General features: G+C 66.8%; 57 protein-coding genes, 2 pseudogenes and 1 riboswitch (2 of these 60 running past the window's edge). Of the genes and pseudogenes, 31 read left to right on the plus strand and 28 right to left on the minus strand.

Annotated elements, in window-relative coordinates; genetic code table 11:
* The 4 genes and pseudogenes from RHA1_RS23045 to RHA1_RS23060 form a co-directional block, all read right to left on the minus strand.
* Nucleotides 1–854, minus strand: the 5' portion of a protein-coding gene (locus RHA1_RS23045) for a lipase family protein (RefSeq protein ID WP_011597056.1). The gene continues 559 nt to the left of window position 1, outside the view; only the first 854 of its 1413 coding nucleotides appear in the window; the start codon lies at nt 852–854; its stop codon lies off the left edge, out of view.
* A gap of 100 nt (nt 855–954) precedes the next feature.
* Nucleotides 955–1590 (minus strand): TetR/AcrR family transcriptional regulator, encoded by a 636-nt coding sequence (locus RHA1_RS23050; protein ID WP_011597057.1) that lies wholly within the window; start codon nt 1588–1590, stop codon nt 955–957.
* Nucleotides 1591–1632: 42 nt separating this feature from the next.
* Nucleotides 1633–3416 (minus strand): annotated as a pseudogene (locus RHA1_RS54000) (glycoside hydrolase family 15 protein).
* Nucleotides 3417–3508: 92 nt separating this feature from the next.
* On the minus strand, nt 3509–4396 hold the full coding sequence (locus tag RHA1_RS23060) for a sigma-70 family RNA polymerase sigma factor (protein WP_041811891.1): 888 nt from the start codon (nt 4394–4396) through the stop codon (nt 3509–3511).
* A gap of 105 nt (nt 4397–4501) precedes the next feature.
* Here RHA1_RS23060 and RHA1_RS23065 point away from each other — a divergent pair, with 105 nt between their 5' ends.
* Nucleotides 4502–5266 (plus strand): SDR family oxidoreductase, encoded by a 765-nt coding sequence (locus RHA1_RS23065; protein WP_011597061.1) that lies wholly within the window; start codon nt 4502–4504, stop codon nt 5264–5266.
* Here the strand turns inward: RHA1_RS23065 and RHA1_RS23070 are convergent.
* From RHA1_RS23070 to RHA1_RS50585, 3 genes are read right to left on the minus strand one after another with little or no spacing between them, the layout of a single operon-like run.
* Nucleotides 5251–6156 carry a SigB/SigF/SigG family RNA polymerase sigma factor gene (locus tag RHA1_RS23070; protein WP_016883984.1) on the minus strand — a complete coding sequence of 302 codons (906 nt, stop codon included), beginning with the start codon at nt 6154–6156 and terminating at the stop codon, nt 5251–5253. The genes RHA1_RS23065 and RHA1_RS23070 overlap by 16 nt on opposite strands.
* A 43-nt stretch (nt 6157–6199) precedes the next feature.
* Nucleotides 6200–6346, minus strand: coding sequence for a hypothetical protein (locus RHA1_RS50580; RefSeq protein WP_167540952.1), 147 nt, complete (start codon nt 6344–6346; stop codon nt 6200–6202).
* Between the two features lie 59 nt (nt 6347–6405).
* The gene (locus RHA1_RS50585; RefSeq protein ID WP_016883983.1) at nt 6406–6549 is read right to left on the minus strand and encodes a hypothetical protein; all 144 of its coding nucleotides are present in this window, start codon (nt 6547–6549) and stop codon (nt 6406–6408) included.
* Nucleotides 6550–6835: 286 nt separating this feature from the next.
* Here RHA1_RS50585 and RHA1_RS23080 point away from each other — a divergent pair, with 286 nt between their 5' ends.
* Entirely contained in the window at nt 6836–7189 is a 354-nt protein-coding gene (locus RHA1_RS23080; protein ID WP_016883982.1) for a MerR family transcriptional regulator, read from the plus strand.
* Between the two features lie 15 nt (nt 7190–7204).
* Here RHA1_RS23080 and RHA1_RS23085 read toward each other — a convergent pair whose 3' ends face one another.
* Nucleotides 7205–7588 carry a hypothetical protein gene (locus RHA1_RS23085; RefSeq protein ID WP_011597063.1) on the minus strand — a complete coding sequence of 128 codons (384 nt, stop codon included), beginning with the start codon at nt 7586–7588 and terminating at the stop codon, nt 7205–7207.
* A gap of 240 nt (nt 7589–7828) precedes the next feature.
* Here RHA1_RS23085 and RHA1_RS23090 point away from each other — a divergent pair, with 240 nt between their 5' ends.
* The 3 genes from RHA1_RS23090 (at nt 7829) to RHA1_RS23100 (ending at nt 9819) form a co-directional block, all read left to right on the plus strand.
* A complete protein-coding gene (locus RHA1_RS23090; RefSeq protein ID WP_011597064.1) occupies nt 7829–8137 on the plus strand; it encodes a MerR family transcriptional regulator in 309 nt (102 codons plus the stop codon).
* Between the two features lie 441 nt (nt 8138–8578).
* Entirely contained in the window at nt 8579–8806 is a 228-nt protein-coding gene (locus RHA1_RS23095; RefSeq protein WP_009477803.1) for a hypothetical protein, read from the plus strand.
* A 47-nt stretch (nt 8807–8853) separates the two neighbouring features.
* On the plus strand, nt 8854–9819 hold the full coding sequence (locus RHA1_RS23100) for a DUF8129 domain-containing protein (protein WP_011597065.1): 966 nt from the start codon (nt 8854–8856) through the stop codon (nt 9817–9819).
* 64 nt (nt 9820–9883) lie between these two features.
* Here the strand turns inward: RHA1_RS23100 and RHA1_RS53270 are convergent, their stop codons facing one another.
* The 6 genes and pseudogenes from RHA1_RS53270 to RHA1_RS23125 form a co-directional block, all read right to left on the minus strand.
* Nucleotides 9884–10258, minus strand: coding sequence for an alpha/beta fold hydrolase family protein (locus RHA1_RS53270; protein WP_050787362.1), 375 nt, complete (start codon nt 10256–10258; stop codon nt 9884–9886).
* A 275-nt stretch (nt 10259–10533) separates the two neighbouring features.
* A pseudogene (locus tag RHA1_RS53275) lies at nt 10534–10896 on the minus strand (epoxide hydrolase family protein); the annotation flags it as partial.
* Nucleotides 10897–10995: 99 nt separating this feature from the next.
* On the minus strand, nt 10996–11346 hold the full coding sequence (locus RHA1_RS23110) for a hypothetical protein (RefSeq protein WP_011597068.1): 351 nt from the start codon (nt 11344–11346) through the stop codon (nt 10996–10998).
* A gap of 49 nt (nt 11347–11395) precedes the next feature.
* A complete protein-coding gene (locus tag RHA1_RS23115; RefSeq protein WP_011597069.1) occupies nt 11396–12223 on the minus strand; it encodes an LLM class F420-dependent oxidoreductase in 828 nt (275 codons plus the stop codon).
* Between the two features lie 41 nt (nt 12224–12264).
* Nucleotides 12265–13068: a hypothetical protein gene (locus RHA1_RS23120; RefSeq protein ID WP_009477808.1), complete on the minus strand. Its 804-nt coding sequence runs from the start codon at nt 13066–13068 to the stop codon at nt 12265–12267.
* Between the two features lie 49 nt (nt 13069–13117).
* Nucleotides 13118–13432: a DMT family transporter gene (locus RHA1_RS23125; RefSeq protein WP_011597070.1), complete on the minus strand. Its 315-nt coding sequence runs from the start codon at nt 13430–13432 to the stop codon at nt 13118–13120.
* 10 nt (nt 13433–13442) lie between these two features.
* A riboswitch (guanidine-III (ykkC-III) riboswitch) is annotated at nt 13443–13504 on the minus strand.
* A gap of 506 nt (nt 13505–14010) precedes the next feature.
* Here RHA1_RS23125 and RHA1_RS50590 point away from each other — a divergent pair.
* The 3 genes from RHA1_RS50590 (at nt 14011) to RHA1_RS23145 (ending at nt 16455) form a co-directional block, all read left to right on the plus strand.
* On the plus strand, nt 14011–14184 hold the full coding sequence (locus RHA1_RS50590) for a hypothetical protein (RefSeq protein WP_157180193.1): 174 nt from the start codon (nt 14011–14013) through the stop codon (nt 14182–14184).
* A gap of 91 nt (nt 14185–14275) precedes the next feature.
* Nucleotides 14276–14992 (plus strand): response regulator transcription factor, encoded by a 717-nt coding sequence (locus RHA1_RS23140; protein ID WP_005561510.1) that lies wholly within the window; start codon nt 14276–14278, stop codon nt 14990–14992.
* 80 nt (nt 14993–15072) lie between these two features.
* Complete coding sequence (locus RHA1_RS23145) at nt 15073–16455, plus strand: sensor histidine kinase (protein WP_011597073.1); 1383 nt, start codon at nt 15073–15075, stop codon at nt 16453–16455.
* 3 nt (nt 16456–16458) lie between these two features.
* Here the strand turns inward: RHA1_RS23145 and RHA1_RS23150 are convergent, their stop codons facing one another.
* A complete protein-coding gene (locus RHA1_RS23150; RefSeq protein ID WP_192815092.1) occupies nt 16459–16884 on the minus strand; it encodes an HIT family protein in 426 nt (141 codons plus the stop codon).
* A 140-nt stretch (nt 16885–17024) separates the two neighbouring features.
* Between RHA1_RS23150 and RHA1_RS23155 the strand changes: the two genes are divergently transcribed.
* Nucleotides 17025–18278 (plus strand): bifunctional glycosyltransferase family 2/GtrA family protein, encoded by a 1254-nt coding sequence (locus tag RHA1_RS23155; RefSeq protein WP_011597074.1) that lies wholly within the window; start codon nt 17025–17027, stop codon nt 18276–18278.
* Nucleotides 18275–20368: an ArnT family glycosyltransferase gene (locus tag RHA1_RS23160; RefSeq protein WP_011597075.1), complete on the plus strand. Its 2094-nt coding sequence runs from the start codon at nt 18275–18277 to the stop codon at nt 20366–20368. Before RHA1_RS23155 ends, RHA1_RS23160 begins: the two co-directional genes overlap by 4 nt.
* 59 nt (nt 20369–20427) lie before the next feature.
* On the opposite strand, the gene RHA1_RS23165 is transcribed toward RHA1_RS23160, so the two are convergent.
* On the minus strand, nt 20428–20826 hold the full coding sequence (locus tag RHA1_RS23165) for a hypothetical protein (RefSeq protein WP_011597076.1): 399 nt from the start codon (nt 20824–20826) through the stop codon (nt 20428–20430).
* Entirely contained in the window at nt 20810–21196 is a 387-nt protein-coding gene (locus RHA1_RS23170) for a hypothetical protein (RefSeq protein ID WP_009477818.1), read from the minus strand. The genes RHA1_RS23165 and RHA1_RS23170 overlap by 17 nt, the downstream gene beginning before the upstream one ends.
* A gap of 100 nt (nt 21197–21296) precedes the next feature.
* Here RHA1_RS23170 and RHA1_RS23175 point away from each other — a divergent pair, with 100 nt between their 5' ends.
* The 15 genes from RHA1_RS23175 (at nt 21297) to RHA1_RS23245 (ending at nt 35726) form a co-directional block, all read left to right on the plus strand.
* A complete protein-coding gene (locus tag RHA1_RS23175; protein WP_011597077.1) occupies nt 21297–22436 on the plus strand; it encodes an acyl-CoA dehydrogenase family protein in 1140 nt (379 codons plus the stop codon).
* 122 nt (nt 22437–22558) lie between these two features.
* Nucleotides 22559–23347, plus strand: a complete 789-nt coding sequence (locus tag RHA1_RS23180) for an enoyl-CoA hydratase/isomerase family protein (protein ID WP_011597078.1) — start codon at nt 22559–22561, stop codon at nt 23345–23347.
* Between the two features lie 38 nt (nt 23348–23385).
* Entirely contained in the window at nt 23386–23763 is a 378-nt protein-coding gene (locus tag RHA1_RS23185; protein ID WP_009477821.1) for a Zn-ribbon domain-containing OB-fold protein, read from the plus strand.
* Nucleotides 23763–24911 carry a thiolase family protein gene (locus RHA1_RS23190; protein WP_011597080.1) on the plus strand — a complete coding sequence of 383 codons (1149 nt, stop codon included), beginning with the start codon at nt 23763–23765 and terminating at the stop codon, nt 24909–24911. The genes RHA1_RS23185 and RHA1_RS23190 overlap by 1 nt, the downstream gene beginning before the upstream one ends.
* Before the next feature lie 9 nt (nt 24912–24920).
* A complete protein-coding gene (locus RHA1_RS23195) occupies nt 24921–26126 on the plus strand; it encodes an acyl-CoA dehydrogenase family protein (protein WP_011597081.1) in 1206 nt (401 codons plus the stop codon).
* Nucleotides 26123–27085 (plus strand): phosphotransferase family protein, encoded by a 963-nt coding sequence (locus RHA1_RS23200; RefSeq protein WP_011597082.1) that lies wholly within the window; start codon nt 26123–26125, stop codon nt 27083–27085. The genes RHA1_RS23195 and RHA1_RS23200 overlap by 4 nt, the downstream gene beginning before the upstream one ends.
* A 50-nt stretch (nt 27086–27135) precedes the next feature.
* Complete coding sequence (locus RHA1_RS23205) at nt 27136–28338, plus strand: acyl-CoA dehydrogenase family protein (protein ID WP_016883968.1); 1203 nt, start codon at nt 27136–27138, stop codon at nt 28336–28338.
* Nucleotides 28335–29096, plus strand: coding sequence for an SDR family NAD(P)-dependent oxidoreductase (locus RHA1_RS23210; RefSeq protein WP_009477826.1), 762 nt, complete (start codon nt 28335–28337; stop codon nt 29094–29096). Before RHA1_RS23205 ends, RHA1_RS23210 begins: the two co-directional genes overlap by 4 nt.
* Before the next feature lie 37 nt (nt 29097–29133).
* Complete coding sequence (locus tag RHA1_RS23215) at nt 29134–29895, plus strand: SDR family NAD(P)-dependent oxidoreductase (protein WP_011597084.1); 762 nt, start codon at nt 29134–29136, stop codon at nt 29893–29895.
* Between the two features lie 15 nt (nt 29896–29910).
* Nucleotides 29911–30978, plus strand: a complete 1068-nt coding sequence (locus RHA1_RS23220) for an NAD(P)-dependent alcohol dehydrogenase (protein WP_011597085.1) — start codon at nt 29911–29913, stop codon at nt 30976–30978.
* Nucleotides 30979–31053: 75 nt separating this feature from the next.
* The gene (locus tag RHA1_RS23225; RefSeq protein ID WP_011597086.1) at nt 31054–32562 is read left to right on the plus strand and encodes a class I adenylate-forming enzyme family protein; all 1509 of its coding nucleotides are present in this window, start codon (nt 31054–31056) and stop codon (nt 32560–32562) included.
* Nucleotides 32563–32645: 83 nt separating this feature from the next.
* Nucleotides 32646–33254, plus strand: coding sequence for a TetR/AcrR family transcriptional regulator (locus tag RHA1_RS23230; protein ID WP_081437460.1), 609 nt, complete (start codon nt 32646–32648; stop codon nt 33252–33254).
* A 75-nt stretch (nt 33255–33329) separates the two neighbouring features.
* Nucleotides 33330–33665, plus strand: coding sequence for an EthD family reductase (locus tag RHA1_RS23235; RefSeq protein ID WP_011597087.1), 336 nt, complete (start codon nt 33330–33332; stop codon nt 33663–33665).
* 11 nt (nt 33666–33676) lie between these two features.
* The gene (locus RHA1_RS23240; protein WP_009477832.1) at nt 33677–34678 is read left to right on the plus strand and encodes an MBL fold metallo-hydrolase; all 1002 of its coding nucleotides are present in this window, start codon (nt 33677–33679) and stop codon (nt 34676–34678) included.
* 16 nt (nt 34679–34694) lie between these two features.
* Nucleotides 34695–35726 carry an NADP-dependent oxidoreductase gene (locus RHA1_RS23245; RefSeq protein WP_011597088.1) on the plus strand — a complete coding sequence of 344 codons (1032 nt, stop codon included), beginning with the start codon at nt 34695–34697 and terminating at the stop codon, nt 35724–35726.
* Between the two features lie 67 nt (nt 35727–35793).
* On the opposite strand, the gene RHA1_RS23250 is transcribed toward RHA1_RS23245, so the two are convergent.
* The 6 genes from RHA1_RS23250 to RHA1_RS23275 all read right to left on the minus strand — a co-directional run bounded on the left by RHA1_RS23250 (nt 35794) and on the right by RHA1_RS23275 (nt 42111).
* The gene (locus RHA1_RS23250) at nt 35794–36558 is read right to left on the minus strand and encodes an SDR family NAD(P)-dependent oxidoreductase (protein WP_011597089.1); all 765 of its coding nucleotides are present in this window, start codon (nt 36556–36558) and stop codon (nt 35794–35796) included.
* A 44-nt stretch (nt 36559–36602) separates the two neighbouring features.
* Entirely contained in the window at nt 36603–38303 is a 1701-nt protein-coding gene (locus RHA1_RS23255) for an ABC transporter permease (RefSeq protein ID WP_011597090.1), read from the minus strand.
* Nucleotides 38303–39466: an ABC transporter ATP-binding protein gene (locus RHA1_RS23260; protein ID WP_009477836.1), complete on the minus strand. Its 1164-nt coding sequence runs from the start codon at nt 39464–39466 to the stop codon at nt 38303–38305. Before RHA1_RS23260 ends, RHA1_RS23255 begins: the two co-directional genes overlap by 1 nt.
* A 56-nt stretch (nt 39467–39522) precedes the next feature.
* A complete protein-coding gene (locus tag RHA1_RS23265) occupies nt 39523–40302 on the minus strand; it encodes an SDR family NAD(P)-dependent oxidoreductase (protein ID WP_011597091.1) in 780 nt (259 codons plus the stop codon).
* Nucleotides 40299–41336 (minus strand): ABC transporter substrate-binding protein, encoded by a 1038-nt coding sequence (locus tag RHA1_RS23270; RefSeq protein ID WP_011597092.1) that lies wholly within the window; start codon nt 41334–41336, stop codon nt 40299–40301. The genes RHA1_RS23265 and RHA1_RS23270 overlap by 4 nt, the downstream gene beginning before the upstream one ends.
* Before the next feature lie 79 nt (nt 41337–41415).
* Nucleotides 41416–42111: an alpha/beta fold hydrolase gene (locus tag RHA1_RS23275; protein ID WP_011597093.1), complete on the minus strand. Its 696-nt coding sequence runs from the start codon at nt 42109–42111 to the stop codon at nt 41416–41418.
* A gap of 108 nt (nt 42112–42219) precedes the next feature.
* On the opposite strand from RHA1_RS23275, the gene RHA1_RS23280 reads away from it, so the two are divergent.
* Genes RHA1_RS23280 through RHA1_RS23295 form a run of 4 tightly spaced genes read left to right on the plus strand, consistent with a single transcriptional unit; the run spans nt 42220 to nt 48541 of the window.
* Nucleotides 42220–44154: an oxidoreductase gene (locus RHA1_RS23280; protein WP_011597094.1), complete on the plus strand. Its 1935-nt coding sequence runs from the start codon at nt 42220–42222 to the stop codon at nt 44152–44154.
* A 22-nt stretch (nt 44155–44176) separates the two neighbouring features.
* Nucleotides 44177–45133 carry a branched-chain amino acid ABC transporter permease gene (locus RHA1_RS23285; protein ID WP_011597095.1) on the plus strand — a complete coding sequence of 319 codons (957 nt, stop codon included), beginning with the start codon at nt 44177–44179 and terminating at the stop codon, nt 45131–45133.
* Nucleotides 45134–45137: 4 nt separating this feature from the next.
* Nucleotides 45138–47702 carry an ATP-binding cassette domain-containing protein gene (locus RHA1_RS23290; RefSeq protein WP_011597096.1) on the plus strand — a complete coding sequence of 855 codons (2565 nt, stop codon included), beginning with the start codon at nt 45138–45140 and terminating at the stop codon, nt 47700–47702.
* Between the two features lie 41 nt (nt 47703–47743).
* Entirely contained in the window at nt 47744–48541 is a 798-nt protein-coding gene (locus RHA1_RS23295) for an SDR family NAD(P)-dependent oxidoreductase (protein WP_011597097.1), read from the plus strand.
* 85 nt (nt 48542–48626) lie between these two features.
* On the opposite strand, the gene RHA1_RS23300 is transcribed toward RHA1_RS23295, so the two are convergent.
* Nucleotides 48627–49787, minus strand: a complete 1161-nt coding sequence (locus tag RHA1_RS23300; RefSeq protein ID WP_011597098.1) for an ABC transporter substrate-binding protein — start codon at nt 49785–49787, stop codon at nt 48627–48629.
* Between the two features lie 243 nt (nt 49788–50030).
* On the opposite strand from RHA1_RS23300, the gene RHA1_RS23305 reads away from it, so the two are divergent.
* Nucleotides 50031–51365 carry an FAD-dependent oxidoreductase gene (locus RHA1_RS23305; protein ID WP_011597099.1) on the plus strand — a complete coding sequence of 445 codons (1335 nt, stop codon included), beginning with the start codon at nt 50031–50033 and terminating at the stop codon, nt 51363–51365.
* Nucleotides 51366–51386: 21 nt separating this feature from the next.
* Here RHA1_RS23305 and RHA1_RS23310 read toward each other — a convergent pair whose 3' ends face one another.
* Together RHA1_RS23310 and RHA1_RS23315 are read right to left on the minus strand one after the other, a co-directional pair.
* Entirely contained in the window at nt 51387–51857 is a 471-nt protein-coding gene (locus RHA1_RS23310; protein ID WP_041811901.1) for an ArsR/SmtB family transcription factor, read from the minus strand.
* Nucleotides 51854–52828, minus strand: coding sequence for a serine hydrolase (locus RHA1_RS23315; protein WP_011597101.1), 975 nt, complete (start codon nt 52826–52828; stop codon nt 51854–51856). The genes RHA1_RS23310 and RHA1_RS23315 overlap by 4 nt, the downstream gene beginning before the upstream one ends.
* Nucleotides 52829–53081: 253 nt before the next feature.
* On the opposite strand from RHA1_RS23315, the gene purD reads away from it, so the two are divergent.
* Nucleotides 53082–54335: a phosphoribosylamine--glycine ligase gene (gene purD, locus RHA1_RS23320; RefSeq protein ID WP_011597102.1), complete on the plus strand. Its 1254-nt coding sequence runs from the start codon at nt 53082–53084 to the stop codon at nt 54333–54335.
* A gap of 72 nt (nt 54336–54407) precedes the next feature.
* Here the strand turns inward: purD and RHA1_RS23325 are convergent, their stop codons facing one another.
* Together RHA1_RS23325 and RHA1_RS23330 are read right to left on the minus strand one after the other, a co-directional pair.
* Complete coding sequence (locus tag RHA1_RS23325; protein ID WP_011597103.1) at nt 54408–55160, minus strand: 3-hydroxybutyrate dehydrogenase; 753 nt, start codon at nt 55158–55160, stop codon at nt 54408–54410.
* Nucleotides 55157–56196, minus strand: partial view of an MFS transporter gene (locus RHA1_RS23330; RefSeq protein ID WP_009477845.1) — the 3' portion only. It continues 349 nt past the right edge of the window; only the last 1040 of its 1389 coding nucleotides appear in the window; the start codon falls outside the window, past its right edge; its stop codon occupies nt 55157–55159. The genes RHA1_RS23325 and RHA1_RS23330 overlap by 4 nt, the downstream gene beginning before the upstream one ends.

Below are 56196 nucleotides of genomic sequence, written 5' to 3' on the forward strand. Positions count from 1 at the left end.
AACACGCCGCCCAGCACGATTCCCGCGCCCAGGTTGTTGTCGGCGAGATCGACGAGGGCGCCGAGATCGGCCGGGATGCCGCCTTCGGCCGCACCGACGATGTTCAGGTCCGGTGCGTAGCTCGCGTGGAGTTCGGCGGCGTGACCCGTCGCGATCGCGCCTCCGGAATAGCCCATCAACCCGACCGGAGTCTGCCTGCCTGTCAGGCCCAGTGGGCCGAAGTTCTCCGCCGCCCGGATCCCGTCCAGGGTGATGCGGCCCGCGAGGGGCCCGGCCGCATACGCGGCGTTCGGGCCCTGGTGATCCGGCATCACGACGGCCCATCCCTGGGCGAGGGCGGCCTGCGCCTCGAGGAACTGCAGCGGCGCGACGATCTGACCGGTCAGCGGCGCGGGCACGGACCACTGCTGCAGTGCGTACGAAGCGGCGCAGTACTTGCCGAGGGAGTCTTCCTCCGGCTGGAGCGAGAGCAGATTGCGGACGCCGTCGATCGTGCCCCGCGGCTTGACGACCGTCGCGACCGCCGGGATCGGCTCGTCCCGCGAGTTGGTGGAGCGATACGACAGCTGCCACGCGTCGACGTTCACCGGAAGCACCGACAGGTTCGCCAGGTGCACTTCGCGGGCGGCGATGATTTCGCCCGGCTCGGCCGCCGCGACCACGTCCGCCGGTGGTTCGTAGAACCCCCGGTCGGCCTCGGGCCAGGCGGGGACGGTAGTAGCCGGCTGCACGTCCACCGGCGTTCCGTCGTCGGCGGGAGCCCCGACCGACGGCGCGGCGACGGCGAGCTGTGCGCCCACCACCATCGCTCCCACCAGCAGCATTCGACGTCGTCGTGCTCTCGATCCGATCATGTGGTCCTCCCCGGCCGAAGTGAGACGTCTATGTCTCACTTTGTGAGCAGACCTTAGATGAGGTGTGACGGGTATCGCAATACTCGCGAGTAAGTTCGGTTCAGGTCTGGTCGGTGACCAGCGCGATGAGCATCGTGCTCAGAACGTCCACCAGCACCGACGGGGACGGCCTGGGGGAGGCGGTGCTCCAGTGGTGGGCGAGATCGTTGACCGCCCCGATGAAGGCGATCGACACCATCTCGAACCGCTCGGGCGGGTCGACGATGCCGCCGTCGATCGTGCGGGTGACGGTTTCGAAGAGTTGCGCCCACTGCGTGCGGCGCTCGAGGCGGTACTGCTCGACCCGCGGGCCCGCCCCGACCACCTCCACGAAGATGATCCTGGCCCGCCGCTCGTCCGTGCCGACCGATTCGATGTAGGCCGTCATGACGGTGCCGGCGACGGTCCGGGGATCCCGCGAGGGCGCCCGGTCGTTCGCGGCGAGCACCGCGTCCCGGGCCTCGTCCTGAATCGTGTCGTAGAGCGCGAGGAGGATGTCCTCGCGGCTGCCGAACTCCTCGTAGAACTGGCGACGCGACAGGCCGGCGTGGGCACAGATGTCGCTGATCGAACTGTGGGCGTACGTCTTCTCCGCGAAGACCGACAGGGCGGAGTCGAGGAACCGCGCCCGGCGGGCTACGCGACGTTCCGCAACCGGTTGGCCGCTGTACGTCCGATTCGACTCTGCTCGGGACACGATCTCAGCCTACGGTGACGGGACGTGGGGGCCCGCCTGGGCTCACATCAGTTCCCGCATCCGCTCGTGCAGGATGATGCGCCCCGCGGCCTCGATCAGCGCGAGGTGGGAGAACGCCTGCGGGAAATTGCCGAGATGACGGCCGGCGCTCGTGTCGAACTCTTCGGCGTACAGCCCCAGGGGCGAGGACACGCTGAGCAACCGCTCCATCAAATCGGTTGCCTCCTGTACCTGTTCGACCACGGTCAGTGCCGACACCAGCCAGAACGAGCAGATCAGGAAGCTGCCCTCCTTCCCCGACAGTCCGTCGTCGGTTTCGCCGGTGCGGTAGCGCAGGACGAATCCGTCTTCGGTGAGATCGGTTGCGATGGCGTCGACCGTGGCACGCAGGAGCTGGTCCCCGCGGGGAAGGAATCCGAACACCGCGGCGAGCAGGGTCGACGCGTCCAGCGCCTCGGTGTCGTAGTGCTGGCGCAGCACCCCGTTCCTCACCCCGTGCTCGCGGATGTCGGCACGGATCTCTTCGGCTGTGGCACACCAGGTTTCCTCGGCCGGGCGATCGCCGCGGATGCCCGCGATCTTCGACGCCCGGTCGAGTGCCACCCAGCGCATCAGCTTCGACGACACTAGTGCTGCGGTGCGCCGCGAGCCTCCCAGATCCCCTGATCGGGGTTGCGCCACACCGCCGCCGCGCACGTCGCCTGCTGCTGCACGAGCGGCCACAGCCGGCGGGGGAGGCGCTTGCTACGCACCGTGTGCAACAGGATCGAGTCGAGGACGGCGCCGAACACGTCGTTCTGCCGCTGGTCGAACGCGCCGTTGCCGATGCGCACCGGTCGCGCGCCCGCGTAGCCGGACAGGTCGTCGCGGGTCGACTCCGTCAGGTCGCGGGTGCCGTCGATTCCGTACATGATCTGCAGTGCGCCATCGCCGTTCGACTCGAGATCGGCGATGAACTGCATGAACTTGTCGGCCTCCCAGTCCAGGTTCAGATAGTGCAGGGCCTGCAGAGTGAACGTGGAGTCACGCATCCACGTGTACCGGTAGTCCCAATTGCGCTCGCCGCCGGGAGTTTCCGGCAGGGATGTGGTGAGTGCCGCGACGGTGGCGCCGGTCGGCATGTACGTGAGTCCCTTGATGGTGAGGGCGGATCGCTGGATCGCCTCCCGCCACCGGTGGTCGGGGAACTGCAGTAGAGGGTTTCACCCTTCTCCAGCACGTGGCGGGCGCGGACCCGCCCACCCTCGATGCCGAGCGCCATGTCCGTCCGCAGGCGCAGGGTCCGACCCGCGCCGCTCGCGTCGGCGGTGTGCCGATCGCCGCCCACCAGAACCCACTCCGCCGGTGTGCGCCCGTAGTCGAACACGGGCTCGCACACCAACTCCACCTCCACCCTGCCGTCGAGGCAGGTGACCGTGCGGACCAGCATGTGATCGGCATCTTCGTCTGCGGGTGGCCGTGTGTGGGGAGTGACGGTGTCCTCGCCGCGGCTCGGACCCATCGTCAACACACTGCGCACGGTCACCCAGCCGGTCGGCGTGTTCCACACCGCCGAGATAGTGTTGCTTCCCGGCTCGTACTGCCGGGACGCCGGAACGTTGAGCCCGAACGGGCCGATCCGGAACATCCCCGCCCCGCGGTCGAGGAGGGATCCGAACACGCTGGTGAGTCGAACCGGGGCACGCACAGCCAGTCGACGGAACCGTCCGGCGCGATCAGCGCCCCGGTGTGGCAGTTCGAGAGGAACGCGTATTCGGCGATCGGCGGGAACGGGGACGGCGCGGCCGCGCTCTGGGGTGGGCATCGTCGTCCGAGGCAGTAGCCACGTCCGCGCCCCTCTCCCGGCAGTGTCGACAACCTCCATGCTGCGGGTCGGGGTCCGCAGGGTCATCACCCTGTACGGGTGACCGGCGTCCCGTCAGTCATCGAGCACCGCGAGATCGAGTCGACGGACGCGATCAGGTTCTGCGATGACGTCGATCTCGGTGATCCTGCCGTCCGCGATCGTGAACGCCAGCACCAGGTGCAGCCGACCGTGGAGAGCCATCACGAGCCCGGCCGCCCCGTTCACCAGGGCGACCTGCGTGGACCGGGCCCGTTCCGAGGAGGCGAGCGCGCCCCTGGCCACGACCCGGGCACCCCGGATAAGGAGAGGTGCCGGGGTGGGTCCGACCGCCGGATCCGCCCGGAGCACCACGTCCGGATCGAGCAGGGCGACCAGAGCGTCGAAGTCGCCGCCGCGGGTCGCGGCCAGATAGGCATCGACGACACGGCGCTGGCGGTCCAGATCCGCCGTGTCCGGCGCCGGGGAGGCCCCTTTCACCCGTCGGCGGGCGCGGCTGGCGAGTTGCCGCACCGCCGGGGAGGAGCGGCCCACGACGGGGGCGACGTCGTCGAAGGGCACGTCGAACATGTCGTGCAGAACGAACGCGAGCCGCTCGGTCGGCGTCAGCGTGTCGAGCACCACGAGCAGGGCCAGGCCGACCGAGTCCGCCAGCATCGCTTCGTGTTCGGGGTCGCCACCGTCCCCGTGACCGACGACCGGATCGTGTGCCTGCACGTCGAGAGGTTCCTCGCGCCGCTGCTCGCGTGAGCGGAGCACGTTCAGGCACACCCGCGACACCACCGTGATCAGCCACGCCTCGAGATTGTCCACGTCATCGGTGTCGGCGCGGCTCATGCGCAGCCACGCCTCCTGGACGGCGTCGTCGGCCTCGCTCACCGAGCCGAGCATCCGGTACGCGACGGCCCGCAGCCGGAGCCGGTGTTCCTCGAAACGCTCCGTCAGCCGATCGCGGTCGTCCACCGTGTCACATTCCTTCCTCGCCGCGTGTCTTAGCAGTAGATCCACCGAACACCAGCTGTCGGGACCGGGAAACCGAGTCCCGCACCCAACGAATCTGGAGAGATCATGACATCACCCATTCTGATCACCGGCGGCACGGGCACGCTCGGACGTCAGGTCGTCCCACTGCTGCGGGCGGCGGGACGGGACGTGCGCGTTCTCAGCCGGCACGGCCGCGAGCCGGGCGACGGCGTCGAGTATCTGGCCGGTGACCTGTTCGAGGGCAAGGGAATAGAGGCCGCACTGGAGGGCGTCGAGACCGTTCTGCACCTGGCGGGCGGACCCAAGGGTGACGAGGTGGCGACGCGGAACCTGGCGGAGGCAGCCTCGCGCGCCGGGGTGCAGCACCTGGTGTACATCTCGGTGATCGGCGCCGACGGCGTTCCGCTCGGCTGGTTCGGATCCAAGCTGGCCGCGGAACGAGCGGTGGCCGACTCGGGTGTGCCGTGGACGACGCTGCGCGCGGCCCAGTTCCACGACCTGGTGCTGACCATGCTGCAGAAGATGGTGAAACTGCCGGTGATTCCGGTCCCGGGCGGACTGCGGTTCCAGCCGGTCGACTCGGGGGAGGTCGCGGCGCGTCTGGTGGAACTGACCCTCGGGGCACCGGCGGGCCTGGTTCCCGACCTGCCCGGGCCGGCCGTGTACGGGATGGCCGAGCTGGTGCGCGGATACCTGCAGGCGACCGGACGGCGTCGGCTGATGATGCCGGTGCGGATGCCAGGGAAGGCCGGCCGCGCGTACCGGGAGGGCGCGAACCTGTCACTCGACGTCGCAGCGACGGGCAAGCGGACGTGGGAGGACTTCCTGGCCGCCTACGAGAGCATCTGACCGCCCACCTCGGCGACCTTCCCGCGCAGGTCCGCCAGCGTCTTGGTCAGGAGCCGCGACACCTGCATCTGCGACACACCCACCCGCGCGGCGATCTGCGACTGGGTCATGTTGCCGAAGAAGCGCAGGACCAGCACGGTGCGTTCGAGGTCGGGAAGTGATTCCAGCAGAGGTGCGAGGACCACGTGGTCCTCGACGTGGGCGAGGGCCGGGTCGACGTCGCCGATCGTCTCCGACAGCGGGCGTTCGTTCTCGCCGAGCGGGAAATCGGTGGAGAGGGTGCTATACGCGTCGGCGACCCGGAGCCCCTGCACCACTTCGTCCTTGTCGATCCCGACGGCCTCGGCCAGTTCGCTCGCCGTCGGGGCGCGTCCGAGTGTGGTGGTCAGTTCGGTCGTCGCGTTGGTGAGGGAGAGGTGCAGTTCCTGCATGCTGCGCGGGACGCGCATGGCCCACCCCGTGTCGCGGAAGTGCCTGCGAACTTCGCCGGTGATGGTCGGGACGGCGTAGGACACGAAGTTCGCTCCGCAGCGGGCGTCGAAGCGGTCGACGGCCTTGACGAGACCGAGGCGAGCGACCTGGATCAGGTCGTCGAGCGGTTCTCCGCGACCGTGGAAACGCCGGGCGATGTGTTCGGCGAGCGGCAGGCAACGTTCGATCAGCCGCTGGCGCAACACTTCGCGGCGGGGATCGGAGGCGGCGAGCCGGCCGATGGCCTCGCACTGCGCGGGCACGTCGCGGTATTGGTCGCGCTCGCGGCGCGCGGGCTCGAGCCGTCGGTCGGCTGCTGCGACATCTGCCGCAGGCTTCGAGCGATGCGTCGGCGTCGTCCTCGAGGGGATGCGACGGATTTCGCAGGATGGTGCGATGAGCTGGGTGGACACGTTCATGGCTCTGCCCTTCTCTGACCTGCCGGCATCGGCAATGGCGTCGCTATTCGACGAGTGCGGGGGAGGTGTCGGTGACCTCGTCGGCGAACATCGCCTCGATCCGGGCCTTGATTTCCTCGGTGCTCATCGTTGCTCCGCCTCGCGTGGCAGTAGTGGTGGCGGAAGCGTGGAATGTGGAGCTGGCGGGCATGAGCGCTGTGTCCTGTCGGGTGTGAAGGGTCGGTGTGGAAAAGGTGGCCGGGCAGGCCGTCAGGTCGGCAGCGACGAGAGGAGAGTGAGCGCGCTGAGGGCCAGCGTGGCGATCAGGCCGCCGGCGATCGCTCCGCCGCTGCCTGCGCCGAGAACGAGCACTTCTCCGTCGTGGGGAGCGTTCTGCGGGTTGTGTGTGGTCATCGGTTCTCCTTGGTGCCCATCTCGTGGTGAGAACTTATCTGCGTTCAAGAATATAGATTTGTTCTACAGACATCGCACAGGAAGTTCAAGCGGAATGAGCAAGATTGCTGCTCGAGAGGGCGAGCGCCGGACGGAGAACCGGACGGGTAAGGAATCAGATGAGGCAGGGTGACACTCAGGCCACCCGGGAACTGCGGTGCAGGAGCGCGGAAGCGCGGTCCGCGTAGGGCAGAGCAAACCTGCACCCCCTGCGGCACATTGTGTCTTCCGGACCTTGATAGGATTGATGCGCCCTGAGAAGAAGGGAGATCCGGTGACGTCCTCTCATGTGCCGCTTCGATCGCAGCGGGGTGTGTACGGGATCTCGGTAACGTCGGAGCTGACGGGTATCGGGCCGCAGACGCTGCGCTTGTACGAGCGGCGAGGGTTGATCACACCGACTCGCACGGGCGGTGGAACACGCCGGTACAGCGAGGACGATGTCGCGCGCCTCCAGAAGATCACCGAACTCGTCGCGGCCGGTGTCAATCTGATCGGAATCGGTCAGATTCTTCAGCTCGAAGCCGAGAACGCGATCCTCGCGGCCCGCAACGCCGAGCTGGAGCAGCTCGTGAAGTCCGAGGTCCCTGGTCGGGCCTGAGTCGCGCCTACCGGCTCAGCTGGTGGACTGGTCGTCGGTGGAGTTGAACGCGTCGAACGAGGCGTCGGCCGACTGCCATTTGCCCTCGGCCCGGATATCGGCGAACGCGAGGTCGAACGCGTCGACGAGCCATGCGTGCTCGGCGGCTGCCAGCAGTTCGTCCGAAGCTCCGTCGGTGACTCCCTGGTAGAGGCTCACCCGCCATTCGGATGTGTCGTCGGCGGCGTCGGTCAGTCCGTCGGCAGCGTTGGATGCGAGAAGGTAGCGGTTGTACTCGAAATCGACCCGGATCGCATAGCCCGCACCGGTGTTGACCACATTTGCCGGTCGCTGGGTAGCCGCAGTGAGCGCAGTGAGGGCGTCGCGGTAACGATCTGCGTGTTCCTGAGTGCGGGGCACCGTCTTCTCATCTCTGGCGCAGCGGCCGTGGCACTCGCGGCCACGACACCTCCACGAACCCTGCCCGGGTGGCGTCGGTTCGCGTTCGGTTCGGCTCCGAGATTACGTCACCCTGCCCTGGCCCTCGCCGCAGCCGAGGGTGCATGCTGAGTGGAATATGCAAAATCTATATCCGGTGTTGCAGATTCATTTCGTTCGTTTGTTAACATCGGGTGTTCCTTAAGCAGAAGGGAGCCTGTTGTGACCATCGACGCCTTACCCCGCTCCTGTCGCGGGGTCTACGGAATTGCGGTGACGTCGGAGTTGACGGGCATCGGCCCGCAGACCCTGCGCCTGTACGAGCGTCGCGGATTGCTGACCCCTGCCCGGACCAGCGGCGGCACCCGTAGATACAGCGACGACGATCTGGTCAGGTTGGCGCGCATAGCGCAGCTCATGGAGGACGGAGTGAACGTCCCGGGCATTCAGAGGATCCTCGCGCTCGAATCCGAGAACGCAGATCTGGCGTCCCGGTTGGAGGGGTCGGAAAGCGGCGCATCCGGAGAGTGATCAAGTTGCCGGGTTCGACCGATCGTCGGGTCGATGTCGGTGCCCGCCCCCGGTCTTCTCGAGCACTGGGATCCGCTGTATGTGTCATTTTCGCTGGTCCCGGCGGTTTCGGTGTCGCCATCCCCACGTCGACCGATTCTCTTGCTTGGATGGGTTGAACTTTACTGCTGAGTAGATAAGATGAAATCTATATCAGCCAGAGCAGATAAGTTGAGGATCCGAACGCGCCGCACGCAGACGAGCATGTGACGTTGCGGCAGGGAGAGAACACGCAATGGCCGAACCCGACACTGCCCGTGCAGTCGATGTCGTCAGCGAATTGACGCTGTAAATCGCGAAACCCGGGATCTGCACGAAGGCGCCGACAGCGTCGTCCGGCGAACATTCCCTCGTGTAGTCCCGACTCTGGTCCGCATTCGACTCCAGACGGGAAATCGAACAATGACCCTTGCCCACAATGCAGCCCGCACGAGCACTCCCCGGCACGCGAAGAACCAGCAGGACGAGCCCGACGGTCGTTTCTCGCTCGGGACCGCTCTCGTCGCTGCGCTCGTTGCCGCCGTGCCCGCGATGTCCGTGACCGGATCGGCGGTCCTCGCAGCCGTCACCGCCGCGGCCGTTCTCGCCGGCGTCCTACTCGCGGCGTATCTCATCTCCAGCCTGATCTGACCGCACGCCCGATCCGACTGCACCCCACGAACCGGAAAGGACACATCATGACCGTTACCACCGTCCCCACTCTGATCACCCAGCTGCACGCCGTACTCGATCTGACCAACACCGAGATCCAGGTCGCCGAAACCCGCGTCGCGCAAGCGCGCACCGAGGCCGTGCGCCGAGAACTCACCGAGAACGCCGAGAACGGGCGCCTCCGCGCAGAGGCGATCGAACGCGCCATCCGCGATCTCGGGGGAGTGCCGGAGATCGTCGGTCCGCTGTTCGGCCGGCTGGCGGCGTCGCTGAAGGCGATGGCGGAGCAGGCGCAGCCGTTCGACGAGGCCCTGCTCGGCGACCTCGCCCTCGAACACCAGTTGCTCGACCGGGCGCGGTACGTGAAGGCCCTCGCGACCGCGGCCGGGAAGCAGGACGTCGTCCGGTTGGCCGATCGACTGGTCACCGCGCACGCCGCGACCGTCGACTGGTTGACCACGGTGCTCGCGGAGGAGGCGCTCGGTGGGCCGGCGGCCCTGCGACGCACCCCGTTCCAGGCGGCGACCGGCGCCACGATCCGGCTGATCAACGTCCCCGTCTCGTGGTCCGCGCGTGGCATCGACCGTGCCCTCGACACGGCCCGCACCACCCCGCCGATGCTGAGCGCGTTGCTCGGTCGAGGCGCCCACGCGGGCGACGTCGTCGTGAAGACGCTCGCCGCCTCGCGTGATGCCGCCCTCGAAACGGCGGAGCAGGTCACTCGCAACGAAGGCGCCGACGGAATCGCCGACGCGATCCATTCCGCACGCGCCGCCGGTGGCGTCCTGGAGGCGGACGAACTCCCGATCGCCGACTACGACGACCTCAACGTGTCCCAGGCGGTAGCCGCGGTCAAGGAACTGACCGATCCCTCCGACGTACGCATCGTCGTCGCCTACGAGGAGGCCCACAAGAATCGCCAGGGCGTGGTCTCCGCGGCCCAGACGCGACTGGCCGGAATCGCACAGGAGGTTGCCGGTATCGGCAACTGACGCAACACCGTCGACGAACTCGCCGGCCCCGCCGCCCGGGGCCGGCGGTTTCGTCGTGTCGCGCTCAGCGGAGTCCGGCGAAGAACTCCCGGATGTCCGCGGTCAGGGTCTCGGGCTCTTCGAGTGCGGCGAAGTGACCGCCACGGTCCTCGACGTCGGTCCACCGCGTGATCGCGTGTTCCTGTTCGGCGTAGCGGCGGATGCCGACGTCGTGGGCGAACACGATGACCGCGGTCGGAACCCCGGACGCGGATTTGTCGGCGCCGCACGATGATTCCTGCATGTAGCCGACGTACGCGAACGACGACGCGGTGTCGGTGAGCCAGTACAGCATGACGTTGGTGAGAAGTCGGTCGATGCCGACGACGTCGTGGGGGAGCGCCCCGCGGGGATGCGTCCACTCGCGAAACTTGTCGACGATCCACGCGAGCTGACCCACCGGCGAATCGGCAAGGGCGGCTCCGAGAGTCGCGGGTCTGGTGGACTGGATGGCGATGTAGCCGAACTCCTCGGTCGCGGCGGTCCTGTTCCAGCGGTGACAGGCTCGCTCGCTCCGCCTCGTCCAGCTCGTGGAACGGAACCCCGACGTTGCCGTTGAGATGCACCCCGACCACCGCGTCCGGGGCGATGCGGGCGACCTCGGGGTGAGACGTCCGCACCGATGTCCCCGCCCTGGACCCCGTAGCGCTGGTAGCCGAGCCGGCTCATCAGCTCTGCCCACGCGGTAGCGATACGGGGAGTGTCCCAGCCCGATTCGCGGACCGGTCCGGAGAATCCGCATCCGGGCAGCGACGGCACGACCACATCGAACGCGTCGGCGGGGTCGCCTCCGTGCGCTGTGGGGTCGGTGAGCGGGCCGATCACGTCGAGGAACTCGACGAACGAACCCGGCCAGCCATGGGTGAGGACGAGGGGCAGTGCGTCCGGTTCGGGGGAGCGCACGTGGAGGAAGTGGATGTTCTGCCCGTCGATCTCGGTCACGAACTGCGGGATGGTGTTGAGCGATTTCTTCTGCGCCCGCAAGTCGAACTCGTCGCGCCAGTACGTGACGAGTTCGACCAAGTAGGACGTGGGCACGCCGGTCGCCCAGTCGTCATCCGAAAGGGGTGTGCCGAACCGGGTGCGCGCACGCTACGAAGAATTGAGGACAGTTCCGGTCCTTAATTCCGAAGCTGGTCAGCAGGCCCCGGTCTTGGCGGCGTCGTAGGCCTGGATCATCTGATCCTTGCGCTCCTGCGGGGCGTCCTTCCACTCCGGCGTCTCCGCCGACTGGGTGAAGAGGTCGTCGAGGGCCTTCGTGCGGTCGAACGTCTCGCCGCTCTGCTGGGCGCGAGCCTCCGCGCCGTTCGCGTACTGGAGCAGGCCCTTGCACAGATCCGCGACAGCGGGCAGGTCTGCGGAGGATGCCTCGGTGGCCTCGGTCGTTGCGCTCGCGGGGGACTCGGCCTCGGTGGTGGTCGATTCGGAACTGCACGCCCCGAGCAGGAGGGCGGCAGGGATCAACAGCGCAACGATGGTTCGTGTCATGCGAAATACATACCAGAGGCACGGGTCGGGGGCTGTCGGCCGGTCGGTCCTATGCGCGAAGTGGTAACAGTCCGGCGAGCTGCCGGGCCACCTCGCCCGGCCGCTCACCCAGTTCGCTCACGGCGACATGATCGGCGCCGGCCGCGAGGTGGCTGTGTACCCGCGCGACGATCGCGTCCGCGTCACCCCAGGCGACCAGGTCGTCGACAAGCCGGTCGCTCAGCCCCGAGATGTCGTCGGCGCCGAAACCCATCCGTTCGAAATTCGTGGCATAGCCGCCCACCCCGGACAGGAATCGGAGCGGAACGCGGGCGGTGTCGCGGGCCTGCGCGGCGTCGGTGCCGAGCACCGTCATCAGCGAGACGACCAGCGTGGCGTCCGGGCCGAGGCTGCGCCGCGCCTTGGCTGTGTAGTCGGGGGTGACGAGGAGCGCGACGGCCCCCGCGGCTCTGTCCCGCGCGAGTTCCAGCTTGCGTGGGCCCAGCGCGGCCAGAATCCGTCGCTCCGCCGGCACCGGCGGATCGGACCGGTCGAGCCGGTCGAGATACTCGTTCAACGCCCGGAGCGGCCGGGGGACCTGCGGGCCGCCCAGCCCGACGACGAACCGGTCCGGCGCCGTGGTCTGCAGATCCGCAAAAAGCTGTGCGACAGCGTCCGAGTCGTACACGCCGACCGGGATGATGCCGGTCGCGACGGGGATCGAGTCGGTCGCCCGGACGACGGCCGGGATCCGGTCCAGGCTGTCGATCTGACCGCCCCGCAGCCAGATCGCCGAGTAGCCGAGGGATTCCAGCCGGGCCGCCTCGTCGAGGTACGTCTCGTCCGGTGAGATGTTCAGGGTGATGCCGACGGGTCCGAGGCCTTCGATGCGAGTCATGACCCGACCGTAAAACGTCGAGTTGCGTTCAGGTCAAGGCGTCAGGCGGGCCCGAGCGTGTAGTCGACGCCCGGGCGGTCGCCCTTGCCCTTGAGCCAGCGTCCCGGCAACTTGCCGGCGAGGTCGCCGAGCGGCCCGACCGCGGCGCTGAGAATCCCCACCGTTTCCTGCAGCAGGTCGATGCTGGCGCTCATCCGCTCGAGGTTGGGCGCCAGGGCCGTCAACGTCTCGGACAGCGCCACGATCTGGTCGAGCGGGCCACCCTCGGCGATCAGCCGTTCGAACGCACCGCCCTCCGACAGCAGGGCCTCGAGGATGCCGTTCTCGGCGAGCGCCCGGTCCACGATTCCGCCCGGCGCCGTGAGCCGCTCGACCGCACCGTCCCGCGCGGTCAGCCGTTCGAGAGGTCCCTGCTCGGCGGTGAGACGGTCGAGCAGACCGTCCTTTGCGAGAAGCCGTTCCAGGGTGCCGTCCTCGGCGAGCACCCGGTCGAGCGGGCCGTCCTTGGCGAGCACCCGCTCGAGCGGGCCGCCCGGCTCGAGCAGGCGTTCGAGGGTGCCGCCCTCCGACGTGAGACGGTCGACGGGACCGCCCGGAGCGAGGAGGCGGTCGAGCGGACCACCCGGCTGGAGGGCCTGCCCGAGCGGGCGGTCGTTGGCCGCGAGCGACGACAGCTGGCTGATCACCTGCAACGGGCTGCCCTGGGTTCCCATCCCCGTGACCACACCGGTTCCGGCGACCGCCGTCCGGACGGTCACCAGGCTGGCTTCGGCGATTCCGAGACCGACATCGGCCGCAGCGAGACCGACGCGCACCGGGAGGGTCATCAACGACACCAGGTTCATGGAATTACTGTAACCCGCGACACACAAGCATCGAGTGTCACTGATCCGGTCAGTGCAGGACCTTCAGCCCGACGACGCATCCCACGATGCCCAGGATCAGGAGGATCTTCACCAGCGAGGAGCTCTCGGCGCCGGTCACCATCGCGAACCCGACCGTGAGGGCTGCGCCGATGCCGACCCAGACCGCGTACGACGTTCCGATGGGGAGACTGCGCATCGCGAACGCCAGACCCGCCATGCTGAGAATCAACGCGACACCGAATACGGCACTGGGTCCGAGTTTGGTGAACCCTTCCGATCGGCCGAGCGCGGTGGCCCAGACGGCCTCCAGGATTCCCGACAGCACAAGCACGATCCACGCCATGACAAACCTCCGGGCACCGTCTTGTCGCTGGCCGGGTACGGTGCGCTCGTCCGGATGTCGTGTCGACGATTTCCACGGTACCCAACGGGGCGCTCCGCGCCTGTGAGTGGTGAGCGAGTACACACACTCCTCGAACGCGCACGGGTCGCGAATGCGCCGATTATCTCGCAGATCGGGGTCGTCTCATTTATTGTCGAGCGAAACAGTGAATTCTGTGCATATACCACGGAAGATAACGAGGCACATCATGATGCTCGGACTGCTCGCCGCAATCAACAGCGCTTTCACCCTCGGGCTCGCCAACACGATCGGGACGTTCGGTGGAGTGGTATTCAACCTGAATGTCGTAGCCTGAACTTCCTGCCTGTCAAGACAACTCCGCTCCCGCAACCCCGCTGTCGGATCGACGGCGGGGTTGTCCCGTGTGCGACGACCGGAGGCGCCGGCGCGCGGAGCGCAACTTTCCCATCCTTGCTCATGAACCGAGAATTTCCCCCTTTTTCGGTAAAGAGGAATGGGTGATTTTATTCAGCGAATTTGCTCGCGTGTGTCGCCGCGAATTCTTCCGAGTTGACCTAGTGTTCTCCGCAACGCGCACGGACAGCGCGCAACCACCCCTCCCCGGGGCGACGATGGAGGTCATGATGCTCGGACTGCTCGGGGCACTCAACAGCGGTGTCACACTCGGATTGGCCAACACGATCCTGACGTTCGGCGGAGTAGTACTCAACCTCAACATCGTGGTGAACTGACGACCGGAATCCCACCCGCACAAGCAGGCGGTACCGGCTCACAGCAATCTCCCAGGAAACCTACAGCGACGATCCAGCGTCACAAGTGATGATGGGTTGCGTGAATGAGAAGCCTGTCGAAGCCCGCGTCCTCGTCGTCGACGACGAACCGAACATCCTCGAGTTGCTCTCCGTGAGCCTGCGTTTTCAGGGATTCGAGGTGGCGACGGCGTCGACCGGGGCCGAGGGACTCGACACGGCGCGCACGTTCCGCCCCGACGCCGTGATCCTCGACGTCATGATGCCGGGAATGGACGGGTTCGGCCTGCTCAAGCGGCTGCGCGCCGACGGTGTGGACGCTCCGGTGCTGTTCCTCACCGCGAAGGACGCGGTGGAGGACAAGATCAGCGGCCTCACCCTCGGCGCGGACGACTATGTCACCAAGCCGTTCAGTCTCGAGGAAGTGGTGACCCGGCTCCGCGTCATCCTGCGGCGGGCCGGCAAGGTGTCGGTGGAGGAGCAGTCCGCCCGCATCAAGTTCGCCGACATCGAACTCGACGACGACACGCGGGAGGTCTGGAAGGCGGGCGACCTGGTGTCGCTGTCGCCGACGGAGTTCACGCTGCTGCGGTACTTCATGGTCAACGCCGGCACCGTGCTGAGCAAGCCGCGGATCCTCGACCACGTCTGGAACTACGACTTCGGCGGTGAGGTCGGGGTGGTCGAGTCGTACGTGTCCTACCTTCGCCGGAAGGTCGACACCGGCGAGACGCCGCTGATCCACACCCTCCGCGGAGTCGGCTACGTGATGCGAGAACCGCGGCGATGACCGCGCCCGCGGCTCCGCGGGAGTCGGCCGAGGCGGTCGCCGCTGTCCCGAACGGGCCTGCGCGACGGTGGATTCGCGCGATGCCGCTGCGCATCACCCTCGTCGGCGCCGTGCTCCTGCTCTCTGCGCTCGGGCTCCTCGCGTCCGGTGTCGCGGTGACGTCGGCGCTCGAGAATTCGCTGACCAACCGCGTCGACCACCAGCTGCACGACGCGGCTCAGGGGTGGGCGAAGCCCGGCAAGTCGCGCCCGCTGCCGCCGCCGGACGAACCGAACCCCGGCCGCCCACCGAGCCCGTTCTACGTCCGCACGACGCTGGCGAACGGAACGGTCCTGCGCGAGATCAACGACGAATCCGTCTCCCCCGCACTGCCCGAGAACCCCGCGTCCGGGCCCGAGACGGTCGGCTCGACCGACAACTCCGACGTGCGGTGGCGGGTGCTGACGACGACCGCGCCGGACGGAACCGAGACCACCGTCGCGATGACACTCACCGAGAACGACGAAACGGTGAACCGGCTGATCGTGCTGCAACTCATCATCGGTGTGGTCGTGCTGATCGCGCTCGGAGTGGTGGCGTACTTCGTGGTCCGGCGTAGTCTGCGTCCCCTCGTCGAAGTGGAGGAGACCGCCGCGGCGATCGCCTCGGGCGACTTGCACCGGCGTGTTCCGGAACGGGACGATCGTACCGAGATCGGTCGACTGTCCGTGGCGCTCAACGGAATGCTCGCCCAGATCCAGCACGCGTTCGCCGCCACCGAGGCGTCGGAGGAATCGGCGCGCCGCTCCGAGGAGAAGATGCGGCGATTCGTCGCCGACGCGAGTCACGAGCTGCGCACCCCGCTCACCACGATCCGCGGCTTCGCCGAGTTGTATCGACAAGGCGCGATGACCGACACGGAAACCCTGATGAGTCGCATCGAAGGGGAGGCGTCGCGGATGGGGCTCCTCGTGGAGGATCTCCTCATGCTCGCCCGGCTCGATGCTCAGCGTCCCCTCGAGACCCGGCCCGTCGACCTGCTGTCGGTGGCGTCGGACGCCGTGCACGGGGCGCGCGCCGTCGCCCCCGATCGGTCCATCGCGCTCGACGTCCGCCCGGGACCCGGGACACCCGAGGTGATCGGTGACGAGGCGCGGCTGCGGCAGGTCCTCGGCAACCTGCTCGCCAACGCCGTCAAACACACCCCCGCCACTGCGGACGTGACGGTGCGGCTGAGCACCACCGAGCGCAGCGTCGTGCTCGAGGTGGCCGACACCGGACCGGGACTCAGCGAGGAGGACGCGGCCCGGGTGTTCGAGAGGTTCTACCGCACCGACGCGTCGCGGACCCGGGAGAGCGGTGGCAGTGGCCTCGGGTTGTCGATCGTGGCCGCCCTCGTCGCCGCCCACCGGGGGTCGGTGACCGTCGACAGCCGGCCCGGCGAGGGTGCCACGTTCCGGGTGGAACTGCCCCGGTCGAACTGACCGTCAGTCGGGGACGTTCTCCCCGTGACCGAGTTCGCGCAGTGCAGCCTTGAGCTTCGCCTGCGCCTCGACGAGCGATTCCTGGGACGGATTCTGCTCGGCGTTGCTGATGTTGAAATCGCCGAGGTCGTAGGCCGGGAAGACGTGCACGTGCAGGTGCGGCACCTCGAGACCCGCGATCAGCAGGCCTGCCCGCGGTGCGTCGAACGCGGGGCGGACGGCCTGCCCGATCGTGCGGGCGACGTCCATGACCTTCGTCCAGATCTCACCGTCGACGTCCTGCCACTGGTCCACCTCCTTGCGGGGTACGACGAGGGCATGGCCCTGGGTGACGGGGGCGATGGTGAGGAACGCGACGACGTCCTCGTCCTCCCACACGAAACGTCCGGGCAGATCTCCGTTGATGATGGCGCTGAATACAGATCCCATGGCCGCCATTATGCGGCTTCGCCCCCCGTGAGTACTTATTAACCTCCCGCGGTTAATAAGTACTCACGGGCGCGAAGCGCACAGGAAACTCCCAGCCTCCGTCCAGAGTCATCGGAGCGTACGGGACGAATCTTGGACGCATGACGACGAATTCCCTCTCCCGCGCACCGGGCGCCATGGGACGACTCGAGATCCCCGAAACCTCCGAGACCGCGCCCGTGCTCGACGTTGTCGTGCCGGTCTACAACGAGGAAGCCGGACTCGAACGTTGCGTGCGGCGGCTGCGGCGGCACCTCGACGAGAACGTTCCCTACTCCGCCCGCATCACCATCGCCGATAACGCCAGCGTCGACGCCACCCTCGCCGTGGCGCACCGGCTGGCCGCCGAGATCGACGGCATCCACGTCGTGCACCTCGACGAGAAGGGGCGAGGCCGCGCTCTGCGCGCGGTGTGGAGTGCCTCCGACGCCGAGGTGGTGGCGTACATGGACGTCGACCTGTCGACGGACCTCAACGCCCTGATGCCGCTCATCGCGCCCTTGCTGTCGGGGCATTCGGACCTCGCGATCGGTTCCCGCCTCGCCCGCTCGTCGCGGGTGGTCCGGGGACCGAAGCGCGAGTTCATCTCCCGCAGCTACAACCTCATCCTCCGCAGCGCACTGCACGCGCGGTTCTCCGACGCGCAGTGCGGGTTCAAGGCGATGCGGGCGGACGTCGCGCAGCGCCTGCTGCCGCTGGTCGAGGACACTGGGTGGTTCTTCGACACCGAGTTGCTGGTGCTCGCGGAACGTGCCGGCCTCCGCATCCACGAGGTCCCCGTCGACTGGGTCGACGACCCGGACAGTCGCGTCGACATCGTCGCGACCGCCGTCGCCGACCTCAAGGGCGTGTGGCGGGTGGGCCGGGCACTGTCCACCGGATCGCTGCCCATCGGCAGCCTGCGCGACAGTTTCGGGCGCGAGCCGCTGGTGCCCGGAGTTCCCCGCGGCATGGTCGGGCAGTTGGCCCGGTTCGCCGTGATCGGCGTCGCGTCCACCGTCGCGTACGCGCTGCTCTACCTGATCCTGCATCCGATCGTGGGTGCGCAGTGGGCCAACGCCGTCTCACTGCTCGTCACCGCTGTGCTCAACACGGCGGCGAACCGCGCGTTCACCTTCGGTGTCCGCGGATCCGAGGGTGCCGCCCGGCATCAGATGCAGGGTCTGCTCGTGTTCGCCTTCGGACTGCTGCTCACCAGCGGTTCGCTGTACGTCCTCCACTCGGCGGCCCCGGACGTGTCCAAGCACGTCGAACTCGCCGTCCTCGTTCTCGCCAATCTCGTTGCCACCATCAGCCGTTTCATAGCCCTTCGCTGGGTCTTCAGGAACGCACGCCCCGAAGGAGTTCACGCATGACGACGACCCTCGAACAACCGAAGGTCGACGCGGCCGAACCACCTCCCGCCCGCAGGCGGTGGGAGACCTGGGCGCTCGCCGCACTGCTGGTCGGGACCGCGGTCGCGTACATCTGGGGGCTCGGCGCGTCCGGCTGGGCCAACTCGTTCTACGCGGCCGCGGTGCAGGCGGGTTCGGAGTCGTGGGAGGCGTTCTTCTTCGGATCCTCCGACGCCGCCAACTCCATCACCGTCGACAAGCCTCCGATGTCGCTGTGGCTGATGGCGCTGTCGGTGCGGGTCTTCGGGCTCAGCTCGTGGGCGATGCTGGTACCGCAGGCGCTGCTCGGTGTCGGTTCCGTCGCCCTGTTGTACGCCACGGTGAAGCGGTGGTTCGGCGCCCCGGCCGGTCTGCTCGCGGGTCTGGTGCTGGCGCTGACGCCGATCGCGGTGCTGATGTTCCGGTTCAACAACCCCGACGCCCTGCTGGTGTTGCTGATGATCGCCTCCGTGTGGGCGATGCTGCGGGCCGTGGAGGACGGACGCACCCGGTGGATGGTGCTGACCGGCGTGTTCGTCGGTCTGGGGTTCCTGACCAAGCAGCTTCAGGTGATGCTCGTCGTCCCGCCGCTCGCCCTGACCTATCTCGTCGCGGGACCGCCGAAGTTCGGCAAACGCCTCGCTCAGTGCTTCGCCGCGCTCGGCGCGATGATCGTCTCGGCGGGCTGGTGGTTGCTGATCGTCGAACTGTGGCCGGCGTCGTCGCGCCCTTGGATCGGTGGTTCGCAGAACAACTCGATCCTCGAACTCACGCTGGGCTACAACGGTCTCGGCCGGTTGAACGGTGAGGAGACCGGCAGTGTCATGCCCGGCGGCGGCAGTCGCGGGGACGCCGCAACGGCCATGGGCGGTGCCGGCGAGGCCATGGCGGGCGGCGGCTTCCCCGGAGGAGGAGCCCCCGGCGGTGGCGGTATGTGGGGCAGCACCGGCATCACGCGGATGTTCGAGTCGGCTCAGGGCGGTCAGATCGCCTGGCTCATCCCGGCCGCACTGATCCTGCTGGTCGCCGGTCTCGCACTGCGCGGCAGGGCGCCTCGCGTCGACACCCAGCGCGCGTCGTTCCTCGTGTGGGGTCTGTGGCTGCTCGTCACCGGACTGACGTTCAGCTTCATGGCGGGCATCTTCCACGCGTACTACACCGTCGCGCTCGCACCGGCCGTGGCCGCGCTGGTGGCGATCGGTTCGGTGACGCTGTGGCGTCGACGGGACACGCTGTGGGTGCGGGCGGTTCTCGCCGCGACATTGCTGGCCACCGCGGCCATGTCCTGGGTTCTGCTCGGACGCAGCGCGTCGTTCGTGCCGTGGCTGAAGTGGGCCGTGGTCGTCGTCGGCGTCGTCGCCGCGGTTGCCGTGCTGGTTCCGGCGCTGACCCGAGGCCGGATCGCGGCCGTCGTCGCGCTGGCCGCACTGTTCACCGGGCTCGCGGGACCGACGGCCTACGCCGTCGACACCATCGCGACGCCGCACACCGGTTCGATCGTCTCGGCCGGACCCAACGTCGAAGGCGCCCGCGGAGGCCCCGGCGGAATGGGTGGCCCCGGCGGCATGGACGGTGCCGGACGCATGGGCGGCCGCACCGACGGTGCCGCGGTGCCTACCGCACCGGGCGGTGCCGTCGCCGGCGCAACGGACGGCGCGGCGGCAGGAGCCCCCGACGGAATGGGCGGTATGGGTGCCATGGGCGGCGGCGCCGCCGGGGGACTGCTCTCCGGTAGCGAGCCGGGCGCGGAACTGGTGTCGTTGCTCGAACAGGATTCCGGCAATTACACCTGGGTGGCAGCGGCCATCGGATCCAACAGTGCGTCCGGCTACCAGCTCGCCACCGAGGACCCGGTCATGCCGATCGGCGGTTTCAACGGCAGCGATCCGTCACCCACGCTGGAGCAGTTCCAGCAGTACGTGGCGGACGGCAAGATCCACTACTTCATCGCCGGCGGCCGAGGCGGCGGAATGGGTGGAGACGGAACGGCATCGGAGATCTCCACCTGGGTGCAGGAGAACTTCACCGCCGTCACCGTCGACGGCGTGACCCTGTACGACCTCACGTCCTGACCGAAACCCCCTGTGAGTACTTGTTAACCGCCCGCGGTTAACAAGTACTCACAGCTGTGTCAGACGTCGAACGAGATCTCGGGCGTGCGGCAGATCAGCAACCTCCGCACGAGGCCCGAATCGTCGAGTTGCGCCGACGTGTTGAACGAGGCCTCGAATTCGCCGTTCCGGGTGGTGCGTCCCAGCGCCAGTTCGACGTCTCCCACACGAGCACCCGCGAGGACCTCGTGGACGAGCACACTCTTCTCGCGTTGCTGCAGGTACTCGACGAGTCCGGCGCGATCCCCGACGAATTCGGCGGCATTCCCTCCGCCGGTGGAGAATTGAACCGACATCCGGAAATCGTCGGTGATCATGTTCAGGACGCGGTCGGGATCGTCCGAATCCATGATCGCGAACCACGCGACCAGCACGGGAGTCGCAGAAGTCGTCTCGTTCAGTTCAGTCGCGCTTCCCATGGGCCAACTCCTTTGTGAGAATGCTGAATTCCGTGTCGAAGGACACCTCGTACGCGTCGACGGCGCCATCGCTGTCGAGGTGCATCGCGGCGAGGAAGTAGCCGGTTGTCTTCACGTCGTTCTCGACGACGGAACCGTAGGCGAACTGGACGTCGCCGGCGCTGCTCGTTCGGAGCAGCACGTGTCGTCGATCGACCGGGGGCCGTCCCCTCAGGTAGTCGAGCATGTCGGCGCGGCTGTACCCCCGGCGGACGGTACCCGGGAGGACTATGGCGAACTCGATCGATTCGTCGAGCAGGGCAACTGCGTCGTCGATCCGGCCGCTGTCGAGGATCGCGTAGTACCGCTCGATCACGAGTGCATCGGTCATGAAATGAACTTAGTTCAACGCAACGCCGCTTGTCGAGACTCCTTGCCGCGACGGCTGCAGCGAAACTAAACTGAACTCACGTCAATTTGAGGAGAGTTCCATGCCGTCGCCCCATTCCCATCCCTGGCCCGAGACCGAACCCCCGGCGATGACGCCTGTCGCCGAGCACGACGATATCCGGGCGGTGGTCCGCCAATTGCTGGATCGGCATTCGACGCTCGAGGCCGGCAGACTCGCCGCCGAGTCGGAAATCGGCTATTCAACCGAGTTGTGGTCGCTTCTCGTCGAGGAGATGAACGTCGCCGCCCTGACGGTGCCGGAGGATCGCGGCGGTCTGGGTTACGGCGTGGTCGAACTCGGGATCGTTCTCGAAGAATGCGGGCGCGCGCTGGTCTGCGAACCCGTACTCACGTCCGCGACACTGGGAGTGCAGGCCCTGCTCGCCGCCGACAGGTGCCCGCAGGTCGACGAACTGTTGGGGCGAGTCGTCCAGGGCGAACTCGTCGCAACCGTGACAGCCCTGAGCGCGGAGACCGATTTCGTCGACGCCACCCGAACCGGAGGTCGCTGGTCGGTGTCCGGCCGCGCGACCAATGTCGTGCAGGGCGGCGCGGCCGATATCGTCGTGTTACTCGGGCGCGGTGACGAGGGACCCGGCCTCTACGCGGTCGATCTGCGGACCGCCCCGGTGCGGCGCACGGAGCTTCCGGTCATCGATCCCAGTCGGCGGCAGGCGAATCTGCTCTTCGACGATGCGGCCGCGGTGCGTCTCGTCGGATCCGGCGACGCACTGCGGGCGGCCGCATCGCTGCGGAGCCTGGGAGTGATCGGGCTGGCGTGCGAACATGTGGGGATTGTCGATCGTTTACTCGAAAGCACAACGGAATACACGATGCAGCGCCATCAGTTCGGGCGAGCGATCGGCTCCTTCCAGGCCGTCAAGCATCGACTGGCCAACACTTTGGTCGAGTTGGAGAAGGCGCGATCGGCGGCGCGATATGCGGCCGCCGTGTTCTCGGAAGACCCGGACTCCGCGGCGCTCCCGGCCGCGGTCGCGGGAGCGATCTGCACCGAGGCCGCGATTGCCACCGCCCTCGAGGCCGTGCAACTGCATGGCGGTGTCGGCTTCACCTGGGAACATGCGGCGCATTCCTACGTTCGCCGCGCGCTCGGCGACGAACCGCTTCTCGGTGATTCGCGGGCACACCGCAGTCGCGTCGCGGATCTCGTCGGGCTCTGAATCGGGGGCGCCTGCCCTCGGCTGAATCGAAACCTCTTGCCCCGCCCTATTGACGGACCATCTCCCACCCAGTAGAACTGAAGTGAATCCAGTTCAGTTTCTCCCCTCGAAAGGACACCGACATGGTGGACACCGACCACATCGTGCTCGAGAAGGACGGCGACGTCGCCCGTGTGTGGCTCAACCGCCCGCACAAGAAGAACGCGGTCACCGTCGAGCTGCTGCATCGCCTCGACGAGATCATCGTGGAGGTCGACAACGACCCCAGCCTCAAGGTGCTCGTCCTGCGTGGACGTGACGGCACCTTCTGCTCGGGCTTCGATCTCGACGAACTGCGGGAGAAGTACGTCGGCTCCACCACCGCGATGGACGTCGCCGTGCTGTCCGCCAGGGTCTGCGACCGCCTGTACTCGATGAACACGCCGTCTGTCGCGGTTCTCGAAGGCTTCGTCACCGCAGGCGGTTTCGAGCTCATGATCTCCTGCGACTTCGCCATCGCCGCCGAGGACGCCCGGATCGGCGACTTCCACATCCGTCGCGCGCTGTTCGGTGGGGCAGGCCCGATCTACCGGCTCCCGCGGATGATCGGAATTCGAAAGACCAAGGAGCTCATGCTGACCGGCAAACTCCTGACCGGCAAGGAGGCGGAGGCCTTCGACCTGATCAACGCGTCGGCGCCGGCCGAGGACCTCGACAAGCTTCTCGCCGAGTTCATCGCCCCGATCGTCGACAAGAGCCCGTTCATGATGAAGCTCACGAAGATGTGCATCGACCGCGGTCTCGACGCGGACATCCAGTCGCTGATGGTGATGGAGCACCTCGCCGTCGGCAACGCGCTGCAGTCCGAGGACGCGCGAGAAGGCGTGAACGCCTTCCTCGAAAAGCGTGACCCGGTCTGGGTCGGTCGCTGATCCGAACGCCGTCGACGAATCCCGAGGAGAGAATGAGGATGGGCGAGACACATACCGCGCCTGCGCTCGGCGCGAGCCGGTGCTCCCACTGCTCGACTGTCGCGTTCCCGGCCACCGGCCTGTGCTCGCAGTGCTCACGACCGGCGATGTCGCCGTTCACGCTCAGCACACGCGGAACGGTCTGGGCGTACACGGTTCAGCGGTTCGCCCCGAAATCCCCGCCGTACGTCCCGCCGCCGAACGGTTTCGCGCCGTTCGCCGTCGGATACGTCGAACTCCCCGAGGGAATCAAGATCGAAGCCGTGCTCGAATGCCACGACTTCGACGAGTTGGACGACGGGGCGCCGGTGACCTTGATCGCCACGGCGCCGGTGCCCCGGTTCGCCACCGACGCCTATCTGAAGGAGACCCGCTGATGTCCACCGTGTCGATCATCGGGGCCGGACTCTCGAAGTTCGGCCGTCAGCCGGGCAAGAGCGGTCGCGAGCTGGCCCTGGACGCAATCGCGTCCGCCTTGGCCGACGCCGGCATCGCGTGGACCGATGTTCAGGTCGCATTCGGTGGCAGCGACGGTTCCGGGCTCGCCGACACCCTGGTCGCCGAACTCGGGCTCACCGGCATACCCTTCACCAACGTCAAGAACGGTTGCGCGACCGGCGGTAGCGCGCTGGTGTCGGCCGTCAACGCGATTCGCGCGGGTGCCGCCGACATCGCGCTCGCCGTCGGCTTCGACAAACATCCGCGCGGCGCCTTCGACCCGGCACCGGAGGATTGGGGCCTGCCCCTCGGCTACGGCGAGGCGGGCCTGATGGTCACCACCCAGTTCTTCGGCATCAAGATCGCGCGGTACATGCGCGAACACGCGATCAGCGCACCGACTCTGGCCGCCGTGGCGGAGAAGGCGTACCGCAACGGCTCGCTGAACCCGAATGCCTGGCGCCGCGAACCGATGTCCGCTGAGGCGATCGCCGCAGCGGACATGGTCAACGACCCGCTCACTCGATACATGTTCTGTTCTCCCGGCGAGGGCGGTGCCGCCGTCATCGTGGCGAGTGAGGCTGCAGTCCGGCGCCTCGGCGGCAGACCCGTTCAACTACGGGGCATTTCGGCGGGCACCCGCCGCTTCGGCTCCTTCGAGGTGTTCGGTCCGTCGATACAGGGCGAGGGAACCCCTTCGAGCGTAAGTGCGTCCACCGCTGCCGCCGCGTTCGAGCAGGCCGGACTCGGTCCGTCCGATGTGGACGTCGCGCAACTCCAGGACACGGAGAGCGGCGCCGAGATCATGCACATGGCCGAGTGCGGATTCTGCGAGCACGGCGAACAGGAGAAACTGATCGCGGCCGGCGAGACGGAGATCGGTGGCCGGATCCCCATCAACACCGACGGCGGATGCATCGCCAACGGGGAACCGATCGGCGCCTCCGGCCTCCGGCAGCTACACGAGATCGTCACGCAGTTGCGCGGGGAGGCCGGTGCCCGACAGGTTCCCGGACACCCGCGCATCGGATTCACCCATGTCTACGGTGCGCCCGGAATCAGCGCCTGCACCGTCCTGTCCGTCTGAGGAAGAGCTATGAATCAAGCAACGATGCCCGACCTGGACCAGTTCGTGGACGAAGCGCGGGCGTGGCTGAGAACCGTCGCCGAACCGCGCACCCAGATCAAGTGGGGGGTGGGATCCGACTCCGTCGCCGTCTTCGAGAATTGGACCGCGGAGCAGGAGCGCGACGAGACCGACCATATCCGGGCGTACGAGCAGACGAAGTTCGACGCCGGCTGGGGCTCGATGAATTGGCCGGACGAGTACGGTGGCCGTGGCCTGCCGATGTCCTACGTCCTTGCGTTCCGTCGGGAGGAGAACTGTTTCGACGTGCCGCGCCGGACCGAAATGTTCTCGGTGACGCAGCAACTGGTGGCCCCGGCAATCGCCCAGTGGGGAACACCGGAACAGTGCGAGCGGTATGTGCGCGCGATGCTCCGGACCGATATCATTGCCTGTCAGCTGTTTTCGGAGACCGAAGCCGGATCCGACCTTGCCGCCGTCCGGACGAGGGCAGTCGAACGGAATGGCCGCTGGACGATCACCGGGCACAAGGTGTGGACGTCCGGCGCCCGCGTCGCCGATGTGGGGGTGGCGGTGTGCCGCACCGACCCCGACGCGCCCAAACACGCAGGACTCACGGTGTTCCTGGTTCCGATGGATGCTCCCGGGGTCACCGTCCGGCCGATCCGCCAGATGACCGGGGGCAGTTCCTTCAACGAGGTCTATCTCGACGGTGTCGAACTGTCGGACGACCACCGGTTGGGTCCGGTGGGGGAGGGGTGGCCGGTCGCCTTGACGGTGCTGGCGGCAGAGCGACTCGATGCCGGGAACCTGGGTCTGGCCAACGCCGATCACGCCGTCGAACTCGCCCGTCACCTGGACCGGCAGCTGACCGAAATCGAGCGTGACAAGGTCGCGGATCTCGTGACCCGCAGCTATGTCCAGCGCGTGACCGGTATGCGGGTGGCCGCGGCAGTGGTCGCCGACAAGGACCCCGGACCCGAGGCATCGGTGGGCAAATTGCTCGCCACGGACACCATGGCGCGTACGTCGGAGGTTGTCCGGCTGTTGCTGGGGCGCGATCTGATTGCCGACTCGGGCGAGTGGGGAACGTTCGCATGGACGGAGCATGTGCTCGGCGCACCCGGGTACCGGATCGCGGGCGGCACCGACGAGATCCAGCGCAACATCCTCGCCGAGCGTGTTCTCGGTCTGCCGAGGGAGCCGCGCCGATGACGACGAACAGCACACTCGGCGTCCGGGTAGCCCAGCGCTTGCGCGAGCAGAGCCCCGGCCTCGACGTCGGCACACTCGAGCCGCTCCTCGGTGGCCATTCCGGATTGACATACAAAGTGCAGACCAGCGACGGCGACCTCGTGGTCAAGGCGGTTCCCGAGGGGCAACGCCCCATCGGGCGGCACGATATGGTGCGCCAGGCAAGAATCATGGAAACACTCGGTGCGACAGAGGTTCCCGTTCCTCGCATCGTCGCGGTCGACGAGGACGGGCCGGCGTGGTTCGCGATGGAGTGCGTGGCCGGGGAATCGCTCGAGCCGGTGCTCGATTCTCCGCCGGTCGAACCCGCTGTCGCGGCAGCGCGGATGCGCCGGGCCGCCGCGGTGCTGCCGCTGCTGCACGCGGTGCCGGTCGACACGATCCCGGCGGCCGGGGACCCGTTGTCACCCGGTGCGGAGCTGGCGCGGTGGAAACGCACCCTGGACGCCGTTCCTCCCGACCTCGTCAGCGGCGGCGACGAACTACTACGCCTCCTCGCCGCCGATCTCCCCGACGCGCTGGCACCGACGTTGGTGCACGGCGATTACCGGCTCGGCAACATCATTGCGCGTGACACCGAGCCCGCGGCTTTGATCGACTGGGAGATCTGGAGCCTGGGCGATCCGCGGGTCGAATTGGGCTGGTTCCTCGTCTTCGCCGACGGGGCGAATTTTCCCGGGGTGGGACGCGCGGTGCCGGACCTGCCGTCCGCGGACGAACTGATCGACCTCTACACCGGGGATCACCCGGCGCTGCCGGATATGAACTGGTTCAACGCGCTCGGCCGTCTGAAGATGGCGGCGATCATGGGCCACAACTTGCGCCGGCACCGTGAGGGCCGTCACCACGACCCCGACCAGGAACGGCTGCCCGACACCATCTCGCAGCTCATCCGCAGCGGAACCGCGCTACTTGCCTGATCAACCTCCGATCATCGCGTGACGCGATGACGGAACAGAGAGGACCTCACGTGGACTTCGAATACTCCGCGCGCACCGAGCAACTGCTCGAGCAGCTGCGGAACTTCATGGAAGAGCACGTCTATCCGGCCGAGGCCGTGTACGACGAGCAGATCAAGTCGAACGACAACCCACACGAGCAGCCCAAGGTCATGCTGGACCTGCAGGCGAAGGCGCGCGAGCTCGGATTGTGGAATCTCTTCATGACGCACGGCGAGTGGGGCGCCGGTCTCACCAACCTCGAGTACGCCCCGCTCGCCGAACTGGTCGGACGCTCGGTGATCGGCAACGAAGCCATCAACTGTTCGGCGCCCGACACCGGCAACATGGAGATCCTCGCCATGTACGGCACCGAGCAACAGCAGTCCCGGTGGCTCGCGCCGCTCCTCGACTGCACGATCCGGTCGGCGTTCGCCATGACGGAACCGGATGTGGCGAGCTCGGACGCCACCAATATCACGTCGACCATCCGCCGGGACGGCGACGAATACGTCCTGAACGGCCGGAAGTGGTACACCTCGGGCATTCTCGACCCCGACTGCAAGCTCGTCATCTTCATGGGCAAGTCCGATCCCGACGCTCCGACCTACCGGCAGCAGAGCATGATCCTGGTGCCCGCGGATTCTCCCGGTATCGAGGTGCTCCGCGATCTGCCCATGTTCGGGTACCGCGACCGGCTCGGTCACGGCGAGGTCCAGTTCACGGACGTCCGGGTGCCTGCCGATCACATGCTCGGCGCCGAGGGCGACGGTTTCGCGATCGCGCAGGGCAGGCTGGGGCCGGGCCGCATGCACTACGCGATGCGGGCGATCGGCATGGCCGAGCGCGCCCTCGAGCTGATGTGCCGACGAGCTCTGCAGCGCAATGCCTTCGGTGCGCCGCTCGCCGACCGCGGTGTGGTACGGGAGTGGATCGCACGCAGCCGGATGGAGATCGACCAGATCCGGCTGCTGGTTCTCCAGTCGTCGTGGCTGATGGACACCCGGGGCAACGCCGCGGCCCGGTCGGAAGTCGCCGCGATCAAGGTCGCGGCCATGGAGGTCGCTCATCGAGTGGTCGACCATGCCGTCCAGACCTACGGCGCGGCAGGGGTGAGTGACGACACGATCCTGGCCCGGCTGTATGCGATCACCCGGGCGCTGCAGATCGCCGACGGTCCGAACGAAGTCCATCTGCGCACCATCGCGCGCCTCGAACTGAAGAAGTACGCATGAATGCACCGCGAGAACTGACAGGCAAGGTCGCACTCGTCACGGGGGCCACCCGTGGGCTCGGATACGCCATCGCCAGCGGGCTGGCCGCCGCGGGGGCCACGGTGATCGTGTCGAGTCGCAAGGAGGACGCGTGCATCTCCGCGGCCCTCGCGATCACGAGGGACACCGGTGGCATCGCCGAACCGCTCGCACTGCACGTCGGGAAGTGGGACGCGATCGAACTCGCCGTCGACCACATTCTCGCGCAGTTCGGGAGCCTCGACATCGTCGTCAACAACGCCGGCATCGCACCTCTCTCGCCGAACCTCGAGTCGGTCTCCGAGTCGCTCTTCGACAAGACGATCGAGGTCAACCTCAAGGGCCCGTTCCGGCTCATGGCGGTGGCCGGTGCCAGGATGAGCGCGGCCGGGGGCGGTTCGATCATCAACATCTCGAGCATCGGGGCATTGCGGCCCAGCCCGCCGGAGGCGATGTACGCGGCATCGAAGAACGGTCTCAACGCGCTGACGATGGCCTTCGCTCAGGAATACGCGCCCCGGGTACGGGTGAACTGCATCATGCCGGGCGGATTCGCGACCGACATGGCGGCGGATTGGGACGACGAGTTCGTCGGCAAGATCATCGACCGACTCCCTGCCGGCCGCCTGGGGCACCCGGACGAAATCGCCGGTCTCGTCGTGCATCTGGCGGGCGACCGTGCCGGTTACACCACGGGTGCCGTCATCCCGGTAGACGGCGGGCGCACGGCCGTCTACTGACGCGCGCGTGCCACGAACACGAGTAGGAGCCAACCACATGCAGGTACCCGAGCTGTTCCAGCTGAGCGGTCGCGTCGCCGTCGTCACGGGTGCGTCGTCCGGACTGGGAACGGGATTCGCGCGGACACTGGCGTCGGCGGGCGCGACGGTCTTCGCGGCCGCCCGCCGTGTCGAGCGCCTCGCGGCGCTGGCCGACGAGGTCGAGGGGGTCGTCCCCGTCGAGTGCGACATCACCGTGGACGCGGATCGGCGCTCGCTGGTCGATCGGGTACTCGCGGAGGCCGGACGAATCGACGTCCTCGTCAACAACGCAGGCAGACCCGGCAGGCCGAACGCCGAGGACGAGAGCCCGGAGGAATTCTCCTCGATTCTCGACGTCAATCTGGCCGCGGGATTTCATCTCGCCACGTCCGTCGCCTCGACCACACCGGCAGGCGAGGCCGCGTCGATCATCAATATCTCCTCGGTCGTCGGGCTGGTGTCGACGGCACCCATCGGCGGGGCGAGCTATGCGGCATCGAAAGCCGGCGTGCTCGGACTGACCCGCGAACTCGCCGGGCAGTGGGGCAGGCGTGGGATCCGCGTGAACGCCATCGTGCCGGGCTGGTTCGACACGGAAATGACCGATGGATTGTTCAGCAACCAGCGCTCGGCGGACTGGGTGCGCCGCAACACGATGCTCGCCCGCGGCGGACGCCCCGGTGAAGTGGACGGGGCCGTGCTCTTCCTGGCGTCGGACGCGTCGTCGTACGTCACAGGCCAGACTCTGGTGGTCGATGGCGGCTGGACCGCCCGGTAGGCAAAGGTGACACTCATGGCAGTTCCGACGATGCGCGCAGTACGCCTGACCGGCTGGGGTGACGGTGCACGGGTTGTGCGCATCCCGGTTCCCGAACCGCGGGGGCATCAGCTGCTTCTCCGGGTCGAGGCCGCCGGGCTGTGCAGATCCGATCTGCACGTGATGGACGCACCCGCGGGAGTATTCGACTATCCCCTTCCGTTCACGCTCGGGCACGAGGTGGCGGGAACCGTCGTCGGTGCGGGCCCGTCGGCGGACAAGTCCTGGATCGGCGAGTCCGTCGTCGTCCATGGTGTCTGGTCGTGCGGGCAATGCCGCAACTGCCGCCGAAGTCGGGAGAACTATTGCTTCGAACTGAGCCCACGCGAGGACGGTCGTCTCACCGCGATCGGCAACGGCATCGGGTATGACGGCGGTCTGGCCGACACCATGATCGTTCCATCGGAGCGGTGCCTGGTCCGTACCCACGGGCTCGCTCCCGAGAGCGCCGCCCCACTCGCCGATGCCGCCCTGACGGCCTATCACGCAATCCGTACCAACCGGGACGTCGTCGACGCCGACTCCGTGTCCGTGGTGGTCGGTGTCGGGGGACTGGGCCACCTCGCGATCCAGGTTCTTCGCGCACTAGGCGCGGGAACGATCGTCGCGGTCGATCCGCGGGCAAGTTCGCGCGACCTCGCGCGTCGATTGGGGGCGGACGTGGCGGTGTCGGACATCGCGGAGGTTGCGACCTTGCGGTCCGGCGTGGCCCGGCGTCACTGCGCTGATGTGGTCTTCGATTTCGTCGGAGCGCCGGACACGATGGAATCGGCGGCACAGTTGCTCGCCCCCGGGGGCCGACTGGTCACCGTCGGCAGCGCCGGCGGTCGGCTCACGGTGGGAAAAGACGTGGGACTCGCGGCGGGGTGGCAGGTGACTGCGCCGTTCTGGGGAACTCGAGCGGACCTCGAGGCCGTGGTCGACCTCGCGAACCGGGGCCTGCTGGCCGTCGAGGCGACCGCGTACCCGTTGGACGACGTTCTCGACGTGTATTCGAAGTTGCGCCGCGGCGAGATCACCGGGAGGGCCGTCGTGATCCCGTGACGGACGAAAAGCTGGGCGCGGTGCGCGTCGTAGTCAATAATGAAACTAGTTCACTTCAATGAAAGGGTCGGCGGAATGTGGGAGCTGGCACGCGAATTCGTTGCTCGCGCAGCGAATTCTCCGGATGACATCGCAGTCGTCGATGCGACGGGGGAGCACACGGTGGCGGAGGTGGTCGCGGCGGCAACCGGGCTCGCCGCCCAACTGAACGCCGCGACGGGTGGCTCACCGACGGTGTTGGTGCAGGCCGACAACACGTGGCGCACACTCGCCGCGGCCATCGCCGTCGGACTGCGCGGCGGCCTGATCGCGGTGTTCAGCCGACATGCCACCCCGTCGGAGTTCGCCGTGGCCCTGAACGATATCGCACCCGACGTGGTGATCGCCGACCGGCAGTCGCTCTCGCACTGGGGTGTACCGGAGGACCGCTTCTGCGAGGAGGCGGCCGCGCCGGCCGGCTGGGTGATGCGCTGGTCGCGATCACCGGTCAGCGACGTCGAGCGATGGAACGGCGGGATCGCGATCGCGATGACGTCCGGGTCGACCGGACATCCCAAGTGCGTGGTGCAGTCCGAATCCGCAATCCGGTACGCCTGCCGTTGCACGGTCGAGGCGGTCGGCCTCGAACCTGGAGATCCTGTCGCGGCGTTCGTGCCACTGTCGTCGGTAGCCGCTTTCTGCTTCGGGCTCTATCTCCCCGCCATGCTGGCCGCGCCGATGGTCTGCATGGACGGCTGGAAGCCTGCGACAGCCCTCCAGATCGTCCGGGAACACCGGGTCGCGTGGACGATGCTCGTCCCGACCATGGCGCTTCAGCTGGCCGTTGCGCCGGATGCTGCGGGAGCGCTGACGTCGCTGCGCGCAATGACCGTCGGCGGTGGTCCCATGGATGCCGGCGCGCTCGGTCGCGCCGAACAGACCCTCGGCACCACGTTCCTGCGTGTGTTCGGTATGTCCGAGTGTCTCGGGCACACGACCCCGCTGCCCGCGGACGAACCGGGCGTCCGCCTGGGGCGGGACGGTCGTCCCTTCCCCGGGACCGTCGTCCGGGCGGTCGACGCACACGGCACTCCTCTGCCACCGGGCCGCGTGGGCGATGCCCAGGTCATGGGTCCCTCCCTCTTCGTCGGCTATGCACGGTCAGGGGTTCCCGCGCCCCCCGAACTCACCGCGGACGGATTCCTGCCCACCGGCGACCTCGTCGAAGTCGCGGAGGACGGCACCATCCGGGTCATGGGGCGCCAGAAGCAGATCATCATTCGCGGGGGCCGCAACATCGACATCAACGAGGTCGAGGCCGCGATCGCACGCATCCCGACCGTGTCCCAGGTGTGTGTGGTCCCGGTTCCGGACGAGCTACTCGGTGAGCGTGCTGCGGCCCTGGTCGTGAGTACCGGCGATCCGATCACCCTCGACGAGGTCGTCGCATATCTCGGAGACATCGAATTCCCGAAGTTCAAGTGGCCGGAGTTCGTCTTCGCGATCGACGATCTGCCGCAGAATCGGGTGGGGAAGCTGTCTCGGCCGGATGCGGTAGTTCTTGCAACACGCCTGCTCGCGGGTACCGACAGCCACTCATATTGACCCGACTTCACCTCAGTTCAGGTAGTCTCTGAGGTACCGACCCGAACAAACAGATGGATGGGGGACTCGTGTCCGTAGAAGCCATGACGCTCCGCGATGGTCCGCGTTCGAAGCGCGGGCTCATTCTGACGGCCGCGATCGAACGCTTCGGGGAGGTCGGCTTCGAGCACACGAAGTGGGCGTCGATTGCCGACGAGGTGGGCATCGGCCAGACGGCGCTCTATCACTATTTCGAGTCGAAGGGTCACTGCCTGCTGACCATCATGCGTCTCGAACTGGCGCAGTCGCTCGAGCGATTCACCGCCGCGATCGAGGGCGTCGACGACCCGGTCGAGGCGTTGAGTGCCGCCGTCACCAGCGCTCTGGAAGCGACCCCGCGGGACGCCCTTCAGCGGCGCATCCTTCAAAGCCACATGGATCTGCTCGCCACTCCCCGCCAATCGGAGAAGGAAGAGGCCGAGCGTCAGACCTCGCGCGCGCTGGTGAACTCGATCGAAGAAGAATGGTCTCTTCTCATTGCGCGGGGGATGGGTGCGGGCGTATTCGCCGACAGTGATCCACGATTGATGGCCCGGCTGATTCTCGGACTCGTCGTCAGTGTGTGGCGGTGGTATCGACCCGGCGGGGACATGACCCTCGACCAGCTCAACCAGCACGTTCGCGACGCCACCCTGCGCATCGTCCGCGCGTAACGCGGACGTGTGCGGAGGGGTGGTTTTTCTTACTCTCGATATTTGAACTAAATTCAGGTCAGTTATGGAGTGATGATGTACAACTTGATCGTCTTGGCCGCTCGTCCGCACGACTGGAGCCATGAGCAGTTCATCGAGTGGTGGCGCGGTGAACATGCCGACGTGACCTACCCGCTGCCGGGCCTGCGGCGCTGGCAGCACACCGAGGTGCTCGACGCCATGGACGACCGGTCCCGGGAATGGGACGGCGTCTCGATTCTGAGCTTCGACTCCCGCGAGGACCTCGATGCCGCACTCGCCAGCCCGGAATGGCAAGCCGCAGTAGACAACGTCGGCCAGATGCGTGGAAAGCGCATCCTCGTCATGGGGGAGGAGAAAACGATGGTCGAAGTGGACAACGGTGAATCATGAGGGCGCACTGGATGGAACCGGGCTGCTACGAGGTGGCGCCCGGTGTGCATCGAGTGCCCCTCCAGATGCCGGGCGACGGCCTGGGAGCAGTGAACGTCTATGCCCTCGAGACCGAGGACGGGCTTGCCCTCATCGACGGCGGCTGGCGAGTCGGCACGACCTTCGACGAGATGGAGCGCGCACTGCTCCACATCGGTCACAGTACCGAGCAGATTCACGACATCTATGTCACCCACGTGCACCGCGATCACTACACGTTCGCGATCGAACTCCGCCGCCGTCACGGCTCCCGCGTCCACCTCGGCGTGGCCGAGGCTGACGGATTGGCGGCCGTCAGTGCACTCGGCAGTAACGTGCCGACGGACTCGCTGCACGAACTCCGCCGCGCCGGTGCCCCTCTCCTGGCAGACACGGTCGAGGTCATGACCGCCGCGGAACCGTTCCACCCCTCGGACTGGGAACAGCCCGACCACTGGCTCACCGCAGGTCCGCTTCGGATCGGACGGCGCACACTCGACGTGGTGCACACGCCCGGCCACACGAAGGGGCACATGGTTTTCCACGACGACGAGCAGGGGGTGCTCTTCAGTGGCGACCACGTCCTGCCCACGATCACGCCGTCGATCGGCTTCGAACTCGGCGACTGGGATCTGCCGTTGGGGCGCTACCTCGAGTCGCTGACCCGACTGCTCGAACGCCCCGACTCGCGACTGCTTCCGGCGCACGGAGATCCGGCACCGAGTGTGCACCTGCGCGTCGAAGAACTTCTCGCGCATCATGACCGGCGCTTCATGACCATGCACGACGCGCTGGTCTCGCTCGGGCCGGCGACCGCGATTGCCGTCGCGGACGCGGTTACGTGGACGCGTCGCGAGAGGCCGTTCTCCACCCTCGACCCGTTCAATCAAATGATCGCGACCTGTGAGACCCTCGCCCACCTCGACACGTTGGTCGATCGCGGCCGGCTCACAGTCCGAAGACGAGGCGACAGCGACGTGTTCTCCGTCGTCTGACTGCGGAAGGATTCCCATGCAGAGTCATGAGCTGAAACTGGCGCGCCATCCCCGGGGGAAGGTCCGGCCGTCGGACTTCCACCTCGACGTGGTGACGGTTCCCGGAGAACTCGCGCCCGGCGACATTCTCGTGCGCAACTCGTGGTCGTCGATCGACCCGTCTGTCAGGATGCGTCTCGGCCCCACCGGCCCCGCGGGCTACCTCCCACCGTTCCGCATCGGGGAGACGCTGAGCGGGTTGGCCGTCGGCGAGGTACTCGAGTCCCGTGACCCCGGCTTCGAGAAGGGCGACACGGTTCTGCACATCAAGGGTTTTCGCGAGTTCGCGGTGGTCCGGCAGGGGAGCGAAACCTTGGCCGGGGCCGGTGGCGTGACACGTCTCGACACGAGCGTGCACCCGCCGCAATCCTATCTCGGAGCGCTGGGCAGTTCCGGGCTCACGGCGTACGTGGGATTGCAGTGCATCGGTGGACTCACGAGCGGAGACGTCGTGTGGATCTCCTCGGCCGCGGGTGCGGTCGGCAGCCTCGCCGCGCAGATCGCGAAGCTCCGAGGTCACTACGTGGTCGGCAGCACCGGTTCCGGCGAGAAGGTCACGTTCCTGCTGGACGAGGTGAAACTCGATGCCGCATTCGACTACCACAGCCCGGACCTGGCCGGAGCGCTCGCAAACGCGGCACCAGACGGCATCGACCTGTATTTCGACAACGTGGGTGGAACGCATCTCGAGGCCGCCCTGTATCACCTTCGGCCAGGCGGCCGGGTGGCCATGGCGGGAGCCGTCGCCTCCTATGACGCGGACACGGCGGCACCGAGTCCGGGCAATCTTTTTCAGATCGTGGCGAAGAACCTGACGGTGCGGGGTTTCCGGGCCGGAGCGTACGACCATCTGCTCGGCGACATGCGGGACGAGGTCGGGAGCTACCTCCGTGACGGTCGCCTCGTTGTCGAGGAGACCGTGTTCGACGGCCTCGGGTCGGCGCCGGACGCCATCGTCGCGATGCTGCACGGCCGCACCGTGGGAAAGACGCTGTGCCGCTTACGCTGATGCTCCAGCGGCTACACCGAAGAATATGGCCCCCGCATCACGCGGGGGCCATATTCGTCTGTCTCGCTCAGGCCGCAGTCCACCCGCCGTCGGCGTAGATCTCCGAGCCGGTGACGAAGGTGGAGTCGTCGCCCGCCAGGAAGGCAACGACGGCCGCGATCTCCTCACCCCGCCCGAGGCGACCCATCGGGGTGCCGGCCAGCATCTCGCGGTGACGCTCGCTGCCCTCCCAGCGCTCGAGCAGTGGGGGCGTACCGATGAATCCCGGATGCAGAGAGTTGACGCGCACTCCCGCTTTCGCCCAATGCAGGGCGGCGTTCTTGGTCATCGTGCGGACTGCGCCTTTGGCGGCTGCATAGGCAACGCTGTTGCCCAGACCGCCCACCGTTCCCAGTATCGAGCACATGTTCACGATCGAACCGCCGCCGCTCCGCTCGATCAGCGGGCCGGCATGTTTCATGCCCAGCCACGTGCCGGTCTGGCCGACCCCGATGACCCGGTCCCAGTGTGATCGGGTTTCCTCGTCGACGGTGGCGACGCTGCCGATGGCGGCGTTGTTGACCAAGGCGTGCAGCGCGCCGAACGTGCTCTCGGTTGCTGCCACGACGTCTTCCCACTGCCTCTCGGACGAGACCTCGAGGGCGAGCGCCGCATGTCGCTCGGGCTGGGTGAGCGTATCGAGCAAGTCCTGGCAGGCTGATTTCTCGAGATCGGTGACGACGACGTGAGCGCCCTCGTCGGCGAGCCTTCGGACGATCTCGGCGCCGATACCGCCGGTCGCCCCCGTCAGCAGGACGACCTTGTCGCGCAGTCGGTCAGGGCCGACAGTCATCTGGACTCCTTGTCACTCGTTCGGCTCGGGCAGGTAGATCGACATCAGAGGTTGCTCAATACGTTTCGGCCACCGACGAGCATCGCGACCACGACACCGATGCTGGTCACCGCGGTCATGAGAAGAGCCATCGCGGCCACCAGCGGGTAGGAACCGTTCTCCCACAGGTCGAACAGCAGCGTACCCATCACCTGTGTCGTGGCGGCACGGACGAGCAGTGAGGCGGCGAACTCGTGGGTCAGCAGGATGAACATCAAGGCGACGGAACTGAGCACGGTCGGCCTCATCAGCGGCAGGATCACCCGGATGTTGGTGACGAACGGGCTCGCGCCGCTCGTTGCCGACGCCTCGGCGTAGGTCTCTCCGAGCGACAGCATCGCCGTCATTTGCATCCGGGTGGAGAAGGGCACCATCAGCACGATGTAGACGAGGATGATGACAGCCTTGGTCCCGTAGAGGATCAGCGGAGGCTGGGTGTACGTGAGCAGGAACCCGACGCCGAAGATCACCGCTGGAATACCCAGGGGGAGAGCGGTGATGACGTCACCGATGGTTCCCAGCACTCTGTGTTTGCGCCCTCGCACGAGCAGCGTGGCGGTGAGGTAACCGATCGGCACGCAGACGGCGACGGCCACCACCGAAGTGAGGAGACTCGTGTACACGGAGTCGACGATGCTCGCCGTCCGGAACAGCGCCCGGAAGTTGTCGAGTGTGAAGAGATTCCAGGACAGTGTCTCCGACCAATAGGGAGACACGGCGACGATGGCGAGTCCGATCAACGGAACGACGAGTGCGAGCATGGCGTATGTCGAGATGCACACGGCGGCCCAGGCCGAGCGGCCGGTGTTCGGCGCGAACGCCTTTCCCCCGTGCGTGACGAAGCGTGACTGATTGCCGAGAAGCATCTTCTGCGCCAGCACGACGACGACACCGAAGATGACGAGCGGCGAACCGGCCGCGGCTGCAGCGGCGAAGTCCGCAGGCGACTCGGATACCCGTCGATACATTTCGGTGGTGAGGACCTTCACGCCGGTGTTCTGTCCCAGCAGGAGCGGCCCGGTGAACTGGCCCAAACCGAGAAGCAGCGCAATTCCACCGCCGTACACCAGGGACGGGCGAAGCAGCGGGAGAACGACCCGAAAGAACACCCCGAGCGTCGACGAACCGCTGATCTGTGCTGCCTCGAGGTGCTCGGAACTGATGTTCTGCATTCCCGCGCTGACGAAGAGGTAGACGAAGGACGTGAGTCCGAAGCCCGTGAGAATGATGATCCACGGTGTGCTGTAGACATCGATCGGTCCGGAGTCGACGTTGCTCCACCAGGGAAGCTTGCGGAGGAGTGCGTTCAGGTACCCGGGTCCGGGGGAGAGGAGAAAGGCCCAGCCGACCACATTGGCCACCGCGGGCATCACGATGGGCAGGATGGGGACGATCCTGAGAAAGCTCAGCCGGCGTGGCAGCCTGGTCGCCGCGAACGCGAGAATCGTTCCCAGGACCATGGCGATGGCGAGTGACGAGACTGCGAGGGCGACCGTGGTCCGGATGGTCTGACCGATGTCGTATCGTCCGTACTGGGCTTGATATCCGCGACCGCCGTCCTCGAACGCCAGCGACTGCAATCGGAAGAGCGGGAGCACGACGAGATACGCCAGAACCGCCAGCAGTGCGCCGTACCCGAGTCGGGTACGCCACACCGTACTGACGACGAACGGACGTGCGCTGCGACTCACCGCAACCGTAGCCATCACGCCTCCGATCGGGCGGCCTGGGCGAGCACGGGAACCTGGAGATCCACGTGACCGTCCGGATGCGGAAACACTCGCAGCTTGGTGGGCGAGAAGCTGACCACCAGGGGAGATCCGACAGTGGCGCCACGCAACCAGCGTCCGTGCAGCTCCGCATCTGCGCGGACGTACAACTGCTCGCCCCCGGCATCGACCGTTACGTCGAAATAGCGGCCTCCGTACTCCGAGGTGACGAGTTCGCCGACGAAGCCGACGTCACCCGCGCGGACCTCGTCGAGTGAATGATGAAGGGCGAGGTCCTCGGGCCGGAGTCGTCCCACAGCCGTGTCGCCGGTGATGTAGTCGCCCTGGACGACGGCCGCGTCGAGGTCGACGGGGGCCCCCGCTCGCGTGGTCCACCCCTCGTGCCTGCGGACGAGTTCGAGCCGGTTCGCCATCCCGATGAACGCGGCGACATAGTCGGAGGAAGGGGTCTGGTAGACCCGCTCCGGGGTGTCGTACTGTTCGATCTTGCCCGCCTTCATGATGGCGAGTCGGTCACCGAGCGCAAATGCCTCGGCCTGATCGTGGGTGACGAATACGGCAGTGAAGCCCAGTCGTTGGTGTAGTTGATGAATCTGGGACCGCACCTGATCGCGCAGCCGTGCGTCGAGATTGCTCAGGGGCTCGTCGAACAGCACCAGGTCGGGTTGGGCGACCAGGCCGCGGGCCACGGCGACTCGCTGTTGCTGTCCACCACTGAGCTGGGACGGATACCGGTCGAGCAGGGCACCGCAGTCCACCATGCCGGCCGCGGTCTCGACCTGTCCTGCGGCGATGGCGCTCTTCATCCGTCGAACCTTCAACGGGTACCGGATGTTTTCTCGCACTGTCATGTTGGGCCACAGCGCGTAGGACTGGAAGACCATGCCGATGTTGCGCTTGTAGGCCGGAACGTTGATGCGGGTCGACGCATCGAAGACGGTGTGGTCCTTGAACGTGATCGACCCGTGCTCGGGTGTTTCGAGGCCGGCGATGCATCGTAGGGTGGTCGTCTTCCCGCAACCGCTGGGGCCGAGTAGGACGAGAAATTCACCGTCCTGAATGTCGAGGTCGAGTTGATCGACGATGGTGTTGGACCCGAAGGTCTTGGTCAGGTTGGAAACGCTGAATTGCGATGTCACCTTGGCACCTGCTTGGTTGCGAGTGGTTTGTCGGAAAAAAGTGAACTCAGTTCATCTTATGATTGCGTCGGGCGCTTCGGAGTCCTGGCGCCCGCGGAGGTTCCGCCGTCGATCATGAGATCGGAACCCGTGATGTAACTGCTGTCCTCGCACGCGAGGAACAGGATGGCTTTCGCCACCTCGAGCGGTAGACCTCGGCGTTGCAGCGGAATGCTTTTCACATACGCGTCCATGTCGTCGTCGGCGAAGTCGGCGCCGGCGGTGATTGCCGTCTCGATGCTGCCCGGGCACACGGCGTTGACCCGGATGTTCGATTCGGCGAACTCCAACGCCGCGACTCGGGTCAGGGCGCGAACGCCGAACTTCGACGCGCCGTATGCACCGAGCTCGGCCGTCGCGAGGACGCCACGCAGCGAGGACAGGTTGACGACGGACCCGCCCGTGGTCATGGCGGCGCCTGCGGCTTGCAAACCGAGGAAAGTCCCCACGAGGTTGAGGTCGATCATGCGTCGTAGGTCGGCGAGCGACGTCTGCATGATGGACGCTTTGGATGCGGCGCCCGCGGAGTTGACGAGAACACGCATCGGATGCCCGCGATCCGCCATCTCGGTGGTGACGCGCGTCCACTGAGATTCGTCGGTGACGTCGAGGTGCCGGTAGTGCGCGCGCGCACCGATTTTCGCCGCGACACTTTCACCCAGCTCGTCGTCGACGTCGCCGAGGTAGACCGTGGCGCCGTGGGCGTGGAAGAGTTCTGCGGTCGCGGCACCTATCCCTCGTGCGGCACCGGTGACGAGAGCGCAGGTGTCGCGCAGTCGCGCGTCGTCGGTCGTCACTGGATGAATCTCTTTTCCCAATCGGACTGGTATTCGGTGAGCGATTCGGGTGTCAGGTCGGACGGGTTGGGCAGCGCGATGTCCTGGGCCTGTGCGACGCTTCCTTCGATGCCGGGGAGTGCGCTCGCGTAACCGAGTGACAACGCCTTCTGGCCGGCGGGGGTGACCATGAAGTTCGCCAGCACCTGTGCGGCATTCGGGTGCGGCGCCGCGGACAGTGCGTGCGTGAACCACGGGGTTCCCCACGGGGGCGAGGGCAGTGCCCAGTCCACCGGTGCTCCCGATTCCTTTTCTCGCACCAGCGGTTGCACCACAGGGGTTGCGACGATCTCGCCCGAGGTCAAGGCCTGCGCGATCCCCAGTGAACTCGGGTAGATTCGCGGCTTCAGCTCCGCGAGCTTCTGGAGATAGTCGGCGCCGAAGTTTTTCTCGAAGAATCGGTAGAAGTCGACGTACGAGGCGATGCCGGACGGGTTGACGATTCCGATCTTGCCCTTCAACGCCGGGTCGAGGAGGTCTGCCGGCTTCTGCAGACCTCCCGGAAGTGCTGTCGTGTTCCAGCCGAGAGCGAACACCGCCGCGCTGGTCAGGAAGAACTTGTCGGAAATGATGCTCTTCTGCGGTTGGTACTCCGGCGCATCGAATGCCGGGCCGACGAGATCGGTCGAGTAGGTGCCCGACGCGGCGGCAGTCTCGATCCAGGCGGCGTCGGTCATCATGTGCACATCGGCCGTACCCCGCTTCGTCTGATTCTCGACCTCGACCTTCGGGTTGATGTCGGCGTCGGTGCCCCGGACGTATTCGAGGGAGATCTCGGGATACTCCTGCTCGAACGCCACTTTGAGAGCTTCGAGATTGGCGGGGTTCTGGCTCGAGTACAGCAGGACACTGCCTTCGCCCTTGGCTGCGGCGACGACGTCGTCCCACGTGCCGGACACGGGACCGGTGGAACCGGAACCGCCGGATCCACAAGCGGCGGAGGCGAAAGCGGTGACCACTGCGACGGCCATCAGCTTTATCGGCATACTTCTCATGGCATGAAAGCCCTTCCGGTATCGGTTCGACGAATGCGAACCCGTGTGTTCGGTGACGGATGGAGGAGTCGGATGAGGCCTACGGCGCGACACCGTTGAGCAGCGCGGCAACGCGATCGGGAATCGTGACCATGGCCATGTGGCCGGATTCGAGGAATTTGGTGTCGCCGCCGACGAGGGCGGCCGATCTTTCCTGGAGTTCGGGCGGATAGCAGGTGTCCTTGGTCAAACGTACGTATGTACGGGGTATATCGGTGCGGAGACCGGACAGGTCGACGGACTCCGTGAGTAGCGCGCCGCAATCGTCGACCAACCGGTCGATCATCCAGTCGGTCTGTTCCGCGTCCATGTCGTTGCAGAGCATCGCGGCGGCGTCCATCGGATCCTGGCGGTACACACCACCTTCTATCGAGGCTTCCACCGCGGCGCGGACGCCCGGGTCGATCTGGTCGATCACTCGCGTCCCGTCGGGCGGGACGACGGCGGACAGGAAGACGACGTGCCGTAGTCGGTGTGCGAGTGCCTGCATGACCCGAGGGGCCGTCACTCCCGCGAAAGAGTGTGCGACGAGGACTATGTCCTCGAGGTTCGCCGCCTCCACATCGTCGATGACGGCGGCGGCACAGTCGTCGAGGGTGACGGACCGCGGGTCGACTGAGCGCCGTTGTCCCCGTCCCGGGAGATCGACTGCGAGAGTGTCACCTTCGAGTAAGGGGAGGAGGGGCGCCCAGCACGAGGCGCCCATTCCTGCGCCATGGACGAGAACGAACGACATGTTGCTCCTCGCTAATTGAACTGATATCAGTTTGAATCTAAGGAAATCGTCCTGTGATGTCAATCACCTGATAATGTGAAGTGAATCCAGTTCACTTAGGAGGTCCGTGTGACGACTCCACGTGCAGCGCGGCCGCTGCAGCTCGGTTCGCTTCGGTTGGCAAACCGGCTCGTCGGTACGCCGCACGCGTCAGGCGCCGTCGCCGGCGGCATCCCCTCGCGCGGCGACGACGACTACTGGCGGCGCTGCGCGGCCGGCGGTGCCGCGATGCTCATCGTCGGCGGCACGGTGGTGTCGCCCGGTTCGACCAATCGCAACGGCAACATCACCGAGGCCTGGCGTCCCGAAGCCCTCGCGGGACTGGAGGCTCGGGCGCGGGCGATCACCGAGGAAGGAGCCATCGCGGCCTGCCAGCTGGTGCACCTCGGACGCGAAACTCTGGGCGCCGAGATGTGGAGTCACCCCGTCGGGCCGTCCGCTGTCCGCTCGCCCCGCGAACCGACGCGACCGCGCGCCCTCTCGGGCGCCGACGTCGACGCGGTCGTCGACGCATTCCGCACATCCGCGTTCCACGCGTGGTCGGCCGGCTTCCCGGTCGTCGAACTGCATGCAGCCCACGGATATCTACTTGCGCAATTCCTCTCCCCGAACACGAACCTCGGACGAGACGCTGCGACGGGTGCGCAGCGTGTGCGGATCCTCGACCGCATCGCCTCAACGGTCCGCGACGCCTGCCCCGGCGTCGTACTCGGAGTCCGCGTCTCTTCCGACGGTGGCGACGAGGCCGGCCTGAGCATGGACGGTCTCTGCGACGTACTACCGCACCTCTCCGATTTCGACTACGTCAACGTCACGGTCGGCGTACGCACCACCTACGTCCGGGACATGGCCGTAACCGACCCGCCGCTGCTCGATTCGGTCGGACAATTACGCGCCGCCGCAGTGACCCCGCTGCTCGTGTCACAGTCGTTCCGGACCGGTGCGTCCATCGAAAGTGCACTGCAATCGGGAGCCGACCTCGTCGGTGTGGCACGACCGCTGATCGCCGACCCGAACTTCCCGCGGAAGATACTGACCGGCCGCGAGGCGTCGATCCGCCCGTGCGTGTCCTGCAACGAGGACTGCCGGGCGTTCGACCCCGTCCTACTGTGCTCGGTCAATCCCGACCTCGCGCCGCCGGGTCATTCCGCACGTCCCGCGTACCCGCTGACGCTGGGGCCCACGCGCGGGTCGCGAGTGCGGAGACGGATCGCCGTCGTCGGTGCAGGCCCCGCCGGGCTCGAGTGCGCGATGCGGCTCGGGCCCGACCACGACGTCACACTCTTCGAACAACGAGAGCGAATCGGAGGCCAGCTTGCGACAGCGGCAGACGCGCCGCATCGCAGCGGCTGGCGTCGCCTCCTCGACTACTACGCCGACAACATGCCGAAGGTGGCAATCCGTCTGGCGCACACCGTCAATGCCGACGACCTGGCGGACTTCGACGACGTAGTCCTGGCCGTCGGTGCCGTGGAAGAACTTCCCCAGGGATTGGCGGGAACGTCGTCCGTGCTCACCTCTCAGGCGCTGCTCGGTGCGGGAGGCGCTCTTCGCGGCGCCGGCCACGTCGTGGTGGTCGACGACGGATTCGGGCTCTGGCCCGCCGCGAGCACGGTCGAAGCGGCGCTTGCCGCGGGTGCCGACCGCGTCACGGTTCTGACGCCCGCCGCGGCCTTCGCGTCGGGTCTTCCCGCGGAGGGCCGGGTGCAGTACCTGCGTCGGCTGTCGGGCGAACCGGTCGACGTGCGCGTGCTGTCGTCGCTCGTCGCGGTCACCGACGGCTCGGTCGAGTTCGAGAACACGCTGTCGGGAGAAAGGACGCGCCTCGACGTCGACCGGGTGGTCGTGGCCGGTGAGCGGCGCCCGCGCGACTGGTCGCAACTCGCACCGGAAGGCGCACGCGTGCACGTCATCGGCGACGCTCTCGTGCCGCGCAAAGTCGCGCACGCCGTCTCCGAAGGCCGTGCTGTCGCCCGTGAGTACTTGTTAACCGCCCGCAGTTAACAAGTACTCACGGGGGGCGGGAGTGTGGTTGCGCTCACACCTGAGGTCATTTAAATTACTTGAACTGAAGTCAACTCAATTTGATATCCGGCCGCCCCTCGGAGGCATCGTGGACCAGTTGTTCATCACTTTGACCACCGGCATCGCCAATGGTGCCGTGTACGGTCTCATCGGACTCGGATTGGTCATCATCTTCCGATCCACCGACGTCATGAATTTTGCAATGGCGTCATTATCGACCCTCGCCATCTACGTTGCCCTCAGCGCGTATGGGGCCGGCGTGGGCATTGCTGTCGCCCTGGTGGTCGCAGTGGTCTTCGGAGCTCTCAGCGGAGTCGTGGTGCGGGAAGCGCTGATTCGCCCGCTCGGGCAAGGCAAGCTCTTCGCTGCGCTCGTCGTCACGATGGGCCTGTCGATCATTGTCGAGCATCTGATCGGCCACTACTGGGGAGAGCAGCCGCGACGATTCCCGCAGCTCGTCGAGGGCACGATCTCGATCGGCAACTCGAATCTGATGCTCCAGGACATCGCCACGATTCTCCTCGCCGCGGTGGCCGTGTCGGCCATTGCGTATCTGTTCACGCGTACGCCGGTCGGATCCGCGATGCGCGCGGTCGCCGAATCTGCCGAGACCGCGGAGATCCTGGGCATCAACGCGCACAAGGTCGCGCGGATCGCCTGGGCTCTCGGCATGGCGCTGGCAGTGCTGGGAGTCTTCCTGTACGCCCCGAAAACCGGGGTTTCGCCGGTGATACTCGCCCCCGTGTTGTTCCGTGCCTTCGCAGGCATCCTGCTCGGTGGCCTCACAAGCATGTACGGCGCGGTCATCGGTGGGCTCATCATCGGTGTCCTGGACAACCTCGCCGCAGCCTATATCTCCGCCAGCTTCCGAGACACGTTCGTCTTCTGCGTTGCGGTGCTCGTGCTGCTCATTCGTCCCCAGGGCATCTTCGGCCGCCAAACCTTCGAGAGGGTCTGATTCCATGGTCACAAAAGATGGCTCGGCGCAGCGTGCCGGACGCTCCGCCCAGCGGCTGTACAGCGCCGCTCAGCTTCTCGGCGGACCGGCTGCGGCGATCCTGACGATAATGGTGCTGTCTGCCGGACTCGTGCCGGGCTACCAGATCTACACGGTCGGACTCGCTGCGGTGTACGGACTGATCGTCTTGTCCATCTCGCTACTGGCCGGGTGGACGGGTATCTGGTCGATCGGGCATCCCGCAATGGTCGCGGTCGGCGCGTATGTGACCGCCTACGGCAGCAGTAGCGGTTGGGGACTGGCCTTCACGTCCGTTGTCGCCGTGGCTTTGTGCGCAATGTTGGGAGGCTTCCTCGGGTTCGCAGGCTCCCGCTTCTCCGTGCTGTACGTCGCGCTTCTCACGTTGGCGTTCACATTGGTGACTCTCGAAATCATCGGTGCGTGGAAGAGCGTCACCGGCGGTGACCAAGGAGTGCCGGTCGACGCATTCGACACCACGCTCGGCGAACTCGTTCCGTCATCCGACGCAGTCACCTACCTGGCCGTCGGAGTCCTCGGTCTCGCTGTGGCAGTGTCGGTGTTCCTGCGCCGCACGACCATACGTATGCGCATGGTTGCGGCCAAGACACACCCACTGGCGGGCAGATCGATCGGTATCGCTCCCGAACTGCAGTCGAGCCTCGGTTTCGCGATCAGCGCGGGTGTCGCCGGCTTGTCCGGTGTGCTCCTTGCCTTGCTGTCGGGCTTCATCAGCCCGGAGGGATTCTCGATGGTCTTCGCGGTCAACCTGATTGCAGCGACCGTCCTCGGCGGGACCGGCAGCGTGATCGGAGCCGTTCTCGGTGGTGCGTTCCTCGCATCCGCACCGACGCTGGCGTCGTCGCTGTCGATCGACCAGCCCTACCTGATCGGGGGTGTACTGATTCTCACCCTGCTGTTTCTCGCCGATGGAATCGTCCCGACGGCCGGGAGGTTGCTGCGCCGATTCGTCCCGCTCACCCGTGCACTCGGCCGCCCCACGCTGTCCACCTCCCAACCGAGCCTTCTCGACACTGCGGGATCGGTTCCGGACACGCTGGCCGATACCGCCGCGGTGGCCGTGCTGAAAACCGAGGCACTCGGTGTTCGATTCGGTGGTCTTCAGGCCGTGCACAACATCGACCTCCGCGTAGATGCAGGTGAGGTGCTCGCGATCATCGGGCCGAACGGCGCCGGCAAGACTACCTTCGTCAACGCCCTGTGTGGCCTGATCGGTGGCGGTGAACTTGTGGGGACAATGGAACTCGGTGGCCGGCCCCTGCACGGGGTGCGGGCGACGCGTCGACGCTCGCTCGGCCTCGGCCGGACGTTTCAGCACGCGGAGCTTTTCTCAGAGCTGACCGTTCTCGAAAATGTCAGTGTCGTCAACCGTTGGGGGCAACGCGCCGATCGCGACACAGCGTTGCAGGTCCTCGAGAGTGTCGGATTGGCCGACCACGTGCACCGACTCCCCGCAGAACTGCCGTTCGGGCTGCAGAAACGGGTCGATCTGGCCCGTGCGATCGCGGCGCTGGCCGACAACCCACGATTGATCGTGCTCGACGAACCGTTCGGTGGCCTCGACGCCGACGAACGTCACACCCTCGCCGACCACATCCGCCGGCTCTCGCATTCCGGTACCGCCGTGGTCATCATCGACCACGTCCTCGACGACCTGTTCTCCGTCGCAGATCGGGTGGTGGCCTTCGACTTCGGCGAGCTGATCGCCGATGGAACCCCGGACACGGTCCTGCAGAACCAACTGGTCCGCGACTCGTATCTGGGAAACATCGACACCACACTGATCGCACCCGACATCGATCGCACGGCGGCGCCGCTGATCTCCGTGCGGGGGATCGAGCACCACTACGAGGGCGTGCAGGCATTGTCCGGCATCGATCTCGACGTCCATGCAGGCGGAATCCTCGGCATCGTGGGTGCGAACGGCGCCGGCAAGAGCACGCTGGGGCGGATCCTGCACGGCGATCTGCAGTCGACCGGCGGCACCCGGACAGTCGATGGCACAGACGCACTGCGGCTCAGCCTGGTTCCCGAGGGGCGCGCCTTGTTCCGCACCCTGTCGGTGCGCGAGAACCTCGAGGTCGCGGCGTATGCCGCAGGAATCTCCGGCCGTACGCTGCGTACTCGGCTCGACGAGTTGCGGCAAGGGCTTCCCGAACGGGTCCGCACCCGCATGGACATACCGGCCGGCTCGCTGTCCGGCGGCGAACAACAGCTTGTCGCCATCGCCCGGGCGCTCATGGCCGATCCCGAAGTTCTGATCCTCGACGAACCCGCGCTGGGTCTGTCCCCGGCGATGGTCGACGAAGTGTATTCACAGGTGAACGGCCTGGCGCGCCGGGGCATTACGACCATCCTGCTGGACCAGTCGCTCGCGCGCGCGCTCGAAGCCTGCAGCGAGGTCATTGTTCTGCGTCAAGGTGAGGCCGTCGCGCGCGGCAACAGCAATACTCCGGGCTTCGGCCGCATCGCCGAGGCTGCCTACTTCGGTACAGACATCCCGGCAGCTGTCGGCGAGATCAATCGGTGAGTGCAGTGCACTCGATTCTGACGAAGGGACTACGGACGAACATGGACAGAACAGCAGGACAGGGAAGATTCGACGGGGCGGTGGCCCTGGTGACCGGAGGCGGATCGGGAATCGGAGCGGCCGTCGTCGCGCAACTCGTCGGTGAGGGAGCTGCCCGCGTCTACGTGGCCGATCTCGCGGTCGAGAAATTGCGCCGACGGTACGGTGACGATCCCACGACGATCGCACGAGGGGTCGACGTCTCGGACCCGGAGGCCGTCGATGCCGCCATGGCGGAGGTTCTCGACGCAGAGGGGCGGCTCGACGTCGTCGTCCACGCCGCCGGCGTGGACGATCCAGAATCCAAGAAGATCATCACGGAGGCTTCGGCCGCAGGCACACCGATCGACCTGACGGCGAACCTCACCGATGCGCAGTGGCGCCGAGTGATGTCGGTCAACCTGGATGGCACATTCCACGTGGTGCGCGCCGCCGTGCGGGCGATGAAGCCGAAAGGCGGCGCGATCGTCGTGATCGGCTCGTCCTCGGCGTTCGACACCTTGACGGGATACCCGCACTACGCGGCATCGAAGGCCGCCGTCCATGCCTTCTGCCAGGCCGTCGCCAAGGAGGTGGTGGCGTTCGGTATCCGACTGAACCTCGTCGCTCCCGGCCCGACGGATACCGGTATGGCCGCTCGCACACCGGAAGAACTCAAAGTGCAGTGGGTCAACAACACACCGGTGCCGTATGCGACACCGGACGAGATCGCGGACAACGTGCTGTTTCTCGCTTCGGAGCAGGCCAGAAACGTCGTGGGTGCGGTGCTGCTCAGCAACCGTGGACGATTCACCGTCTGACTGCTCATCCGAGTGGGAACAGGACCACGGTCTTCGCTACGGGCGCATCCAGGTCGGACTCGCCGACCTGGATGCGCTCGCGGTGCTACTGCGGTGACACGAAGTCTCCGATGGGAACGAACTTGCCGCCCTCGACCTGGACCCGGACCACACTGTCGGTACCGAGGTGGTCATCCGCGCTGAACGTGAGTGGAGGCATCACGCCGGTGTCGAGGGTGCCGCTCGTGACTATCGCGTCGGTGACGGACTCGGACGTGATCTCGCCGTCGATGCTCGCGAGGACCTGAGCGAACGCTTTCGCCGAGCCATAGGTTGCCAGCGAGTAGAAATCGGGCTTCTCGCCCGGCTTGTACTTCGCAAGCGCTTGTCGGTACTCCTCGACCGCAGGGTTGTCGGCGGTGGGCGGCAGCGTCAGCGACACGGCGCGGAACCCTTCCGCGTTCGGGCCTGCGAGGTCGAGCAGGCTGTTACCGATCGTGGGGGAGTAGCCGTAACTGGGGATCTTGACACCCTGCAGGGCCATCTCGTTGAGGTACGCGGCGGCCTCCTGGATGGGCAGGATCGTCAGGACTGCATCGGGTGCAGCCGAACGGATCTGGGACACGAACGGGCTGTAGTCCGTGGTACCGAGCTTGACCTCCACCGTCGAGACCTCCGCCCCGGCCTTCTCCAGTTCGGTCGTGGCGACGGCACCCACATTCACGAACGCTGCCGGATCGTTGCGGATGATCGTGACCTTCTTGGCACCCTCGTCGAGCGCCCACTGCGCGGCGGCACGCGCCTGGTTCTCGTAGAGCGTCTGGCTGCCGAACAAACCGTCCCGCGGCGGGTCGTACCAGGCGGTGGAGCCGCCGTAGGTTCCGAAGATGGGTATGTCGTTCTGTTCGAGAACGAATGGGAACGTCGCCTCCGTGGTGGCTGTGCCGTTTGCGCCGACGATCGCGACGACCCGGTCGCGAGAGACCAGCTGCCGCGCCACCTGAATCGTCTGCTGCGGGTCGAAAGCGTTGTCGACCGGAGTCCACTCGACGGGGCGACCGTGGATGCCTCCTGCCGCGTTGAGCTGATCGAAGAACGCTTGGGTGCCGGCCTCCTGGGGAAGACCCCCGGAAGCCTGTGGTCCCGAAAGGGGAAGCCATGCGCCGAGTTTGATCGGCCCGCCCGCATCGCCGTCGCCGGCTTGCGTTCCGCAGGCCGTCAACGCCGTGGCGAGGACTACGCCGACCGTGAGAAGTATTTTCCGCACATCCGCTCCTTGAATCGAGTTCAGTTCAATGGATGTTATAGAGGAAATGCTGTGTCGGCAATCACATTCGCGGACCGAATGCGGATTCCTTCCAGCGGTGGAAGTTGCCGCGAGTGCATTGTGCAGTGACGCGCTACGAGGGGATTGTTCGAGCGAAAGTGTGCGATTTGCTTGAACTGACTTCAGTTGAGGAACTACGGTGTGGGGTGACATTGCCACTGTTCGGAGGAAGAGGAGCACCAGATGCCACGAATCGACACCGATCTACTCGTCATCGGCGCCGGCATGGCCGGGTTGACCGCCGCGGCGCGAGCGGTGGCCGGAGGTCGGTCGGTTGTCGTCGTCGAGAAGTCTGCAACGATTGGCGGGTCCGCCCAGTTCGCGGGATACGCGTGGACTGCCCCTTCCCATGAGGTCATGGAAGAGGTCAATCCGAACGGCGACCCCGCATTGCGTCGGGCGCTCGTCGACGGATTCTCGGACGGAATCGCCTGGATTCGCTCGCTCGGGGTCGAGTGCGCTGACGCGGTGACGGTTCTCCGCTACGGCACGGGCCACCAATTCGACACCACCCGATACATCGACGAGTGTCGTCGGCGAATTCGTAGTCACGGCGGTGAGTTGCACACGAGCGCAGAGACCCTCTCCCTGATCGCGCTGGACGGCGGAGTCGTCGGTGCCCGTGTGCGACTCTCGGACGGTACCGAATGTGAGATACGTTCCCACGCGACGATTCTCGCCACCGGCGGATTCCAGGCGAGTCCCGAATTGGCCGGTGAGCACATCCATCCCGCCGCGAGCGGGATGCAGCTGCGCTCGAATCCCACGAGTGCAGGTGACGGACTACGTCTGGCCGAGGCCGTCGGCGCCGCCTCCGGCACGGACCGGTCCGGCTTCTACGGCCATCTCGTCCCGACCGGCGTGCGCTTCCGCGACACGGCCGACTTCGTCGCGCTGTCGCTCTACTACAGCGAGCATGCGTTGCTGTTCAATCTCGACAACCGTCGTTTCACCGACGAGACCGTCGGTGACCATCTGACCACGATGGACTTGCTGGAGCAGCCCGAGTCGCGCGGATTGCTCGTCGCCGACGCACGGGTGTACCGCGAGTGGATCACCGGCAGCTACGTCGAGGGCGCCGCCGCACTCGACAAGTTCGACCTCGCGCAGCGCCGGGGTGGGCGGTGCGGAATCGCCGAGAATCTCGACGAGTTCGCCTATCTTCCCGAGGAATGGGGCTACGACGGTGCCGCGATTGCGGATCAGATCCGGGCACTCAATGCGGCCGGTCCGGACACTCGGCCATCGCGTCGCTACGACTCGCAGGCGCTTGACGAGGGGCCCTACTACATCGTCGAGGCATGCCCGGCCCTGACATTCCCCTTCCACGGCATCCGCATCGATGAGCACGGCCGTGTCCTGAATGTGAAGGGCGGGACGATCAGCGGACTGTTCGCGGCCGGGTCGGATACCGGCGGCCTCTACAACCGCGCGTACACCGGCGGTATCGCCCCTGCACTGGTGTTCGGCCTGGCCGCCGCGGATCGAGCGATGCTGTCGCCTGTGAGTACTTGTTAACCGCCCGCGGTTAACAAGTGCTCACAGGTGTTCCCCGACATCCGCGGCGGCCAGGGTGATGACCAGCAATGGCACCACTTTCGCCGCCGCGATGCGGTAGTGGTTCCTCGACTCCTGCTCGACTATGCGTGCCCCGCCGAGGGCGCGCAGGTGGTGGTAGAGCTGACCGGGCGAGGTCAGCCCGACCGCCGTCTGCAGTTCGGCCGCGCCGGCGGGACTGCGCAGCAGGGTGCGAACGATCTCGAGGCGGGTCGGATGTCCCAGGGCGGCGAGCACGTTCGATACGGCGGTGGGGGACAGGTCGAGGGTTGCAGCGGCGTCGTAGCGGATCGTCCATTGGATCTCGCCGCCCAGGTCGACGGTGCCCTGATACCCGATCTGCCCGATGCTCTCGCCGACGTCGGGTGTCGGGGTTTCGGCGGGCCGGGCCGATTCGAGGGCGTGGACGCGCGCCTCGAGGTCGGCGAGCCGGGCGTCGTACTCGTCGTTCACACGGCACAACTTAGCTGCGACGTCGTGTCGGGATCGGTCATCGCCTCGAGAAGCAGCTGCTGGTGCGCGAAATTCCCGCCGATGACGTTCAGGTAGTCCTCGCTCGACAGGTTCGACGTCAGCAGCACCGCGGTGGCGACGGTGCCGTCGGGACGTCGGATCGTCATCGCCTCGGTGACCACTCCGGGAAGGTTGCCGCCCTTGAAACCCAGCCCGTCCAACCCGGGCGGGGCGGGCTGCCATTCGAGTGTTCGGCGTGCGACGTCGGAGCCGGGTCCGAAGTCGCCGCTCGCGATCGCGTGGTGCAGTGCGGCGAGGCCCGAGGCCGTACCCGTCACCCCGGACTCCTGCACCCGGGCCGTGACCGCGGGGAAGTCATCGCCGGGCGACATCCGCATCACCTGTTCGCGGTAGGCGCCGTCGTGTGCGTAGCGCTGGGCGGCGTCCCACCGGGCATCCCGCGACATCGCCGGATCGAGGAGGGCGATGGTGGAGCCCAGCAGGGTCGGGACTTCGAGGTCGTCCCAGCCGCCCTGCGCGGCGGCGTCGGCGAGGGCGGTGTCGCCGAGTCGGTCGCGCAGATAGTCGGGGACGGCGTTGTCGCTCTCCTGGATCATCGCGGTCACCATCTGCTCGAGCGTGACGGTGGCGTCGGGTTCGGTGACGCCGAGCCGCTCCAGGGCCTTCGGGTGGGTGCCGCCGTCGGTGTTCGGGAGGTACCAGCGTTCCCACTCGGACAGCGGTACCGGTTCGGCCGGGTCGAGTTCACCCGACGCGACGGCCCGGGCGTAGGCGGCCAGGTGCACCACCTTGATCGCGGACGCCAGCGGAACGGTGTCGCCGGGGCGGTGCTCGACCGTTCGGCCGCGACCGTCGTCGACGACGAAGGCGACGTCGTCGGGGTGCGAGCCGACGTACCCGACCCATCCGGAGGCGGTCGTGATGTCGGCGGGTGGCAGCGGTGCGCACACGGCCGGCGGCGCTGCCTGCTCGTCGGAGGAGGCAGTCGGTGCCGTCGGTGCTGCACGCGCCCAGGCTCACCGCGACCGCGACTGCTGCTGTGAGCGTGCTCAGCTTCCTGGTCATCGAGAAGATCCCTTCACCTGTGGAAATTCGATAATTCGGAATTGCGGAATTTTAGAAGTACGGTATCGCGATCCGGTAGGACTGTCGAGACCGCACGCTCCGAACGTCCCGTTCGGCGCGGCCCGTAGGCTGACACCCGTGCGCGTACTCGTTATCGGCTCCGGAGCCCGTGAACATGCCCTCCTTCTCGCCCTCGCTCGCGATCCGGGTGTCAGTGCCCTGATGTGCGCGCCCGGCAACGCCGGGATCGGCAAGATCGCCGAGCAGCACCCCGTCGACATCGCGTCCGGGGAGGCGGTGGTCGCCCTCGCGAAGAAGCTCGACGCCGACCTCGTCGTGGTGGGGCCCGAGGTCCCGCTGGTGCTGGGTGTCGCGGACGCCGTCCGCGCGGCAGGCATCGCCTGCTTCGGCCCGTCGGCCGACGCCGCGCGCATCGAGGGTTCCAAGGCGTTCGCCAAGGACGTCATGGCCGCCGCCGGTGTGAAGACCGCGCACAGCGAGATCGTCGACTCGCCCGCCAAGCTGGACGAGGCGCTCGACCGCTTCGGGCCCAACTGGGTGGTCAAGGACGACGGCCTCGCGGCAGGCAAGGGAGTCGTGGTCACCACCGATCGGGACGCCGCCCGCGATCACGCGGCCGAACTGCTCGAGAACGGTCACCCCGTTCTCCTCGAATCCTTCCTCGACGGTCCCGAGGTGTCGCTGTTCTGCGTCGTCGACGGCGAGACCGTCGTGCCGCTGCTGCCTGCCCAGGACCATAAGCGCGTCGGCGACGGCGACACCGGACCCAACACCGGCGGCATGGGCGCCTACACGCCGCTGCCGTGGCTGCCCGAGCAGACCGTGACCCAGATCGTCGACGACGTCGTGAAGCCGGTCGCGGCCGAGCTCGTCGCCCGGGGCAGCGCCTTCAGCGGCCTGCTGTATGCCGGTCTGGCGATCGGCAAGGACGGCCCCGCCGTGGTCGAGTTCAACTGCCGCTTCGGCGACCCCGAGACGCAGGCGGTCCTCGCGCTGCTGAAGAGCCCGCTCGGCGAACTGCTGAACGCCGCGGCCACCGGAACGCTCGATCAGGTCGCGCCGCTCGAATGGCAGGACGGCTCGGCGGTGACCGTCGTGGTCGCGGCCGAGCACTACCCGGCCACCCCGCGCACCGGTGACGTGATCACCGGCGCCGACGGTGACGGTGTCCTCCACGCAGGCACGAAACTCGTCGACGATCAGGTGGTCTCCGCCGGCGGACGCGTGCTCAGCGTGGTCGGAGTCGGAGCCGACCTCGACGCGGCGCGCGCGGATGCGTACTCCAAGATCTCCGCGATCAAGCTGCCGGGAAGCCACTTCCGCAAGGACATCGGACTGGCCGCTGTCGAGGGACGCATCGCCATTCCCTGAGGTCGAGGCACTCCGACGACTGACAGGCGTGCACCCCCGGAAGATCCGGGGGTGCACGCCTGTCTCGTCACCTCAGCGGGCGGTCCATCCTCCGTCGATCGTGTAGGAGGCGCCGGTGACCATGCCTGCGTCGGCGGATGCGAGCCACGCGACGAGGGACGCCACCTCCGACGGTTCCACCAGTCGCTTGATCGCGCTCTCGGTGAGCATCACCTTCTCGATCACGTCGGCCTCGCTGATGCCGTGCACCTGTGCCTGATCCGCGATCTGCTTCTGCACCAACGGTGTCAGCACGTAACCGGGATTGACGCAGTTGCTGGTGACGCCGTGCGGACCGCCCTCGAGCGCCGTCACCTTCGACAGTCCCTCGAGTCCGTGCTTGGCGGTGACGTATGCGGCCTTGAACGCCGATGCGCGGAGGCCGTGCACGGACGAGACGTTGATAATGCGCCCGAATCCCGTGGAATACATGTGCGGCAGCGCGGCACGGATCAGCAGGAACGGTGCCTCGACCATCAGCGTCTGGATGCGCCGGAAGTCCTCGGGGCGGAATTCCTCGATGGGACTGATGGTTTGGATCCCGGCGTTGTTGACGAGGATGTCGGTCTCGAGCCGCAGTTCGGTGAGCGGATCGGTGTCGAGGAGGTCGACGTGCCACGCGGTTCCGTCGATCTCGTCGGCGAGACTCTTGGCGGCAACGTCGTCGAGGTCGGCGACCGTGACGTGGGCTCCGCGTGCGGCGAGCGTCCGGGCGCAGGCCGCGCCGATCCCGCTGGCGCCGCCGGTGACGAGCGCGGTGCGTCCGGTCAGGTTCTGCTCGGTCATGCGGGGACCCCGTCCTTCGCGCCGGCAGCCTTCTCGTCCGCCAGGATCTGGGCGTCCGCCTCGTCGATCGATTCGAGCGAGATGCCCTTGGTCTCCCGGGCGACGATCACGGCGACGACGGTGACGAGGCACGCGATCGCCAGGTAGATCGCAATCGGAACGGACGAGTCGTACTTGCTGAGCAGGCTGGCGGCGATGATCGGCGCCAGCGAACCGGCCACGATCGACGTCACCTGGTAGCCGAGGGAGACACCCGAGTACCGCATGCGGGTCGGGAACATCTCGGCCATGATCGCGGGCTGACCGGCGTACATGAAGGCGTGGAACACCAGGCCGATGATGATCGCTCCGAGGATGACGGCGTTGTGCCCGCTGTTCATCATCGGGAAGGCGAAGAAGCCCCACGTGCCCGCGGTCACCGCGCCGATCATGTAGACGGGGCGTCGGCCGATGGTGTCGGAGAGTCGCCCGACGAGCGGGATCACCGCGAAGTGCACGGCGTGCGCGATCAGCATCCACCAGAGGATCTGCGCGGTGTCCGTGTGGACGACCACCTTGAGGTAGGTGATCGAGAACGTGACCACCAGGTAGTACATGACGTTCTCACCGAAACGCAGGCCCATCGCCGTCAGCACGCCGCGGGGGTAGCGCTTGAGCACCTCGAAGACGCTGAACGACGTCTCCTTGATGTGTTCCGCTTCCTTCTGCGCCTGGATGAAGATCGGGGCGTCGGTGACCTTCGTGCGGATGTAGTAGCCGACGAGGACGATCACGGCCGACAGCCAGAACGCCACGCGCCAGCCCCAGCTGAGGAACGCCGCATCGGACAGCGTCGTCGTCAGGATCAGCAGGACGACGGTCGCGACGAGGTTGCCCGCAGGCACGCCGGCCTGCGGCCACGACGACCAGAAGCCGCGGGAGCGGTTCGGGCTGTGCTCGGCGACCAGCAGCACGGCGCCACCCCACTCGCCGCCGACGGCGAATCCCTGGATGAAGCGGAGAGTGACGAGCAGGGCAGGGGCCCAGTACCCGATCT

Source organism: Rhodococcus jostii RHA1 (assembly GCF_000014565.1).
In the GTDB taxonomy this organism is placed as follows: domain Bacteria; phylum Actinomycetota; class Actinomycetes; order Mycobacteriales; family Mycobacteriaceae; genus Rhodococcus_F; species Rhodococcus_F jostii_A.

Bases quoted from the DNA above. Each gene is read 5' to 3' on its own strand.
- RHA1_RS23065 (WP_011597061.1), top strand. From the start codon at position 4,502: ATGACATCACCCATTCTGATCACCGGCGGCACGGGCACGCTCGGACGT.
- RHA1_RS23070 (WP_016883984.1), bottom strand. From the start codon at position 6,156: ATGAACGTGTCCACCCAGCTCATCGCACCATCCTGCGAAATCCGTCGC.
- RHA1_RS50580 (WP_167540952.1), bottom strand. From the start codon at position 6,346: ATGCCCGCCAGCTCCACATTCCACGCTTCCGCCACCACTACTGCCACG.
- RHA1_RS50585 (WP_016883983.1), bottom strand. From the start codon at position 6,549: ATGACCACACACAACCCGCAGAACGCTCCCCACGACGGAGAAGTGCTC.
- RHA1_RS23080 (WP_016883982.1), top strand. From the start codon at position 6,836: ATGCGCCCTGAGAAGAAGGGAGATCCGGTGACGTCCTCTCATGTGCCG.
- RHA1_RS23095 (WP_009477803.1), top strand. From the start codon at position 8,579: ATGACCCTTGCCCACAATGCAGCCCGCACGAGCACTCCCCGGCACGCG.
- RHA1_RS23100 (WP_011597065.1), top strand. From the start codon at position 8,854: ATGACCGTTACCACCGTCCCCACTCTGATCACCCAGCTGCACGCCGTA.
- RHA1_RS23110 (WP_011597068.1), bottom strand. From the start codon at position 11,346: ATGACACGAACCATCGTTGCGCTGTTGATCCCTGCCGCCCTCCTGCTC.
- RHA1_RS23115 (WP_011597069.1), bottom strand. From the start codon at position 12,223: ATGACTCGCATCGAAGGCCTCGGACCCGTCGGCATCACCCTGAACATC.
- RHA1_RS23120 (WP_009477808.1), bottom strand. From the start codon at position 13,068: ATGAACCTGGTGTCGTTGATGACCCTCCCGGTGCGCGTCGGTCTCGCT.
- RHA1_RS23125 (WP_011597070.1), bottom strand. From the start codon at position 13,432: ATGGCGTGGATCGTGCTTGTGCTGTCGGGAATCCTGGAGGCCGTCTGG.
- RHA1_RS23140 (WP_005561510.1), top strand. From the start codon at position 14,276: ATGGGTTGCGTGAATGAGAAGCCTGTCGAAGCCCGCGTCCTCGTCGTC.
- RHA1_RS23145 (WP_011597073.1), top strand. From the start codon at position 15,073: ATGCCGCTGCGCATCACCCTCGTCGGCGCCGTGCTCCTGCTCTCTGCG.
- RHA1_RS23150 (WP_192815092.1), bottom strand. From the start codon at position 16,884: ATGGGATCTGTATTCAGCGCCATCATCAACGGAGATCTGCCCGGACGT.
- RHA1_RS23155 (WP_011597074.1), top strand. From the start codon at position 17,025: ATGACGACGAATTCCCTCTCCCGCGCACCGGGCGCCATGGGACGACTC.
- RHA1_RS23160 (WP_011597075.1), top strand. From the start codon at position 18,275: ATGACGACGACCCTCGAACAACCGAAGGTCGACGCGGCCGAACCACCT.
- RHA1_RS23165 (WP_011597076.1), bottom strand. From the start codon at position 20,826: ATGGGAAGCGCGACTGAACTGAACGAGACGACTTCTGCGACTCCCGTG.
- RHA1_RS23170 (WP_009477818.1), bottom strand. From the start codon at position 21,196: ATGACCGATGCACTCGTGATCGAGCGGTACTACGCGATCCTCGACAGC.
- RHA1_RS23175 (WP_011597077.1), top strand. From the start codon at position 21,297: ATGCCGTCGCCCCATTCCCATCCCTGGCCCGAGACCGAACCCCCGGCG.
- RHA1_RS23180 (WP_011597078.1), top strand. From the start codon at position 22,559: ATGGTGGACACCGACCACATCGTGCTCGAGAAGGACGGCGACGTCGCC.
- RHA1_RS23185 (WP_009477821.1), top strand. From the start codon at position 23,386: ATGGGCGAGACACATACCGCGCCTGCGCTCGGCGCGAGCCGGTGCTCC.
- RHA1_RS23190 (WP_011597080.1), top strand. From the start codon at position 23,763: ATGTCCACCGTGTCGATCATCGGGGCCGGACTCTCGAAGTTCGGCCGT.
- RHA1_RS23195 (WP_011597081.1), top strand. From the start codon at position 24,921: ATGAATCAAGCAACGATGCCCGACCTGGACCAGTTCGTGGACGAAGCG.
- RHA1_RS23200 (WP_011597082.1), top strand. From the start codon at position 26,123: ATGACGACGAACAGCACACTCGGCGTCCGGGTAGCCCAGCGCTTGCGC.
- RHA1_RS23210 (WP_009477826.1), top strand. From the start codon at position 28,335: ATGAATGCACCGCGAGAACTGACAGGCAAGGTCGCACTCGTCACGGGG.
- RHA1_RS23215 (WP_011597084.1), top strand. From the start codon at position 29,134: ATGCAGGTACCCGAGCTGTTCCAGCTGAGCGGTCGCGTCGCCGTCGTC.
- RHA1_RS23220 (WP_011597085.1), top strand. From the start codon at position 29,911: ATGGCAGTTCCGACGATGCGCGCAGTACGCCTGACCGGCTGGGGTGAC.
- RHA1_RS23225 (WP_011597086.1), top strand. From the start codon at position 31,054: ATGTGGGAGCTGGCACGCGAATTCGTTGCTCGCGCAGCGAATTCTCCG.
- RHA1_RS23230 (WP_081437460.1), top strand. From the start codon at position 32,646: ATGACGCTCCGCGATGGTCCGCGTTCGAAGCGCGGGCTCATTCTGACG.
- RHA1_RS23235 (WP_011597087.1), top strand. From the start codon at position 33,330: ATGTACAACTTGATCGTCTTGGCCGCTCGTCCGCACGACTGGAGCCAT.
- RHA1_RS23240 (WP_009477832.1), top strand. From the start codon at position 33,677: ATGGAACCGGGCTGCTACGAGGTGGCGCCCGGTGTGCATCGAGTGCCC.
- RHA1_RS23245 (WP_011597088.1), top strand. From the start codon at position 34,695: ATGCAGAGTCATGAGCTGAAACTGGCGCGCCATCCCCGGGGGAAGGTC.
- RHA1_RS23250 (WP_011597089.1), bottom strand. From the start codon at position 36,558: ATGACTGTCGGCCCTGACCGACTGCGCGACAAGGTCGTCCTGCTGACG.
- RHA1_RS23255 (WP_011597090.1), bottom strand. From the start codon at position 38,303: ATGGCTACGGTTGCGGTGAGTCGCAGCGCACGTCCGTTCGTCGTCAGT.
- RHA1_RS23270 (WP_011597092.1), bottom strand. From the start codon at position 41,336: ATGAGAAGTATGCCGATAAAGCTGATGGCCGTCGCAGTGGTCACCGCT.
- RHA1_RS23275 (WP_011597093.1), bottom strand. From the start codon at position 42,111: ATGTCGTTCGTTCTCGTCCATGGCGCAGGAATGGGCGCCTCGTGCTGG.
- RHA1_RS23290 (WP_011597096.1), top strand. From the start codon at position 45,138: ATGGTCACAAAAGATGGCTCGGCGCAGCGTGCCGGACGCTCCGCCCAG.
- RHA1_RS23295 (WP_011597097.1), top strand. From the start codon at position 47,744: ATGGACAGAACAGCAGGACAGGGAAGATTCGACGGGGCGGTGGCCCTG.
- RHA1_RS23305 (WP_011597099.1), top strand. From the start codon at position 50,031: ATGCCACGAATCGACACCGATCTACTCGTCATCGGCGCCGGCATGGCC.
- RHA1_RS23325 (WP_011597103.1), bottom strand. From the start codon at position 55,160: ATGACCGAGCAGAACCTGACCGGACGCACCGCGCTCGTCACCGGCGGC.